The sequence below is a fragment of the Streptococcus sp. 68 genome (assembly GCF_013277415.1).
Lineage (GTDB): Bacteria > Bacillota > Bacilli > Lactobacillales > Streptococcaceae > Streptococcus.
In genome coordinates this window covers 1-47,254 of record NZ_VMMX01000016.1, presented here as the reverse complement: position 1 = coordinate 47,254, position 47,254 = coordinate 1, and the positions used below count along the sequence as shown (strand labels likewise).

The 47,254-nt window shown below is 39.0% G+C and carries 30 protein-coding genes and 3 pseudogenes; 32 read left to right on the top strand and 1 reads right to left on the bottom strand.

Features of this window, described 5'->3' with window-relative positions; translation table 11 throughout:
• The first annotated feature begins 173 nt into the window (after positions 1–173).
• The 20 genes and pseudogenes from HT720_RS09350 to pheT all read left to right on the top strand — a co-directional run bounded on the left by HT720_RS09350 (position 174) and on the right by pheT (position 23,825).
• Positions 174–677, top strand: coding sequence for a hypothetical protein (locus HT720_RS09350; protein WP_173275946.1), 504 nt, complete (start codon positions 174–176; stop codon positions 675–677).
• 20 nt (positions 678–697) lie between these two features.
• Entirely contained in the window at positions 698–1,255 is a 558-nt protein-coding gene (locus HT720_RS09345) for a hypothetical protein (RefSeq protein WP_000386255.1), read from the top strand.
• A gap of 12 nt (positions 1,256–1,267) precedes the next feature.
• The gene (locus tag HT720_RS09340; RefSeq protein WP_173275943.1) at positions 1,268–2,377 is read left to right on the top strand and encodes an SPFH domain-containing protein; all 1,110 of its coding nucleotides are present in this window, start codon (positions 1,268–1,270) and stop codon (positions 2,375–2,377) included.
• Between the two features lie 367 nt (positions 2,378–2,744).
• Positions 2,745–3,524 (top strand): hypothetical protein, encoded by a 780-nt coding sequence (locus HT720_RS09335; protein WP_173275940.1) that lies wholly within the window; start codon positions 2,745–2,747, stop codon positions 3,522–3,524.
• A gap of 1 nt (position 3,525) precedes the next feature.
• On the top strand, positions 3,526–3,708 hold the full coding sequence (locus HT720_RS09330; RefSeq protein ID WP_050252318.1) for a hypothetical protein: 183 nt from the start codon (positions 3,526–3,528) through the stop codon (positions 3,706–3,708).
• A gap of 265 nt (positions 3,709–3,973) precedes the next feature.
• Positions 3,974–4,207 (top strand): DUF1858 domain-containing protein, encoded by a 234-nt coding sequence (locus HT720_RS09325; RefSeq protein ID WP_000368739.1) that lies wholly within the window; start codon positions 3,974–3,976, stop codon positions 4,205–4,207.
• Positions 4,207–5,541 carry a DUF438 domain-containing protein gene (locus tag HT720_RS09320; RefSeq protein WP_173275937.1) on the top strand — a complete coding sequence of 445 codons (1,335 nt, stop codon included), beginning with the start codon at positions 4,207–4,209 and terminating at the stop codon, positions 5,539–5,541. The genes HT720_RS09325 and HT720_RS09320 overlap by 1 nt, the downstream gene beginning before the upstream one ends.
• Positions 5,542–5,550: 9 nt before the next feature.
• Positions 5,551–5,805 carry a DUF1912 family protein gene (locus HT720_RS09315; RefSeq protein ID WP_000119707.1) on the top strand — a complete coding sequence of 85 codons (255 nt, stop codon included), beginning with the start codon at positions 5,551–5,553 and terminating at the stop codon, positions 5,803–5,805.
• Between the two features lie 95 nt (positions 5,806–5,900).
• Positions 5,901–6,296: a helix-hairpin-helix domain-containing protein gene (locus tag HT720_RS09310; protein WP_000038635.1), complete on the top strand. Its 396-nt coding sequence runs from the start codon at positions 5,901–5,903 to the stop codon at positions 6,294–6,296.
• Positions 6,297–6,578: 282 nt separating this feature from the next.
• A complete protein-coding gene (locus HT720_RS09305; protein WP_050202754.1) occupies positions 6,579–8,402 on the top strand; it encodes a DUF262 domain-containing protein in 1,824 nt (607 codons plus the stop codon).
• A gap of 13 nt (positions 8,403–8,415) precedes the next feature.
• Entirely contained in the window at positions 8,416–11,067 is a 2,652-nt protein-coding gene (locus HT720_RS09300) for a valine--tRNA ligase (protein WP_173275933.1), read from the top strand.
• Positions 11,068–11,141: 74 nt separating this feature from the next.
• Positions 11,142–12,305 carry a DNA cytosine methyltransferase gene (locus HT720_RS09295; RefSeq protein WP_173212711.1) on the top strand — a complete coding sequence of 388 codons (1,164 nt, stop codon included), beginning with the start codon at positions 11,142–11,144 and terminating at the stop codon, positions 12,303–12,305.
• A gap of 12 nt (positions 12,306–12,317) precedes the next feature.
• The gene (locus tag HT720_RS09290; protein ID WP_173212709.1) at positions 12,318–14,435 is read left to right on the top strand and encodes an ATP-binding protein; all 2,118 of its coding nucleotides are present in this window, start codon (positions 12,318–12,320) and stop codon (positions 14,433–14,435) included.
• A gap of 3 nt (positions 14,436–14,438) precedes the next feature.
• Complete coding sequence (locus HT720_RS09285) at positions 14,439–15,305, top strand: hypothetical protein (protein ID WP_173212707.1); 867 nt, start codon at positions 14,439–14,441, stop codon at positions 15,303–15,305.
• A gap of 213 nt (positions 15,306–15,518) precedes the next feature.
• A pseudogene (locus tag HT720_RS09280) lies at positions 15,519–15,657 on the top strand (DNA cytosine methyltransferase); the annotation flags it as partial.
• Between the two features lie 48 nt (positions 15,658–15,705).
• Positions 15,706–16,500: a Fic/DOC family protein gene (locus HT720_RS09275; protein WP_173212705.1), complete on the top strand. Its 795-nt coding sequence runs from the start codon at positions 15,706–15,708 to the stop codon at positions 16,498–16,500.
• Positions 16,501–16,740: 240 nt separating this feature from the next.
• A complete protein-coding gene (locus HT720_RS09270) occupies positions 16,741–19,419 on the top strand; it encodes a DEAD/DEAH box helicase family protein (protein ID WP_173275930.1) in 2,679 nt (892 codons plus the stop codon).
• A 368-nt stretch (positions 19,420–19,787) separates the two neighbouring features.
• Positions 19,788–20,834, top strand: a complete 1,047-nt coding sequence (gene pheS / locus HT720_RS09265; protein ID WP_173275927.1) for a phenylalanine--tRNA ligase subunit alpha — start codon at positions 19,788–19,790, stop codon at positions 20,832–20,834.
• Positions 20,834–21,343 (top strand): N-acetyltransferase, encoded by a 510-nt coding sequence (locus tag HT720_RS09260; RefSeq protein WP_173275924.1) that lies wholly within the window; start codon positions 20,834–20,836, stop codon positions 21,341–21,343. The genes pheS and HT720_RS09260 overlap by 1 nt, the downstream gene beginning before the upstream one ends.
• 76 nt (positions 21,344–21,419) lie before the next feature.
• The gene (pheT, locus tag HT720_RS09255; protein WP_173275921.1) at positions 21,420–23,825 is read left to right on the top strand and encodes a phenylalanine--tRNA ligase subunit beta; all 2,406 of its coding nucleotides are present in this window, start codon (positions 21,420–21,422) and stop codon (positions 23,823–23,825) included.
• A 201-nt stretch (positions 23,826–24,026) separates the two neighbouring features.
• On the opposite strand, the gene HT720_RS09250 is transcribed toward pheT, so the two are convergent.
• The gene (locus HT720_RS09250) at positions 24,027–25,028 is read right to left on the bottom strand and encodes an endonuclease/exonuclease/phosphatase family protein (protein WP_173275919.1); all 1,002 of its coding nucleotides are present in this window, start codon (positions 25,026–25,028) and stop codon (positions 24,027–24,029) included.
• Positions 25,029–25,183: 155 nt separating this feature from the next.
• Here HT720_RS09250 and HT720_RS09245 point away from each other — a divergent pair.
• From HT720_RS09245 to HT720_RS09190, 12 genes and pseudogenes are all read left to right on the top strand, one after another.
• A pseudogene (locus tag HT720_RS09245) lies at positions 25,184–25,672 on the top strand (IS30 family transposase); the annotation flags it as partial.
• Positions 25,673–25,727: 55 nt separating this feature from the next.
• Positions 25,728–25,934, top strand: coding sequence for a hypothetical protein (locus HT720_RS09240; RefSeq protein WP_173275902.1), 207 nt, complete (start codon positions 25,728–25,730; stop codon positions 25,932–25,934).
• 298 nt (positions 25,935–26,232) lie between these two features.
• Positions 26,233–28,482 carry a 5-methyltetrahydropteroyltriglutamate--homocysteine S-methyltransferase gene (gene metE, locus HT720_RS09235; RefSeq protein WP_173275916.1) on the top strand — a complete coding sequence of 750 codons (2,250 nt, stop codon included), beginning with the start codon at positions 26,233–26,235 and terminating at the stop codon, positions 28,480–28,482.
• Positions 28,483–28,583: 101 nt separating this feature from the next.
• Entirely contained in the window at positions 28,584–29,450 is an 867-nt protein-coding gene (metF, locus tag HT720_RS09230) for a methylenetetrahydrofolate reductase [NAD(P)H] (RefSeq protein ID WP_173253106.1), read from the top strand.
• A 498-nt stretch (positions 29,451–29,948) separates the two neighbouring features.
• Entirely contained in the window at positions 29,949–32,162 is a 2,214-nt protein-coding gene (gene pnp, locus HT720_RS09225; RefSeq protein WP_173275914.1) for a polyribonucleotide nucleotidyltransferase, read from the top strand.
• A 15-nt stretch (positions 32,163–32,177) separates the two neighbouring features.
• Positions 32,178–32,795 (top strand): serine O-acetyltransferase, encoded by a 618-nt coding sequence (cysE, locus tag HT720_RS09220; protein WP_173275911.1) that lies wholly within the window; start codon positions 32,178–32,180, stop codon positions 32,793–32,795.
• 235 nt (positions 32,796–33,030) lie between these two features.
• Entirely contained in the window at positions 33,031–34,374 is a 1,344-nt protein-coding gene (cysS, locus tag HT720_RS09215) for a cysteine--tRNA ligase (RefSeq protein ID WP_173212691.1), read from the top strand.
• Complete coding sequence (locus tag HT720_RS09210) at positions 34,367–34,753, top strand: Mini-ribonuclease 3 (RefSeq protein ID WP_000567927.1); 387 nt, start codon at positions 34,367–34,369, stop codon at positions 34,751–34,753. Before cysS ends, HT720_RS09210 begins: the two co-directional genes overlap by 8 nt.
• 3 nt (positions 34,754–34,756) lie before the next feature.
• Positions 34,757–35,641, top strand: coding sequence for a PucR family transcriptional regulator (locus HT720_RS09205; protein WP_173212689.1), 885 nt, complete (start codon positions 34,757–34,759; stop codon positions 35,639–35,641).
• Positions 35,642–36,299: 658 nt separating this feature from the next.
• Positions 36,300–37,274: an Rpn family recombination-promoting nuclease/putative transposase gene (locus tag HT720_RS09200; RefSeq protein WP_055387790.1), complete on the top strand. Its 975-nt coding sequence runs from the start codon at positions 36,300–36,302 to the stop codon at positions 37,272–37,274.
• Positions 37,275–37,279: 5 nt separating this feature from the next.
• A pseudogene (locus HT720_RS09195) lies at positions 37,280–37,711 on the top strand (hypothetical protein); the annotation flags it as partial.
• A gap of 463 nt (positions 37,712–38,174) precedes the next feature.
• Positions 38,175–47,254: YSIRK-type signal peptide-containing protein (locus HT720_RS09190; RefSeq protein WP_173275905.1), on the top strand; the 9,080-nt coding region annotated here is incomplete at its 3' end.

Sequence of the window (47,254 nt, the reverse complement as noted above, 5' to 3'; positions counted from 1 at the left end):
CTACAAATATTATAGAGCCTTTTTTTGGTGGGGAAATAAGTGGAATTTGAAATGGAAAAATATTCTTTTAAAAAAGGGATTCTGTATTTTTTAATGTTTATCTAATTAGAAAATGCTTTTTTTTTTTAGGAAATATGATATGATGATTTCATAAATAAAAGGAGATTCTATCAATGAATAATGTAAAAAAAGTTTGTCGTTTAGCTTTGCTATGTCTTTCTGTCTCTACCCTAGTTGCTTGTAGTTCTCTTTCTGAAAAGACAAGTAGCTCTTCTAGTGAGAATCAAACAGAAACTTCATCTAGTAGTTCTGAAAAGAAAGGATTGTTTGCCAAAGCAAAAGAAAAACTCAGTTCAAGCGATTTTAACCCACAAGATGTTAGCGATACGACAATTGAGTCTATAAAAACCTATGAAGATTACTTGATTATGAATGAGAAAATAATCGATAATTACTATACAGAAGCAGATGAAGCCTTTAAAGGGACTGTTTTAGAAGATAGTGCTGCTATCCAAGAACTGAAAGATAGCACTAAAAAAGAAATGGAAGATTTGAAAAAACAATATGGTCCACTAAAGAAAGCACCGATTCAAGGGAAAGAAGAAGTGATTAAGACTCTAAAAGATTATCGTGATAATCTACATGAACAAGTGGAGCAGTGGAAAGCTAGTCTTTAATAGGAAGAGTGGAGTTCAATATGGATTATCAATTATTGCCACATGAATATATGGTTATGAATAGTGACCATGTGAGTTTTGGGAAAAATGGTTTGGCTACAGATGAATTAATTTTAACGAATCTACACTTAGTACATATTAAAAAAGGTTTTTGGGGAGGGAAAAAAGACCAGGTTACCATTCCTATTAACCAGATTAAAATTTTTGAAGGGAAACCTCAAGTTTCAGTAACCAAAACCAATGGTGTGAAACGGTTGGAAATTTATTATAATGGCGGACAAGCTATCTTTTCATTTAATAATACTAAGGATACTGACAAGTGGGCTAGAAACATTATTAAATTGATTTCAGGTGATACAAGCAATTTTGAAACCTTGGGGGATAGCAGCTTATTCGGAGCAGATGTTTTAGCAGAAACATTTAAGGATACATTTGACACTTTTAAAGCAGGGCTTGGGATTAAGGATGCAGAGCCAGAAAAGATTTCAACCAAGTGTAGCTTTTGTGGAGCACCTTTGTCAGGTCAAGTGAAGCAAACAGTGAGATGTGCCTATTGTGATATGGAGCAAAGTTTATAAGGGGGCAATTAAATGGGGTTGATAAAAGCCATCACAGATTCTATTGGTGGGACATTTGCAGATCAGTGGAAAGAAATTATCACAGTTCAAGCTTTTGATGAACATACAGCTGTAAGTCCCGGTATTGTTCAAGAAAGTAATAATGGTAGGGGTGTCAATACGAAGGGATCTGTAGGTGTTATTTCGAACGGATCCAAGATTTTTATTCCAGAAAATACTGCTGCCTTTATCTTTAGTCAATCTGGTATCGAGGAAATTATTACAGAACCAGGTGGATATGAATACCAAAATGGTGAGAGCAGTGTTTTTAATGGTGATGGATTGAAAAAATCACTGTTTGACAATGTTGTTCATCGTGTTGGATTCGGTGGTCAAAGTGATCAGCAAAAACAGATTTGTTTTGTTAATTTGAGAGAAATTCGTGATATTAAATTTGGGACTCGTGGCCCAGTCATGTATAACGATTTGTTTTATGGGACAGATTTAGAAGTACGTGCTTTTGGAACATTTTCTATCCAAATTACAGATGCTAAGCAATTTATCAGAAACTTTCTTCCTGCCAATGTGACTTATTATACCTTTGATAGCGCTCAAGCTAGATCACAAATAGTAACAGAATTTCTTCAATCTTTTATTGTTGCACTTAATTCTTTGTCAACAACTTATCGTATTTCACAATTACCCTCACAAGCTGCAGTTCTTGCGGAACAAGTATCAAATGATGGACAGTATGCAGGGACTTGGAAAGAACGTTTTGGATTTGAGATTGTAAAAGTTGCCATCGCTAATATTGAGTTCTCACCAGAATCTAAGGAACTGGTCAAACAATTTTCATCAAATAAGATGAATTTAAAAGCTTATGATGATGTATCGCAGAAATCTTCTAATATTGCAGCACAACAAAAAATTGCATCAGGAGTAGAGCAACATGGTCTAGGTGATAGTGCTGGCATGATATTTGGAATGAATATGGCTCAAAGTTTAGATGAAAAAGCCATGAAACCAAGTCTATCATTAGATGAGCAAATAGAAGCACTTACAAAACTAAAATCTCTTTTAGATGCAGGTATATTATCTCAGGAAGAATTTGATCGAAAGAAAAAAGAAATTATGGATTTATAAGATGAAGCTCGAAAGTTCATAGTTATACTCAATGAAAATCAAAAAGCAAACTAGGAAGCTAGCCGCAAGCTGTACTTGGGTACGGTAAGGCGACGCTGACGTGGTTTGAATTTGATTTTCGAAGAGTATTAGTGTGTATTCAAGGAACATTTTAGTTGAAACAATAATAGACTATCGTTCACAGATAGAATATCATGTTGTAAAGGTAGGAGTTGAATATTTTAGCTGTCTCTACAAAGACTATTAAAAATCTTTAACAAATAAGTTGCTAAGGATTTTTTGAAAATTTTTGAGGGGAATTTGAAACATACTTTAAAAGAGTATGCTATCATAGAATATAACTTACAGAAGTAAAAGGAGTTTGTATATGGCTGAACAAGACTTAGCTATGCAAGTATTACAACAAGTGGTAAAACTACCAGTTGTTAAGGTTGAACGTTCGAAATTTTTAGTGGATAAGTTTTCCAAAGAATTGGATCCACAGGACATTCCTACTTTATTAGAACAAGGCCCAACGTCTCTCTTATCTCAAGAAATCTTAGATCGAGTGGCTAATGCCTGTATTAGGGATAATGTTTTATTGGCGAGTGGAACTTCTGTTGTTGCAGGATTACCAGGTGGACTTGCCATGGCAATTACCATTCCAGCTGATGTGGCTCAATTTTATGGTTTCTCTCTGAAATTGGCTCAAGAATTAGGTTATATTTATGGTTATGAGGATCTTTGGGCTTCACGCGAGGAGTTGAGTGAAGATGCTCAAAATACTCTCTTGCTTTATCTAGGTGTAATGTTGGGGGTAAATGGAACCGCTGCCTTGCTACGTGCAGGTGGTATAACAATTGCCAAACAGGTAATGAAAATAGTGCCTAATAAAGCTTTAACAAAGACGCTTTGGTACCCTATTTTGAAAAAAGTCTTAAGAATATTTGGTGTGAATCTGACCAAGGGAGGGCTGGCCAAAGGAATGGGAAAATTCATTCCTATCTTGGGTGGTATCATTTCAGGTGGTTTAACCTTTGCAACTATGAAACCAATGGGGGAAAGCTTGCAGAAAGAATTATCCAAGCTAGTCAACTATAGTGAAGTTCAATATCAAGAAGATGTTGAAACAATCCGAAAAGAGGCTGAAATCCTCGAAGGAGAGTAATATGGGACTCATAAAAATTCTAGCTAAAACTTATGGGAATTACTTTTTGACCATGCAAGGTGTAAAAGTAATGAAAACGATAAAGAAAGATGACCACGCCGTTGTTGGTCTGGGAAAACTTTTTATTGCTGACAAGTTAATGGATACGGCTCGGTGGCTCATTAAGCCAGAGGATAAAAAATGAAATTTTTCTGGGGACTTCTTGCCATTATTTTTATCAAACCGATTATTGGGATTGTGAAATTCTTTTGGATGATCATCTCTTTTGCAGTCCAATTATTGTTTTACAAGATAGTGTTTAAGATATTGGATTGGCTCTTTAAACTTATCTAGATGGTAATCCAAGTCGCAGAGAACTAGCAGGAACTCCACTGCTAGTTTTTTATTCTCTTTCCATATGGTATAATATAAGCAGTAAAATCATTTTAGAACATACAATGGAGGTCGTCATGGACAATATCATCGATGTGTCAATTCCTGTTGCAGAAGTGGTGGACAAGCATCCAGAAGTCTTGGAAATCCTAGTGGAGCTTGGTTTTAAACCCCTTGCTAATCCCTTGATGCGCAACACAGTCGGTCGTAAGGTATCGCTCAAACAGGGTTCTAAGCTGGAAGGAACTCCTATGGACAAGATTGTCCGCACACTGGAAGCTAATGGCTACGAAGTGATCGGATTAGACTAATGGCAGATGAACGGATTCATGTCCTACGGGATATTTTGTTAGAATTGCATAATGGCGCCTCTCCTGAGTCGGTTCAGGAGCGTTTTGATGCGACCTTTGCGGGTGTCTCAGCCATAGAGATTTCCCTCATGGAGCACGAGCTGATGAACTCAGACTCAGGTGTCACCTTTGAAGATGTCATGGAACTCTGTGATGTCCATGCTAATCTTTTTAAAAATGCTGTTAAGGATGTCGAAGTTTCAGATACCGAGCACCCAGGTCACCCAGTTCGTGTCTTCAAGGATGAAAATCTGGCCCTCCGTGCTGCCTTGATTCGTATTCGGAGATTGTTAGATACCTATGAGACCATGGAAGACGAGGAAATGTTGGCGGAGATGCGTAAGGGCTTGGTTCGACAGATGGGCCTTGTCGGTCAATTTGACATCCACTACCAGCGTAAGGAAGAGCTATTTTTCCCCATCATGGAGCGCTATGGTCACGATTCACCTCCTAAGGTCATGTGGGGAGTGGATGACCAGATCAGGGAACTTTTTCAAACAGCTTTAGCGACAGCCAAGTCACTACCAGAAGTGTCAATTAGCAGCGTAAAAGAAGCTTTTGAAGCCTTTGCGACAGAGTTTGAAAGTATGATTTTCAAGGAAGAGTCCATCCTTCTCATGATTCTCCTCGAGTCCTTTACTCAAGATGACTGGCTTCAGATTGCGGAGGAGAGCGATGCCTATGGCTATGCCATCATCCGTCCGTCTGAGAAATGGGTACCAGAAAGACAGAGTTTTGTTGAGGAAAAGAGTGCAGGGGAGCCTGTGCAGCTAGATACGGTAGAGGGTCAAGTTCAGCAAGTTATCGATACGCCAGAAGGCCAGTTTACCATTACCTTTACCCCTAAGGAAAAGGAAACAGTGCTGGACCGTCATAGTCAACAGGCTTTTGGGAATGGTTATCTCTCAGTCGAGCAGGCCAATCTGATTCTCAATAACCTCCCTATGGAGATTACCTTTGTCAATAAAGAAGACATTTTCCAGTATTACAATGACAATGCGCCAGCTGATGAGATGATTTTCAAACGGACACCGTCTCAAGTCGGGCGCAATGTCGAACTCTGCCATCCGCCTAAGTATTTGGACAAGGTCAAAACAATCATGAAGGGGCTTCGTGAGGGAAGCAAAGATAAGTATGAAATGTGGTTCAAGTCAGAGTCGCGAGGCAAGTTTGTCCACATCACTTATGCTGCAGTGCACGATGAAAACGGAGAATTCCAAGGTGTGCTGGAATACGTTCAGGATATTCAGCCCTACCGAGAGATTGACACAGACTATTTTCGTGGATTAGAATAAGGAGAAAAAATGAGTTACGAACAAGAATTTATGAAGGAATTTGAAGCCTGGGTCAATACCCAGATTATGATCAATGACATGGCACACAAGGAAAGTCAAAAAGTTTATGAAGAAGACCAGGACGAGCGTGCCAAAGATGCCATGATTCGTTATGAGAGCCGCTTGGATGCTTATCAGTTCTTGCTTGGTAAGTTTGAAAACTTCAAAGCAGGCAAGGGATTTCATGACTTGCCAGAAGGCTTGTTTGGTGAGCGAAATTATTAAACGAGATAGATTCTTGATTTTTTACTAAAATCTTGATAGAATATTTATATTAAATCCTTGTCAGAGCAGGGGTTTTTTATTGAAAGGATTTTATCATGTCAAAGAAACTCAATCGTAAAAAACAATTACGAAATAGCCTCCGTCGTGCAGGTGCTTTTTCAAGTACTGTGACTAAGGTTGTAGAAGAGACAAAAAAAGTCGTAAAACGTGCTGAGCAGTCAGCGAGCCAAGCTGGTAAGGCTGTTTCTAAAAAGGTTGAACAAGCAGTAGAAGCTACCAAAGAGCAAGCTCAAAAAGTAGCCAATTCTGTAGAAGATTTTGCAGCAAACTTGGGTGGACTTCCACTTGATCGTGCCAAAACTTTCTATGATGAAGGCATCAAATCTGCTTCAGATTTCAAAAATTGGACTGAAAAAGAACTTCTTGCCTTGAAAGGAATCGGCCCAGCTACCATCAAGAAATTGAAAGAAAATGGTATCAAGTTCAAGTAATTTTTCTTGTTCCTTGCATTTCCGTTAAAATCTTGCTACAATAGAGCCATTAGAGGTGTTTTGAATCCCACATTTTACAGAAAGTGGCGGAGCTGAGAAGTCCACAAATGTGTCAAAACTGGTTGCTAATGGATGAAAAATTGAAATAAAAGTGTCTTTTTGTTTTAAAGACGAGAGTTGCGGGCAACTGCCCGAAATTGGGTGGTACCGCGGATAAATACATTCGTCCCTGTCATGTAGATGGCAGGGGCTATTTTAGGATTTACGTAACAGGAGGGAATTATGAATTTTAGAACAAAAGATCAAAGAATAGAACAAGTATTCGCTGAACGAAATATATATGAAGTGCCAAATTTTCAGAGGGACTTTTCTTGGAAAGAAGAGCAATATAGGGATTTTATTTCTGATATAAGAAAGAACCTCTCATTGTCAGTAAGTGGAAAAAAAGTAGTTTTTGAAACAGAAATAACAGATTATTTTTTTGGAACAATTTTATTGGTTGGAGATGTTACAAAAGCCAGTGTTGAAAAGCCATATAAGGTTATTGATGGTCAGCAACGTCTTACAACCATGACTTTATTTTTAGCATGTATCAAAGACATTATAGAATCATATAATGTTAATACAGGAGATGATGAATCTTATTCACATGGTTATAATACTAATTTAATTTTTCCTCATTTTTCTGATGGAAAGACAGTGACAAAAACTAGATTAGTTAATAAAAATCTGAATCCGATTCTCCCTTATGATATTCTGAAGCTAGGTACACATGATGCTTCTAAAGAAGAAACAACAAATACTTCTCAAGAGACTCTACGAAAAGCTTTTGATTTCATAAAAGATCAATTATTACAAGAAAGGCTTTTGGAAGGGTTAAATAGTAAAGAACCTGATATTATATGGGATCCTAAGGATTACATCAAATACATAGATTATTTAGGGAAACAATTGCTTAATTCAACAGTTATTTGTATTTATTCTGTTGATGAAAAAGATGTTAATAAAATTTATCAAAATTTCAATTCTAAGGGATTAAGATTAAGTGAAATTGATCTAATTAAGAGCCGGATTTTTGAAGTTTTAGATGATGAACATGATGAGACATCTAGAAAGTGGAATCACATAACAGATATACTTTATAAACTTGACGAAAATATTTCGGATTATTTCTATTATTTTTTTAACTCTCTTGGAATTAACACAACTCAAACTAAATTATTCGAAACTTTTACGAAGAAAATTTCTGAAGATGAATATAGTAATTTTTTAGATAATTGTATAAAGTATGTAGAATTCTATAGAGTTATATGCAATCCATCTGAAGATGATGATCTTTTTGGAACTAAAAAATATTTTAATCAGGATGATAACTTTATTATTAAGAAAAATTTGGAGATATTGAAAGCATCAGGATACTCACAGTTTAGAATGGCATTCTTGAGTTTATTTAATGCTATGAATGATAACCGTATAAAAAGTAAACAATTTAAATCAATTATTTCAATGGTGACAAAATACAATGTTCTTAATTCTATAAAAGCTACGGGAGGTCCTTCAACAACCAATAAAATTCAAGCTATTTATAAACAAATGGCAAATAAATTTAATGCAGAGAAGCTAGACACTTCCTCTTTAAATAATTTTATAAAAGATCAATTAGACACAGTTTCTCCTAGCATAGAATTAATAAAGAAAAGTAAAAAAGTTTTTGACAAAGGTAATAAAATAAAAGGAGCAAAAGATTTAAAAGCGAGAGATTTAGCGAAATATATTCTAGTTTCTCTTGAAACTGAGAGAATTAGGTTAGATGGTAAAAACACTGCAAATAAAGCTTTGAAATATGTGTATGATTTATCAATTGAGCACATTGTTGATAGAGAAAATCAAAATGAACTTGGTGACATTGTTTATGATTTAGGAAATCTTGTTCTACTAGAGAATACTGAACACACCAATTCTACTGATAAGAAAAGTATGTACGAGAATTCTAATGTAAATCTTATTAAAGATATACGAGATAACATAGAAAATTTTGAAGAAAAAAATATAACAGAACGCCGCGATAAATTATTAGAAGAATTTTACAATCTTGTTACTAACTAGAAAGGACAAACACATGTCTAAAGAACTTTCACCTAAATACAATCCAGCCGAGGTTGAGGCTGGTCGTTACCAAAAATGGCTTGATGCCGATGTTTTCAAGCCTTCAGGCGATCAAAAGGCTAAGCCTTATTCAATCGTGATTCCGCCACCAAATGTAACTGGGAAACTTCACCTTGGTCACGCTTGGGATACTACTTTGCAAGATATCATCATCCGTCAAAAACGCATGCAAGGTTTCGATACGCTTTGGCTTCCGGGGATGGACCACGCTGGGATTGCCACTCAGGCTAAGGTTGAGGAGCGCTTGCGTGGAGAGGGCATTACACGTTATGACCTAGGTCGTGAATCTTTCTTGACGAAGGTCTGGGAATGGAAAGACGAATATGCCACTACCATCAAGGAACAATGGGGCAAGATGGGGCTCTCTGTAGATTACTCTCGTGAGCGTTTCACTCTTGATGAAGGTTTGTCTAAAGCTGTTCGTAAGGTCTTTGTGGACCTTTACAAGAAAGGTTGGATCTATCGTGGTGAGTTTATCATCAACTGGGACCCAGCAGCTCGCACAGCCCTTTCTGATATCGAGGTTATCCATAAGGATGTCGAAGGTGCCTTCTACCATATGAACTACATGCTGGAAGATGGCTCACGCGCCCTTGAAGTTGCCACAACTCGTCCTGAGACTATGTTTGGGGACGTTGCGGTTGCGGTCAATCCAGAAGACCCACGCTACAAGGACTTGATTGGTAAAAACGTCATCCTTCCAATCGCTAATAAATTAATCCCAATCGTTGGGGATGAGCATGCTGATCCTGAGTTTGGGACTGGTGTTGTTAAAATCACCCCTGCCCATGATCCAAACGACTTCTTGGTGGGTCAACGTCACAACTTGCCACAAGTCAACGTCATGAACGATGACGGAACTATGAATGACTTGGCCTTTGAATTTGCAGGCATGGACCGTTTTGAAGCTCGTAAGGCAGTCGTTGCTAAGCTGGAAGAAATCGGTGCCCTTGTCAAAATCGAAAAACGTGTCCACAGCGTTGGTCACTCAGAGCGTACAGGTGTTGTGGTTGAACCACGCTTGTCTACACAATGGTTTGTTAAGATGGACCAATTGGCTAAAAATGCTATTGCCAACCAAGACACAGAGGACAAGGTCGAATTCTACCCACCTCGTTTCAACGATACCTTCCTCCAATGGATGGAAAATGTCCACGACTGGGTAATCTCTCGTCAGCTCTGGTGGGGTCACCAAATCCCTGCTTGGTACAATGCTGAGGGTGAAATGTATGTCGGTGAAGAAGCGCCAGAAGGTGACGGATGGACTCAGGACGAAGACGTCTTGGATACTTGGTTCAGTTCTGCTCTTTGGCCATTCTCAACCATGGGCTGGCCTGATGTCGATTCAGAAGACTTCAAACGTTACTTCCCAACTTCAACCTTGGTTACAGGTTACGACATCATCTTCTTCTGGGTATCTCGTATGATCTTCCAATCCTTGGAATTCACTGGCCGTCAGCCATTCCAAAACGTTCTGATCCACGGTCTCATCCGTGACGAGCAAGGACGCAAGATGTCGAAATCTCTTGGTAACGGGATTGACCCTATGGATGTCATTGAGAAATATGGTGCCGATGCCCTTCGTTGGTTCCTTTCAAACGGTTCAGCACCAGGTCAAGACGTGCGCTTCTCTTACGAGAAAATGGATGCTTCATGGAACTTCATTAACAAGATTTGGAATATCTCTCGCTACATCCTCATGAACAATGAAGGCTTGACCCTTGAGCAAGCAACTGCCAATGTGGAAAAAGTAGTCAACAAGGAAGCTGGAAATGTCACAGACCGCTGGATTCTCCACAACCTCAATGAAACCATTGGAAAAGCAACTGCCAACTTTGATAAGTTTGAGTTTGGTGTCGCTGGACACATCCTTTACAACTTCATCTGGGATGAGTTTGCGGACTGGTACGTTGAGTTGACCAAGGAAGTCCTATACAGCGACAACGAAGAAGAGAAAGTCATCACACGTTCTGTTCTCCTTTATACTTTGGACAAGATCCTTCGTCTCCTCCACCCAATCATGCCATTCGTGACAGAGGAAATCTTTGGACAAATCTCAGAAGGCTCTATCGTTACAGCAGCATACCCAACTGTCAATCCAGCCTTTGAAGACCTTGCAGCTCACACTGGCGTGGAAAGCCTCAAAGACTTGATCCGTGCTGTTCGTAATGCGCGTGCGGAAGTAAACGTAGCACCAAGCAAACCTATCACCATCCTTGTTAAGACAAGCGATAGCGACTTGGAAGCCTTCTTTAATAGCAATGTCAACTATATCAAACGCTTCACAAATCCAGAACACTTGGAAATCGCTTCAACCATCCCTGCACCTGAACTGGCAATGTCAAGTGTCATCACTGGAGCAGAAATCTACCTACCACTGGCAGACCTCCTCAATGTCGAAGAAGAATTGGCTCGTCTCGACAAGGAACTGGCTAAATGGCAAAAAGAATTGGATATGGTCGGCAAGAAGCTCTCTAACGAACGCTTCGTAGCCAATGCCAAACCAGAAGTCGTCCAAAAAGAACGCGACAAACAAGCTGACTACCAAGCGAAATACGACGCGACCGTAGCACGTATTGATGAGATGAAGAAACTCGTTAAATAAACACAGAAACACGGTGATGAGCCGTGTTTTTTGGTATAATGGAAACTGAGAATATTTTTTGAAAAGGGTAAGAAATGATAGAAGTTGTAGATTTATTTTCTGGTGCTGGAGGATTGACTTTTGGCTTTCAGAATACAATTAAAAATAATAAATTTGTTTCCCGAAATGACTTTAACATTAGATTTGCAAATGAATTCAATCATGACGCAGCAGAAGCTTTCAGACAAAATTATCCTAGAGTTACTATGATTGAGGAAGATATTGCTAATATAGACGAACATTTTTTAAAATCCAAAGGAATCAGTTCAAAAAGAGTTGATTTAGTTATTGGTGGCCCACCTTGTCAGTCCTTTAGTACGGTTGGCAAGAGACAGTATGATAAGAGAGCAAAAATGTATCGTGAATATAGAAGGATACTTTCATTTATCCAACCTAAAATGTTTGTATTTGAAAATGTTTATGGTTTGCTAACCATGAAAAACGAGCAAAATGGCCCAATTATTCGAAATGTAAAAGAAAGTTTTAAAGATTTATCTAGCTTTGGAAATGTTCATGGATATAACGTTTATACAGAATTACTTAATGCTAAGGATTATGGTGTTCCACAAAATAGAGAACGCGTCTTTTTAATTGGTGTAAGAAATGATTTAAATATTGAGTTTGAATGGAATTTTCCAGAAAAGTGTACTTCTGAAAATCCCTTCAATTTAAGAGATGCTATTGGAGATTTACCTAGTTTAGGAAATAATGACAGAGCGGACCAATATGTGGAAGATCCGCAAACAGATTATCAAATTTTAATGAGAGGTAATCAAGATCAATTATTTAATCATGTAAGTCGTAATCATGGACAAAGATTGCAGAAAATTATGGCTGCACTTAAGGAAGGACAAGGTAAGAATGATATAAATAGAATGGTAGAAGATGGATTGTTAGATAGAGCACTTTATTTAACCTCAGGATATAGTAATACTTACGGTAGATTGTGGTGGGATAGACCTTCAACGACCATAACAAATAATTTATCAACTCCATCCTCCTTACGGTGCATTCATCCTAGTCAAAATAGAGCTTTGACTGCAAGGGAAGGTGCAAGAATACAGTCTTTTCCAGATAATTATAAGTTTGTCGGAGGTCTACAAGCAATTAATACCCAGATTGGTAATGCTGTTCCTCCAATTTTAAGTATTCATTTAGCTAATAGAATAAAGAAATTTTTCGAGGAAAATAAATTATAAAGGCGTTTAATTATGATAGAAACTAACAGTATCCCATTTAACTTCTCTTATTTTGCTTTAAACTTGTTAGGAAAGCAAATGTATAGTAATAACTGGAGTGCAATATCTGAATTAATAGCTAATGGTTTAGATGCTGGTGCAACAAATGTTAAGCTCTATATAGAATCTATTGATAAATCGAAATCAACCTTAGAAATTTTAGATAATGGTAGTGGAATGAGCTATGTTGATTTATCTACTAAATACGCATTGATTGGGAGAAACAGACGCTTATCGAAAGAAGAGTCATCTGAGAAGACAAAGGGAAGAAAAGGTATAGGAAAATTAGCAACGTTATTTTTGTCAAAAAAATATTATATAGTTTCTAAAAAAGGAGGAATTGAAACAGCGTGGATGCTAGACTCCACAAACGCATCTGATAGTGATATTCCTGAATTAATTCGTGTTGATATTAATGATGTGTCTATTGAAAATAAAAGTGTTTGGGATTCATTCGAATCAGGAACTTTAATAAAATCAGTTGGAGTTGATTTGACTGGATTTGCAGAGGGAAAGTTGGATTCTTTGAAGATGACTTTAGCTAACTATTATTTGTTAAACAATATTGGTGCAGTTATCGAAGTGGCTTACAAGACTAAATCAAAACAGAAGATAGAATTTTCAAAAGTTTCTAAAATAATTGGATTTAAAAATTTGTATGCTTTTTTTCAAACTTCTGATGGTATCGTTGAAAACGAATTGTTAAATGACTCAGTGAAAATAAACGCAGATTTAAAGGAAGTATCCAATAAGTTACGTCAGGTAAAGAAATTAAGTCCATCAGACGTTACTAAAATAAATTTGAAAGGAAAGAGAAATTTTTTAACTATACATGGAATAACCAAAGAGTTTGATTATGAATTGACTGGTTGGATAGGAATTCATAGTACAATTAATATGACGGAAGCATCCGAAAATACAAAAGATGATCCCACTAATAGATTTATAAGGAATGATGTTTACAAGGCTAATCAGCTAAGACTTTATGTCAGAGATAAATTAGCAGTATCAAATTTTATGCCACAGTTAAATAACACACAAGCCTTCAGTAACTATATTGAAGGGGAAATCTCATTTGATATTTTAGACAATGATTGTTTGGAAGATATTTCAACTTCAAATCGTGAAGGATTATCAGGAAATGATGAAAGAATAACTTTATTGATTGAGTTGCTAAAACCAATTATCAATAAGTTGATAATTGAGCGTGTTAATATTGGTACTGTAGTGCGTAAGGAAGTTGAAAAGATTCGACAAGAAGAGAAGGAGAAAATAGAAAGAAAAGAACAACTTGCAGAGGAAAAAAGAAAGCAAGCAGAAGAAAATAAAAAAATTGCAGAACAGCAATGTCAGGAGGCTGAGTTAGCTAGAAAATTGGCAGAGACAAAACAGAAAGAAGCAGAAATAGCTAGAGACGTAGCAGAGGAGGAAAGTAAAAGAAAGGATGTTTTAATTGGAAGCAATAATTCTGCGCAACAAAATTTGTTGGCTCATGAATTAACTGGAGTGTATAAAAACATAGATTCAGTAAATAAAAAAATTGTTGCAGATTTTAAATCGACAGATGATTTTGAACGAGTGAGCGAGTATGTTGTTAGTCTAAAAAAATCTTCTGGAAAATTATTTACAATAAAAAATCAAGTGCTAAAATTAAATACTTCTGAAGTAAAAGGAAGGAAATACATTAATGTCAAAAGTTATATAAAGAGTTATTTAAACAGTCTGTCTTATAAAAATTTAGAGATTATAATTGATTTTTCAAATAATCCTCATACTTCCAGAGTACATATTTTTGATTTAGGTATGATACTAGATAATTTTATTATAAATGCTATGGATCAACTAGCAGATAAAATTATATTTAAATTTATTGATGAAGAAAATAAATTAGTTATATCTTCTAACAAGCCATTATCTTCTGAAATAGTCAATAAGGACGATATTTTTAGATTAGGATTTACTACTAAAGAGAATGGGACAGGAGTTGGGATGTATATAATTAAACAAACTTGTAAAAAATTTAAATGGGAAATTAAAGTGGTTTCAAATACAGAAGAAACAAGCTTTATAATTGAATTAGGTGATAATTAGAAAATGCGTAGAGATATTAGTATTATTTGGTTAGAAGATGAGATGGAAGATGCTTTTCACGATTATTTAAAAATAGTAAAAAAAGCTATAGAAGATAAAGGTTATCAATTATTAGGAGATAATTGTTATTTATGTGAAAGTATTGGAGATGCCAGAAAAATTTTGGATGATACTTCTAAAAGAATCGATTTCTTTATATCCGATTTTAATTTAGGAGAAGAATATGAGAATGGTATTGATAATGGTATTGAATTTTTAAACGATGTAAGAAGTCGAGAAAAATATAAGCAATTTTTTATTCTTTATTCAAAAAATTATGATGAGATAAAGGAGACAGTAATAACAAAAATTAACGAGGAAGATAATCTAGGATTATTAAATAATACTATGATTATCAATTTATCCTCTCCCAGCGATGAAGTAATTGAACATGAATTTCAGAAAGCCATTGAAATTAGTTTATCAAAGTGGGATGAACTAAATGCTCTTAGAGGAGAGTATATGAGTGAAAATGCTGAGATAGAATATGAGTTAAAAAAAATATTAAATGTTGACTTAACAGATTCTAGAAATTATAAATCTCTCTATAGAGATTTTAAAAATAATCATCTTAGTAAACGTGATATAACCCACAATACATCATTATTAAATGATTGGATGCAAATGATAGATAAACGCAATTCATTAGCTCATTCTAAAGAAGAATTTAATGATGTAAAAGGCTATGTAATATCAAACCTTGATGATAAAAGTATACAAATTGTAGAAGAGGAAATTAACGAAGAGAGAAAATCATTGATACATCTATCAGAACAAGTGAAAGCATTGATAAGAGCAAAACCAAAAAGAATAATCAATAACACACATTGATGATGAAAGTACCTAATTGTATAAAAGGAAATTGTTGATAAATCCATAGGAGTAAGTAAAAACATAGGGCCAAAAAGATATTTTAATATCCAATAAAAAGATAAAATACAATTATTTACAATTATCAAAATACTACTAATATAACTAACATTTTAGAAAGCAACTCACTACACAACAAAACCTCTAAGTTCGAACCGACCTGAGAAGTATAAGATTGCTGCATTCTTCTCAGGTGTTGGGAGAATTGAGTTGGGATTTGAACAGACCAATGAGTTCAGAGTGGTGTATGCCAATGACTTCGATAAGTCTGCGCGTCAGACTTACTGGCCCATTTATTCAGATATATCTTGATAATCATATTATTCAGTCGCTGAAGAAAAACAATTGAAAGGAACTTTCTATGCAACCAACTTACAACATTGACCACCCAAACTTGTCTTATGAAGCTAAGCGTGACTTATGGCAGATTGGTTTTGGTCTGCAGAAAGTTGATAATCTAGTGCCATCAGCGTATATGGAATCTTTGGCTGAGAAACAGTCTCGGGGAGAACTGACTTATGAGCAGGTTTATGAGGATGCAACGGTTTATCATCATACCATTGATGCAAGTACGGAGGAGGCAGACTTGGTTTCTCTTCGTATCGTGGAACTATTATCTCGAAGAGGCTTTAGCTTCAGTCCTGCGACCTTACTTGCTATTCATAAGGAGTTGTTTCAAGATATATTTGAGTCCTCTATTCCAGTGGGGCAATTTCGTCAGACCAATATCACAAAGAATGAACCTGTTTTGAGTGGTGAAAGTGTTGTGTACTCTGATTACTCTATGATTCAAATGACCTTGGATTATGATTTTAATCAGGAAAAACAAGTTGCATATGCGACACTAACTCAGGCGGATGTGATTAAAAAAATCCAACATTTTATTTCAGGAATCTGGCAGATTCATCCATTTCGTGAAGGAAACACCCGGACAGTAACGGTTTTTTTGATTCAGTATCTTCGTGAGTTTGGTTTTGATATTGATAATACACCATTTCAGCAACATGCCAAGTATTTTCGTGATGCCTTGGTATTAGATAATGCAAAGATTTTACAGCGACGTCCTGAGTTTTTAACAGCTTTTTTTGAAAATCTCTTGCTCGGTGGTCAAAATGATCTGTCATCAGAAAAGATGTATCTAGAACTCGATCTTTAAAAATCCTAATACTGAGTAAACATTGAATTTTAGGAAAAAAATGAAGTAAATATTCCTACAAGAAAACGCATATCATCAAAGATTTAGGTCGCTTGATAATATGTGTTTTTTTAATTTTATAGATTGCTCGTTTAAACTCTATTTATCTCGTACTTTCAGTGCTATTCGGATTTTATTTTCGTGTACAATTTCAGCTATTCTTGTTATAATCAGCCTATAGGAATCAAGGAGGTGACTCTTATGGCTGTTTTTGTGTCTTTGGATGGAATTGTGGTAGAAGTACTTGATGTCTTTTCTTCTTTTAATGGGGATAGTGAGTTTTTCTTGTGTAAACGTCTTAAAGACAAGAGTCAGTTTGTTATGGAACGCTCTCAGTTCGAGGAGATGTTCCAACTTCAACGTAGTCGCTTGACGACGCAAGAAAAATTACAATTGTTTACCTCCGTGTTTGCTGGCCGTTATGATGTTTATGCTAAGAGTTTTATCAATGATCAAGGGAAAATTCAGTATTTTCCATCCTATGATTATGGTTGGAAGCAGTTGCCGCCTGAAAAACGGAGTTTCCAGACATTAACGGACTCCGTTTTGAAATCTCATTTTCGTGGGGAGACAGCTATCGGTATCTTTCCTATGCACTTAGATGATAGCTGTTATTTTTTGGTACTGGATTTTGATGAAGGAGATTGGAAAGAAGCTGGTTTAACCATTCGAAGAATAGCCAGGGAACGCCAGATGGAAGCCCATTTAGAGATTTCTCGTTCGGGTCACGGACTCCATATTTGGTTCTTCTTTGAGGAAGCGATTCCGAGTCGAGAGGCTCGCTTGTTTGGAAAGAAACTGTTAGAACTGGCAATGCAGGAAAGTATGCAACTGTCCTTTGATTCTTTTGATCGCATGTTTCCAAATCAGGATGTTCTTCCTAAAGGTGGATTTGGTAATTTGATTGCCCTTCCTTTTCAAGGAGAAGCTTATCATCAAGGGCGAACGGTCTTTGTGGATGAACAGTTTCAGCCTTATGAAGACCAATGGAGGTATCTACAAGAAATTCAGAGGGTTTCAACTGCTAAAGTGGCACTGTTAATCCAAGAGGAGTTAGGTAAGGAAGAATTGGATAAGGAGTTGAAGGTCGTCTTATCCAATATGATCCAACTTGAAAAATCGTCTGTGACACCCAAGACACTGTTTTTCTTGAAAAATATGGCTTCATTTTCTAATCCCGAATTTTATTTAAAGCAGGCTATGCGACAACCAACCTATCAAATTCCTGAGCGAATGTATTTATTTGGAGAATCCGATCATTATTTATGGCTACCAAGAGGTTTACTGTATCCATTGCAAGATAAATTTAAGCAGGTATCTGTGGAAGATAGGAGAAAGGTACAGAGGTCTATTAGAGTGGAATTTAAGGGAGAACTCACTTTTGAGCAAGAGTTAGCCCTGTCAGATATGATTTCCAAAGAAAATGGTTTACTCCATGCGGAGACTGGTTTTGGGAAGACCGTTTTAGGTGCTGCTCTCATCTCTGAACGGAAGACAAAAACAATTATTCTAGTTCATAATAAGCAACTCTTAGACCAATGGCTGGATCGTTTAAACCGTTTTCTGACTTTCGAAGAGGCAGAAGCTACCCGTTATACACCATCAGGTCGTGAAAAGGTAATCGGCTATGTTGGGCAGTACGGTGGGACTAAGAAATGGCTGAGTAAACTGGTTGATGTTGTTATGATTCAATCTCTATTTAAGTTGGAAAATAGTCAAAGTCTTTTGGATGAGTATGAGATGATGATTGTGGATGAGTGTCATCATGTCTCTGCCTTGATGTTTGAAAAAGTTGTTGCTCAGTTTAGAGGGAAGTATCTTTACGGTTTAACGGCTACGCCTGAGCGTAAGAATGGTCATGAGCCTATTGTTTTTCAGAGAGTTGGTGAGATACTCCATACTGCTGATAAGAGGGAAACGGATTTTAAACGGCAATTGCAATTAAGATTCACTTCTTTTGGTCATTTGGAGATTGAAAAGACCAAAGCAAGTAATTTTATACAGCTTAGTGATTGGATTGCTACTGACTCAGTGAGGAATCAGTTGATTCTCAAGGATATTCTAGCCCAAGTGGCAGAAGGACGAAATATCTTGGTTTTAGTTAATCGAATTCAACAGATAGATGTCTTTGAAAAGTTATTGAAAGAGAAAGAGGTTGATGACTGTTACATTATTAGCGGAAAAACCAAAGTCCGAGAGAGAACAAGTTTACTGAAGAGATTAGAACAGCTAGATAAAGGGTTTGTTTTGTTGTCTACTGGAAAATACATTGGCGAAGGTTTTGACTTACCTCAGTTGGACACGCTTATCTTGGCAGCACCTTTTTCTTGGAAAAATAATTTAATTCAGTATGCAGGTCGGATTCATAGAAACTACAAGGATAAGTCTTTGGTACGGATTTTCGATTATGTGGATATTCATGTTCCTTATTTAGAAAAGATGTTTCAGAAACGACAAGTAGCTTATCGAAAGATGGATTATCGTGCCATCGAGGGTGAGGAGAAACAATTCGTTTATGTTGATAGTAGATATGAGAAGGTGTTGAGAGAGGACTTAGCAGGGGAAAGACAGGAATGTATGCTTATTTTACCTTATGTGCACCAGACAAAACTGATGAAATTTCTAAAAGAATTTAGGATTAGTCAAATTGAGATATGTATACCAGAGACGGTTGCAAATAAAGCATGGCTAGACCAGTTGAAGAGCCAGAAAATTAAAGTATCTTTTACTCAATCGAAAATAGTAACGCCTATTCTTTTGGTAAACAAGACCATTGTTTGGTATGGTGCAATGCCATTATTAGGGAAGGTAGATGAAATGACCATATTACGTTTGGAATCAGCTAGTATAGTTTCTGAACTAGTGGCAGGTTTACGATAGAGAAAATTTTTAAAAATTTCTATGTATGATTTTCATTTCTTTAGTGAGACTGTTGCCATTATCACATTCGAATCACATCTAACAAGCAGAAGTAAGATAGGTCTTGCAAGAATGGTAAAAATCTGATAAACTATGTAGTAATTGAATAGGAATCCGCAAGACTAGTAGCCCAAGGGAAGTATATCAGGGAGGAGAGCCGTGACTGCAAGCTCTCTATATGAAAGCTGGGTGAATTCACTTGCGTATGGATTTAGAAATGAAGGTCTGACTTGTCAGATGAAAACGGATGGTACCGCGTGTCAACGCTCCGAGTGGAGTTTTTGGCATGTGGTTTTCTTTTTATCTGATAAGCGACTGATGGAGGAATTATGTCAACTATTGAAGAACAATTAAAAGCGCTTCGTGAAGAAACGCTGGCTAGCTTGAAGCAGATGACTGCTGAAAATGAAAAAGAGATGCAAGATTTGCGTGTTTCTGTCCTTGGTAAAAAGGGTTCGCTTACTGAAATTCTCAAAGGGATGAAAGATGTCTCTGCTGAGATGCGTCCAATTATTGGGAAACACGTCAATGAAGCTCGTGATGTCTTGACAGCAGCCTTTGAAGAAACAGCTAAGCTCTTGGAAGAAAAGAAAGTCGCTGCACAGTTAGCTAGCGAGAGTATCGATGTGACGCTTCCAGGTCGTCCAGTTGCTACTGGTCACCGTCATGTTTTGACACAAACTAGTGAAGAAATCGAAGATATTTTCATTGGGATGGGTTACCAAGTCGTGGATGGTTTTGAAGTAGAGCAAGACTACTATAACTTTGAACGTATGAACCTTCCCAAAGACCACCCAGCTCGCGATATGCAGGACACTTTCTATATCACAGAAGAGATCTTACTCCGTACCCATACGTCTCCTGTTCAGGCGCGTGCCATGGATGGCCATGATTTCTCTAAAGGTCCTTTGAAAATGATCTCACCAGGGCGTGTGTTCCGTCGTGATACGGACGATGCGACCCACAGTCACCAATTCCACCAAATTGAAGGCTTGGTTGTTGGGAAGAACATTTCTATGGCAGACCTTCAAGGAACCCTTCAATTGATTGTGCAAAAAATGTTCGGTGAAGAGCGTCAAATTCGTTTGCGTCCATCTTATTTCCCATTCACAGAGCCATCTGTTGAGGTGGATGTTTCTTGCTTCAAGTGTGGTGGAGAAGGCTGTAACGTATGTAAGAAAACTGGTTGGATCGAAATTATGGGAGCTGGTATGGTTCACCCACGTGTCCTTGAAATGAGTGGTATCGATGCGACTGTTTACTCTGGATTTGCCTTTGGTCTTGGTCAAGAACGTGTAGCTATGCTCCGTTACGGAATCAATGATATCCGTGGATTCTACCAAGGAGATGTCCGCTTCTCAGAGCAGTTTAAATAATGATTAGAAAAGTAGAAATGGCAGATGTTGAGGTGTTGGCTAAAATTGCTAAACAAACCTTTCGTGAAACATTTGCTCATGATAATACGGAAGAGCAGTTACAGGAATACTTTGAAGAGGCTTATAGTCTGAGAGTTTTGTCAATTGAGTTGGAAAATCCAGAATCCGAAACCTATTTCATTATGCATGAAGAGGAGATAGCTGGTTTTCTTAAAGTCAACTGGGGAAGTGCTCAAACTGAGAGAGAATTAGAGGACGCTTTTGATATTCAACGCCTCTATGTGCTACAAAAATTCCAAGGCTTTGGACTAGGTAAGCAACTGTTTGAATTCGCTCTTGAACTTGCTACAAAAAATAGTTTTTCTTGGGCTTGGCTAGGTGTTTGGGAGCATAATACAAAAGCTCAAGCATTTTATAATCGATATGGTTTTGAAAAATTTGGTCAACATCATTTTATGGTTGGTCAAAAAGTAGATACGGATTGGTTACTGAAAAAGAAATTAAGGTAAGAAGATGATTCTTCTATTGAAATGATAGGAAAGGAAAAGAACCAGAGTGGCAACTGTCATTCTGGAGAACTAAATTATGCTTGTATCTTATAAATGGTTAAAAGAATTGGTGGACATTGATGTTCCATCACAAGAGTTGGCTGAAAAAATGTCAACTACAGGGATCGAGGTCGAAGGTGTCGAATCGCCGGCTGCTGGTCTCTCAAAAATTGTCGTCGGTGAGGTCTTGTCTTGCGAAGATGTGCCAGAAACTCACCTTCATGTTTGTCAGGTTAACGTTGGCGAAGAAGAAGCCCGTCAAATCGTTTGTGGTGCCCCAAATGTGCGTGCTGGTATCAAGGTTATGGTGGCTCTTCCAGGGGCTCGCATCGCTGACAATTACAAGATCAAAAAAGGGAAAATCCGCGGTCTTGAGTCACTTGGAATGATTTGTTCGCTTGGTGAATTGGGAATTTCTGACTCAGTTGTGCCTAAGGAATTTGCAGATGGCATCCAAATCTTGCCAGAAAATGCCGTTCCAGGTGAGGAAGTCTTCTCATATCTAGACTTGGATGATGAAATCATCGAACTGTCTATCACACCCAACCGTGCAGATGCCCTTTCTATGCGTGGGGTGGCTCACGAAGTAGCAGCCATCTATGACAAGGCGGTCAACTTTAAAGAATTTACTCTAACAGAAACAAATGAAGTTGCAGCAGACGCTCTTTCTGTAGGGATTGAAACAGACAAGGCACCTTACTATGCAGCCCGTATCTTGGATAATGTGACTATTGCACCAAGTCCACAATGGTTGCAAAATATCCTCATGAACGAAGGTATCCGTCCCATCAATAACGTAGTGGACGTGACCAACTACATCCTTCTCTACTTTGGTCAACCAATGCACGCCTTTGACTTGGATACCTTTGAAGGGACTGACATCCGTGTGCGTGAAGCGCGTGCTGGTGAAAAATTAGTGACCTTGGATGGTGAAGAACGTGGCTTGGAAACAAATGACTTAGTTATCACTGTCGCAGACAAGCCAGTTGCTCTTGCAGGTGTTATGGGTGGTCAAGCAACAGAAATCTCTGAGAAATCAAGTCGTGTCGTCCTTGAAGCTGCTGTTTTCAACGGAAAATCAATTCGTAAGACTAGTGGTCGCCTCAATCTTCGTTCTGAGTCATCTTCTCGCTTTGAAAAAGGCATCAATGTGGCAACAGTCAATGAAGCCCTTGATGCGGCAGCTAGCATGATTGCAGAACTTGCTGGTGCGACGGTTCGTAAGGGCATCGTTTCAGCAGGTGAGCTTGATACTTCTGATGTGGAAGTTTCTTCTACCCTTGCAGACGTCAACCGTGTCCTTGGTACGGAGCTTTCATACACTGATGTAGAAGACGTCTTCCGTCGTCTTGGCTTTGCTCTTTCTGGAAATGCAGACAGATTTACAGTCAGCGTCCCACGTCGTCGTTGGGATATCACTATCGAGGCAGACCTCTTTGAAGAAATCGCTCGTATCTATGGATATGACCGTTTGCCAACTAGCCTACCAAAAGACGATGGTACAGCAGGTGAATTGACAGCCACACAAAAATTGCGTCGCCAAGTTCGTACCATTGCTGAAGGAGCAGGTTTGACAGAAATCATCACCTATGCTCTAACAACTCCTGAAAAAGCAGTTGAGTTCACAGCTCAACCAAGTAACCTTACGGAACTTATGTGGCCAATGACTGTGGATCGTTCTGTCCTCCGTCAAAATATGATCTCAGGTATCCTTGATACTGTTGCCTACAACGTGGCTCGTAAGAACAAAAACTTGGCCCTTTACGAGATTGGAAAAGTCTTTGAACAAACAGGTAATCCAAAAGAAGAACTTCCAAATGAAATCAACAGCTTTGCCCTTGCCTTGACAGGATTGGTTGCTGAAAAAGATTTCCAAACAGTAGCAGTTCCAGTTGATTTCTTCTATGCTAAGGGAATCCTTGAAGCCCTCTTTGCTCGTTTGGGACTCCAAGTAACTTATACAGCAACATCTGAAATCGCTAGCCTTCACCCAGGACGTACAGCTATGATTTCACTCGGTGACCAAGTTCTTGGTTTCCTTGGCCAAGTGCATCCAGTCACTGCTAAGGCTTACGATATTCCAGAAACGTATGTAGCTGAGCTCAACCTTTCAGCCATCGAAACTGCGCTTCAACCAGCTACTCCATTTGTAGAAATTACTAAATTCCCAGCAGTCAGCCGTGACGTTGCCCTTCTCCTTAGGGCAGAAGTGACTCACCAAGAAGTTGTGAACGCTATCCAAGCTGCCGGCGTGAAACGTTTGACAGATATCAAACTCTTTGACGTCTTCTCAGGCGAAAAATTGGGACTTGGTATGAAGTCAATGGCTTATAGCTTGACCTTCCAAAATCCAGAAGATAGCTTAACGGACGAAGAAGTCGCACGCTATATGGAAAAAATCCAAGCTTCTCTCGAAGAAAAAGTCAATGCAGAAGTGCGTTAAACGATAGTAGGATACAAATTCCCCCTCTAGTTTATGAACACTAGAGGGGTGATTTTATATAATACTCAATGAAAATCAAAAAGCAAACTAGGAAGCTAGCCGTAGGTTGCTCAAAACACTGTNNACGAAGTCAGTAACCATATGTCTAAGGTAAGTCGACGCTGACGTGGTTTGAAGAGATTGTCGAAGAGTATAAAATAATTAAAATGTGATTTCTGTAAAAATACATCTATGATCAGAGTTTTGAAAACTTACAATGTCTAAATTTTTAACATAGTAGTGGTTTTTAGGCAATAAAATATGATCTATTGTTGCATTAAAAAGTTTTGGACTTTGGCTATTCCAAGTTCCTCTTTCAAAAGGTGGCAGTGCATTTAATGCGTCCCTATGAGAGCTTATTTTTGCAAGTGCTCCATGACGCATAGTTGCATTAAAATCACCTGCAATAATAGCCTTTGGATATTTTGAAGCCAGTTGATTATGAATGATGTTTAAGTCTTGCTTCCAGATTTCCATTAAACCTGGCAGAGGAGGAGCAGTATGCAAAGCAATGATATCTGGTATATTTTGTTTTCTCGAATGTAATAGAATTGTCCCGAACCGTGTTGTATGGAAAGTTTCAGCTTCTGTATAGAAACCATAACTTTTCTTGACAATCACAGTCACAGGAGCTATTCCACTGTCAGTAGGTGGAGAAGTAAAAATATCATAGTTGGCCATAGAAAGTCCAACTTGATGAAACAATAGTTTGATTCTCTGGTTTTCTTGCTCACCTCTGATATTGGTAGCTAGTTCAGGGAATATAGCCATATCGGCATCAAAATGGCTAAAAATTCGCTCAATATGTTGTGCTTCTATTTGATTAGCGACGTTCCAAGTTACTAATTTTAAGGTTTTAGTCTTATTTGATGCGGAAGAAAGGGTTTTATCTGTTCCGAATAATAGTAATATGAACGATAGTAAGAGCAAGATGCTAGAATAAAACCGTATTTGTTTATTTTTCTTGTAAAAAGATAGGGGAAAAAATACGAAACTGAAAATAGAAGCCATAGTTGCAGTAGCTAAGGGGAAGGCATAAATCTGTGCCAAGATAGGTCTGGTAGATAGCCAAATGTTAAAATTAGAAGATGGGAAAAAAGAATAAGCTATGATAGGGATAGCAAAGAGAATGAGGGAAAGGGCAGAGAGAAATGTTTTAATCATTGTATGAGTACCTCAATTTGCAATGGTTGCTCGGAGCTAATGTGACTTTGTGACTTTACTTGATTGATATTCTTTGTCTTGTCTTCCTCATAGATTAAGTACAACCCAAGTAAAAAAAGTCCAATTTAAGATTGAAATGATGAAAAGGCACAGAAATGCAAGACAATTATACTACAAAAGGCAAACATTTGACAATCGATAGCCGTCGCTTAATCGAACGATGGAAAAAAGAAGGGAAATCAAATAGAGAAATTGCCTCTCTACTTGGAAAAACTCCTCAAACTATCCATACTGAAATCAAGCGTGGGACAGTCCGAAAATGTCTTGGAAAAGGGGGCTTTAAAGAGCTTTACTCTGCCGACTACGCTCAACAATCTTATGAAAGCAATCGCAAGTACTCGGTCAAGAAATCAAGCTTAAGCAAGGAACTAAAGGAAAAGATTCTCCACTATTATAACAAAAAGTTTTCTCCCGAAATGATGGTCAAGGCTAAGGGCGTTAACGTGGGAATTTCTACCATCTACTACTGGATTCATCATGGAAAATTGGGGTTAAGCAAACAGGATCTGCTTTATCCTAGAAAAGGAAAAGCGCTTAAGAAACAAGCTAGCACCAATTTTAAACCCGCTGGTCAATCTATCGAATCATAATTCGCTCATTTTTTCAAAAAATATATAGCTCTAAAAGAAAGAGGGGTAAGTGATGAAGAATAGTGCTATCGGGAGTAACTGGAAGGATGTCCGATCTGAACTCTTTACCAAGGAGGAAATCCTTGAAAGTTCTAGCCAGTTTAGGAAAGACACTAGTAGTCGTCCCACTCGAACAGGAAAAGAGTTGATTAGAGTAGACTCATACTCAATGAAAATCAAAGAGCAAACTAGGAAACTAGCCGCAGGCTGTACTTGAGTACGGCAAGGCGACGTTGACGCGGTTTGAATTTGATTTTCGAAGAGTATTATAGTCTTTTCTAATAACAAGTCATAGTCACTTATAAGAATTACTAATAACACGTTTTACCAGTCTAACTAAAATACAGCTAAAAACAAGCTACACAAAGGATTTGAGGCATTTGTTTCAAGTCTTTTTCTTTTGTTTAAAACAGAGATATAGTTTCAAACTATATCAAAGCCTAATTTTTTACAATTATACAGATGATTTCTTTTCTGTTAAGATAGTTTCAACAACAAATTTTGGAGGACACATCATGTCAACTACAATCATCGGTTTCCCTCGTTTGGGCGAATTCCGCGAATTAAAATTTACAACTGAAAAATACTTTAGAAAAGAAATCTCAGAAGAAGAACTCTTGGCAGCCGCAAAAGAATTGCGTGCTAAACACTGGAACATCGTCAAAGAAAAAGGAATCACTGAAATTCCATCAAATGACTTTTCTCACTATGACAACTTCCTAGATGCAGCTTTCCTTTTCAACGTGGTACCTGCTTCAGTTCAAAACTTGGACTTGTCTGACCTTGAGCGCTACTTCGCTTTGGGTCGTGGTTATCAAGGAGAAAAAGGGGATGTTCGCGCCCTTCCAATGAAGAAGTGGTTCAACACTAACTACCATTACATCGTTCCTAAATTTGAAAAAGACACTCAAGTCAAACTTGCAGGTCACAAAATCTTTGATGAGTTCCAAGAAGCAAAAGAACTTGGATTGAACACTCGTCCAGTCCTTGTAGGTCCATTTACTTTCCTTCAATTGTCAGACTTTGAAGAAGGTGTGAAAGCAGAAGACTTCGTAGACAGTTTAGTGGCTGCTTACCAAGAAGTTTTTGCAAAATTGGCTGAACTTGGTGCAACTCGCATCCAACTCGACGAAGCTGCTCTTGTAAAAGATTTGACAGCTGAAGAAAAAGCTCTCTTCTTGAACCTTTACAATAAACTTTTGGCTGACAAAAAAGGTCTTGAAGTCTTGCTTCAAACTTACTTCGGTGACGTTCGTGACGTTTACGCTGACCTTGTGAAATTGCCAGTAGATGCTATCGGTCTTGATTTCGTTGAAGGTAAGAAAACTCTTGAACTTGTTAAAGGTGGTTTCCCAGCTGATAAGACTCTTTATGCAGGTATTGTCAATGGTAAAAACATCTGGCGCAACAATTACGAAAAGAGCTTGGCTGTTCTTGAGCAAATCCCAGCTGAAAACATTGTCTTGACAAGCTCATGCTCACTTCTTCATGTGCCATTTACAACTGCTAATGAAGAATTTGAACCAGCAATCTTGAACCACTTTGCCTTTGCAGTTGAAAAATTGGATGAGATTCGTGATTTGGATGCTATCCGCAATGGTCAAGGTGAAGAAGCACTTGCAGCTAACAAAGAACTCTTTGCGACTGAGCGTGTTGGTGAAAATGCGGAACTTCGTGCGCGTATCGCTGGTTTAACTGATGCAGACTACACTCGTTTGCCAGCCTTTGCAGAACGTGAAGCTATCCAAGAAGAAGCTTTCAAACTTCCAGCTCTTCCAACAACAACTATCGGTTCATTCCCTCAAACTAAGGAAGTTCGTGCGAAACGTTTGGCTTACCGTAAAGGTGAATTGTCTCAAGAAGAGTACGATGCTTTCCTTGCTGAAACGATCGATGAATGGATCAAATGGCAAGAAGATATTGACTTTGATGTCCTTGTTCACGGTGAATTTGAGCGTAATGACATGGTTGAGTACTTCGGTCAAAACTTGTCAGGTTACCTCTTCTCTAAAAATGGTTGGGTACAATCATACGGTATGCGTGGGGTGAAACCACCAATCATCTGGGGTGATGTCACTCGTCTTAACCCTATCACTGTTAAATGGTCTAGCTATGCACAAAGCCGTACAAACAAACCTGTTAAAGGTATGTTGACTGGACCTGTTACTATCCTCAACTGGTCATTCCCACGTGAAGACATCTCTATCAAGGATTCTACTCTTCAAATCGCTCTTGCTATCAAGGATGAAGTTCTTGACCTTGAAGCTGCTGGTGTGAAGATCATCCAAATCGATGAGGCTGCTCTTCGTGAAAAATTGCCACTCCGTCGTAGCGACTGGTACGAAGACTACCTTGACTGGGCAATTCCTGCCTTCCGCTTGGTACACTCAACAGTAGCGCCAGATACACAAATTCACACTCACATGTGTTACTCAGAATTTACAGATATCATCCCAGCTATCGACAACATGGATGCAGATGTTATTTCCTTTGAAGCTAGCCGTTCAAACCTTGAAATCTTGGACGAACTCAAAGCGAAAAACTTCCAAACAGAAGTGGGACCTGGGGTTTACGATATCCACTCACCTCGTGTGCCAAATGAAGGCGAAATCGACAATACAATCGAAGCTATCCTTGCTAAAGTGCCAAGCAAGAAAGTTTGGATCAACCCTGACTGTGGTTTGAAAACACGTGGTATTCCAGAAACAAAAGAAAGCTTGATCCGCCTTGTGGAAGCAGCTAAAGCTGCGCGTGAGAAATTGTAAGATAAGATTTCTCTAAAAGCGCTGTTTGGTCAATCTGCCTGTTTCACTTGGGTTCTAGGAGTCCAGCTAACGAAAAAATCAACTAGAAAAGGATAATGACTATGTCACGCCAAACACCGTCACTCTCATTTGAAGTGTTCCCTCCCAACCCAGCTGTGGGTAATGATAACATTATTTCTGCTCTTCAAGATATGCAGGAGTTGGCTCCCCACTTTATCAGTGTGACTGCCAGCAATAATAAATTTAATATCAAGGAAACGACGGTTCGTTTGGCTGACTTTATCCAAAATGACTTGGCGATTCCGACTATTGCTCACTTGCCAGCTATCTATTTGACTAAGGACAAGGTTGCTGAAACCATTGCCGACTTGGACAAGGTTGGGGTACAGAAAATATTGGCTCTTCGTGGGGATATTATCCCTGATGTAGAGCCGCAAAAGGATTTTCGCTACGCAACTGACTTAATTGAGTTCATCAAGGAACAAGCCCCTCACTTTGATATTGTCGGAGCTTGCTATCCAGAAGGGCATCCAGATTCGCCAAATCAGATTTCAGATATTCAAAATCTTAAGAAGAAAGTGGATGCAGGCTGTTCGAGCCTCGTAACTCAGCTTTTCTTTGATAATGAGCGCTTCTATGATTTCCAAGACAAGTGCATCTTGGCTGGGATTGATGTTCCCATTCATGCAGGGATTATGCCAATTTTGAATCGAAATCAGGCTCTCCGTCTCTTGAAGACTTGTGAGAATATCCATCTTCCACGCAAATTTAAAGCTATCTTAGACAAGTATGAGCATGACCCTGAGTCGCTCAGAGCAGCAGGACTTGCCTATGCAGTGGACCAAATCGTGGACTTGGTAACTCAGGATGTTGCCGGTGTGCATCTCTACACCATGAATAATGCGGATACAGCAAAATACATCCATCAAGCAACCCATGCCTTGTTTAATCACCAGTCTCTAAGATAATAAAAAGTAAACCATTCTTCTCAGGTGAGGGGAATGGTTCCTTTTTAATGGTAAAGACCGCACTTTTTAAGAAAAATATGATAAAATAGACTCTGTACGTACTTGATACAAAGATGAGGGTATTTAGGTTTCAAAGGCTTTGTCAATTCTCAATTTTATGACAGAAATTTTTTCATAATTTGTTCTTTTCAGTATTTAGTTTGAGCGACACGAACGAGTCAAATCGATATCATTTGACGAGAGAGTTAGTAAAGCATTTAGCTAATCGCCTGATAGCGATTAGCGTGAAAGGATTAGATGCTTTAGCATCAAACCTTTCTAATGATTTGTATCTTGAGTAATTGAACACGGGCTAAATCCCTAGTGAAAAAGATAGATTTCCTGGTGCGCATCGCACACTGCGTCAATCTCCTATTTTCATACGGGATTCTTCACGCCCTTAGTATCTTGATCTTTGTAGGCAAGGCGTATAATTTCATCAATCCAAAGGGGATTAAAATGACAAAACAAGTGTTTCAAACGACTTTTGCGGGTCGTGAGTTAATTGTAGAGACTGGTCAGGTTGCTAAGCAAGCGAATGGCGCAGTTGTCGTACGTTACGGTGAGTCAACTGTCTTGACTGCTGCCGTTATGTCTAAGAAGATGGCAACTGGAGATTTCTTCCCTCTCCAAGTCAACTACGAAGAAAAAATGTATGCAGCTGGGAAGTTTCCTGGTGGCTTTATGAAACGTGAAGGACGTCCTTCAACAGATGCGACTTTGACAGCGCGTTTGATTGACCGTCCAATCCGTCCTATGTTTGCGGAAGGTTTCCGTAATGAAGTCCAAGTCATCAACACAGTACTTTCTTATGATGAAAATGCATCTGCGCCAATGGTAGCTATGTTTGGTTCATCTTTAGCGCTTTCTATCTCAGACATTCCATTTGACGGACCAATCGCTGGGGTCCAAGTGGGTTATGTGGATGGTCAAATCATCATCAACCCTACGCAAGAACAAGCAGAGCAATCTCTCCTTGAATTGACAGTAGCTGGTACCAAGCACGCCATCAACATGGTAGAGTCTGGTGCTAAAGAATTGTCAGAAGAAATCATGTTGGAAGCTCTCCTTAAAGGGCACGAAGCAGTTAAAGAATTGATTGCCTTCCAAGAAGAAATTGTTACAGCTGTTGGTAAGGAAAAAGCAGAAGTAGAATTGCTTCATGTGGACGCTGAATTACAGGCTGAAATTATCGCAGCCTACAACAGTGACCTCCAAAAAGCGGTTCAAGTAGAAGAAAAATTGGCCCGTGAAGCTGCAACTCAAGCAGTTAAGGACCAAGTAACTGCTGTTTACGAAGAAAAATATGTGGACCACGAAGAATTTGACCGTATCATGCGTGATGTGGCTGAAATCTTGGAACAAATGGAACACGCGGAAGTACGCCGTTTGATCACAGAAGATAAGGTACGTCCTGATGGTCGTAAGGTCGATGAAATCCGTCCTTTGGATGCGGTTGTTGACTTCCTTCCTCGTGTACATGGTTCAGGTCTCTTTACTCGTGGGCAAACTCAAGCTCTTTCAGTCTTGACCTTGGCTCCGATGGGAGAAACTCAAATCATTGATGGTTTGGATCCAGAGTATAAGAAACGCTTTATGCACCACTATAACTTCCCTCAATACTCTGTAGGGGAAACTGGTCGTTACGGTGCGCCAGGTCGTCGTGAAATCGGTCACGGTGCTCTTGGTGAGCGTGCTCTTGCTCAAGTATTGCCAAGTTTGGAAGAATTCCCATACGCTATCCGTTTAGTAGCAGAAGTTTTGGAATCAAATGGTTCTTCATCTCAAGCTTCTATTTGTGCGGGAACTCTTGCCCTTATGACTGGTGGTGTGCCAATCAAGGCACCAGTAGCAGGGATTGCCATGGGACTTATCTCAGATGGAAATAACTACACAGTATTGACAGATATCCAAGGTTTGGAAGATCACTTTGGAGACATGGACTTCAAGGTTGCAGGTACTCGTGACGGGATTACAGCCCTTCAAATGGATATCAAGATTCAAGGGATTACTGCAGAAATCTTGACTGAGGCTCTTGCCCAAGCTAAGAAAGCTCGTTTTGAAATCCTTGATGTGATTGAAGCAACCATTCCAGAAGTTCGTCCAGAATTGGCTCCAACTGCTCCGAAAATTGATACCATCAAGATTGATGTGGACAAGATTAAGATTGTCATCGGTAAGGGTGGAGAAATGATCGACAAGATTATCGCTGAAACAGGCGTTAAGATTGATATCGACGAAGAAGGAAATGTATCTATCTACTCTAGCGACCAAGATGCTATTAACCGTGCTAAAGAAATCATTGCTGGTTTGGTCCGTGAAGCTAAAGTGGATGAAGTTTACCGTGCCAAAGTCGTTCGTATCGAGAAATTTGGTGCCTTTGTCAACCTCTTTGACAAGACAGATGCCCTCGTTCACATTTCTGAAATGGCTTGGACTCGTACCAATAATGTCGAAGACTTGGTAGCAATTGGGGATGAAGTTGATGTTAAGGTTATCAAGATTGATGACAAAGGACGTGTGGATGCTTCTATGAAAGCCCTTCTTCCTCGTCCTCCAAAACCTGAACGTGATGAAAAAGGCGAAAAGTCTGAGAGACCTCACCGCCCACGTCATCACAAGGATCACAAACCTAAGAAAGAATTTACAGAAACACCAAAAGATTCAGAATAAGAAAAGGAGAAATGTATGGGATGGTGGCGCGAAACCATTGATATCGTAAAAGAAAATGATCCAGCGGCCCGCACCACTTTGGAGGTTTTGCTGACTTATCCAGGTGTCAAAGCCTTGGCGGCCCATCGTCTTTCGCATTTTCTCTGGAAGCATGGCTTCAAACTCTTGGCTCGTATGCACAGTCAGTTTTGGCGCTTTTGGACTCAGATTGAGATTCATCCAGGTGCCCAGATTGATTCAGGTGTCTTTATCGACCATGGTTCAGGCTTGGTGATTGGGGAAACAGCGATCGTTGAAAAAGGCGTTCTTCTTTATCACGGGGTGACTCTTGGTGGAACTGGTAAGGATGTTGGCAAACGCCATCCGACCGTTCGAAAGGGAGCTCTGTTATCCGCTCATGCCCAAGTTATCGGACCAGTGGAAATTGGTGAAAATGCCAAGGTCGGTGCAGCAGCAGTTGTTGTGGCTGATGTACCTAGCGATGTGACGGTTGTCGGTATTCCGGCTAAGATTGTCCGCCTTCATGGTAAAAAGGATGAGCCGGTCATTCACGAAGTCGAAGAAAAACGAGAGTACTACGTCAATAAACTCGAGCAGGCTAAAGATGTAAGTCACAGATCGTCTGGACTATAATTTATGATGATTCTTTTATCTATTAACATTTTTTAAAAGACGATATTCGACTGAGTAGGTCGTAAAGCAAAAGGGCGACTGTCAGCCCTTTTCTTGCATTTATTTGATTCTTCTTTTACTTTTTAGAAAGGAGCAAGGGATTCCGAAGTGTAGAGAGATTCGGACTGAAATTTACTTGAACTCTTAGTGATGAAACTAACTGTTCTCGGATTTTGGCTTTCCTGACTATTATTTTATGATTAAAATCTACGACACCATGTCTCGTGATTTGCGAGAATTTGTCCCGATTGAGGACGGCAAAGTAAAGATATATGTTTGCGGGCCAACCGTGTACAACTATATCCACGTGGGGAATGCCCGTTCAACGGTGGCTTTTGATACTATTCGTCGTTATTTTGAGTACCGTGGGTACGAGGTTGCCTATATTTCCAATTTTACGGACGTGGATGATAAGATTATCAACCGTGCCAAGGAAGAGGGTATCACACCTCAGGAGGTTGCGGACAAGTATATCGCTGCCTTTCGTGAGGATGTGACGGCCTTAGGCGTGAAGCCTGCAACTCGCCATCCGCGTGTGGTGGAGTTTATGGCTGACATTATCCGCTTTGTGGAAGACTTGATTGAAAAAGGTTTTGCCTACGAGAGTCAAGGGGATGTTTATTTCCGTGTGGAAAAATCCCACAATTATGCCAAGTTGGCCAATAAAACCTTAGAAGATTTGGAGCTGGGGGCTTCAGGTCGTACCGATGAAGAAACGGCTCGTAAGGAAAATCCTGTAGACTTTGCCCTCTGGAAAGCTGCCAAATCAGGCGAGATTTCTTGGGACAGTCCTTGGGGACCTGGTCGCCCAGGCTGGCATATTGAGTGTTCGGTCATGTCAACAGAGATTTTGGGCGATACCATTGATATCCACGGTGGCGGAGCCGATCTGGAGTTTCCGCATCATACCAATGAAATTGCTCAGTCAGAAGCAAAAACAGGCAAGACCTTTGCCAACTACTGGATGCACAATGGCTTTGTCAATATTGACAATGTCAAGATGTCCAAGTCTTTGGGGAACTTTATCACCGTACACGATGCCCTTAAAACTCTTAATGGGCAAGTGCTTCGTTTCTTCTTTGCGACTCAGCATTACCGCAAGCCTATCAACTTTACGGAAAAAGCAGTGCGTGATGCTGAGACCAATCTCAAGTATCTTAAAAATACTTACGAGAAACCGTTTACTGGAACTGTAGATGCTCAAGAGTTACAGGCCTTTAAAGATAAGTTTGTAGCAGCAATGGATGAGGATTTCAACTCTGCCAATGGCATCACAGTCGTCTTTGAAATGGCCAAGTGGATCAATTCCGGCAACTATGATGCAAGTGTCAAGCAAGCTCTTGCGGATATGTTGGAAGTTTTTGGAATTGTCTTTGTTGAGGAAGTTTTGGATGCAGAGATTGAAGCCTTGATTCAAAAACGCCAAGAAGCGCGTGCCAATCGTGACTTTGCAATAGCGGACCAGATCCGTGATCAATTGGCTGCTCAAGGGATTAAGCTCCTTGACACCAAAGATGGAGTGAGGTGGACACGTGATTGATGTCAATCTCATTAACGGGATTGCGTTAGCTTTTGAGGGGGATGCGGTGTATTCTATGTATATACGTCGTCACCTCATTCTAAAAGGTATGACCAAACCCAATAAACTCCATCAAGAAGCGACCAAGTATGTCTCAGCCAAAGCTCAGGCTCGCCTGATTTCCCTTATGTTAGAGGAGCAAGTCCTGACGGAAAAAGAAGAAGAAATCTACAAACGTGGTCGTAATACCAATAGCCACACCAAGGCCAAAAATGCCGATGTGGTGACTTACCGTATGTCCACAGGTTTTGAAGCCGTGATGGGCTATCTCCATATGACTGAAAATCTGGAACGTCTTGAGAGCTTGATTTCGTGGTGCATCCAAAAAGTGGAGGGCTAGGACATGATGGCAAAAGAACTACAAGACTGGTTTCCTGAAGCTCAGATTTCAGACCAACCAGTAGAGAAAGAGGGTTATCTCACTCTTCCTTTAGCTTCTCAACAGTGGATTTTGCTGGAGGAAGCTGGGCTCAGTGAGCGTGAAAAGCAGTTGGTTGCTCTTTTGACCCAGCAGGAGCAGGCTCGTTCGCTCAATCCTTGGTATTCTTATCTGATTGAGGGGAAGGGACAGGCACCGAAAACTTTTAAAAAGATTCAGTTGGTTTATTGCCATCTTTCCTATTTTCAGCAGGAAAATCTAGCTTCTTGGCTAGATATGATGCGGACTCTTTTTCCCAATTGTCAGACGGTGATTCAGGTCGGAGCTCAGGACTATGTTTTCGTGCTGCAACAAGACAAATACACATCTGTACGAGCTATTTTAAGTGATACGATTGAAGCGGTTGAGTATGACTTTGGACTGCGTCTCTCTATCATGTTGGGTCAGGTTTGGTCTCAAACAAGCCATCAAGCCCTATCAGACTTAATCAAAGCGGAGCGGGATTTGTTTAAGACTTGGTGGCGTCAGGGTCACCAAGGCGTTCATACTTTTTCTCAGCTCTATCTTTGGAGTATGGGAGAAAGACTCGTGGACTTGAAGGCAATCAAGGAATGCCTGCACCAGATGATTTTGGACCAGGATCAGATTCAGGAAATCATTCTCTCCCTTTGGGAAAATAGTGCTGTCCTAACAAAAACAGCCCAGCAACTCTATCTGCACCGCAATTCTCTCCAATACAAGATTGATAAATGGGAAGAATTGACAGGGCTTCAATTGAAGGAATTGACCGACTTGACCCTGTGTTATCAGTTGATTTTAGGTTCTTTGTCAACTATAGTTGGTTTGTAAAGAAGTTAATATTTGGAGAAGAGGAGTGCCATCTTCTCCATTTTTATGTGCAGAGTTATAGTGGATTGAGGCTGGGAAAGTACACTGTGACTGCTAAAGCATTCTTAGAAGTTGCTTTGATTTTCCTAATCTATTTATGCAAATTTTATGTTATTTTACTATAGTTGTTTGATTTTTGTTTAGTATTAGAAGATTGAAAATCAATGAATAAATCTACCAGCAGATGACTCAAAACGTCCTTTTGAAGCTGTAGGTAAGGCAAAGTTGACGTAGTTTGAAGAGGTTTTCGAATAGTAGGAACATCCAATTTCGGTATGTTTACTTATGGAGTTTTTCTTAGTGATACTTATATCTAGACACAAAACTATAGCTTGAGAGCTAGTCATTTTCAGATAAGATTTAACTCTTCCTAATACTGGGTTTTATTTGCTTTTCAGAGTCCTTTTCTACTAGAAACTGGAATGTATCCTATTTATAGTAGTAATCGCTAGAAATATGGTAGAATCAAAAAAAGAATCAGCTGCTTTTTTATGTAAATTTCAACCTGTGAAGTCTAAAAATTTTTAACTTTCTCCTTTCTTTTCCGAATAAATAGATAGTAGCAGTGAATCTAGCAAACCTAGATTAAAAAATGTGCTATAATAGAAGGAGGAAAAGGATGATTCTAAGACATCCGGGCATTAGCCCAACCAATGACTTGGTTGCTAAGAAGATTTTTAGTAATCCAGAGATTACTTGTCAATTTATTCGCGATATGCTGGACTTGCCAGCAAAAAATGTAACTATTTTGGAGGGAAGCAATATTCACGTCTTGCCTTCCATGTCCTATTCAGCGCAGGATTTCTATACCAGTATAGACGTCTTGGCGGAGTTGGACAATGGGACACAGGTTATCATTGAGATTCAGGTTCATCATCAGAATTTTTTCATCAATCGCCTGTGGGCTTACCTGTGCAGTCAGGTTAATCAAAACCTTGAAAAAATCCGTCAACGAGAAGGTGATACACACCAGAGCTACAAATACATTGCACCAGTTTACGCAATCGCAATTGTAGATAGCAACTACTTCTCGGACGATTTGGCTTTTCACAGCTTTAGTATGCGAGAAGATACGACAGGTGAGGTTTTAACTATCACAAATAACGGACAAGAAAACCATCTGGTTAAGATGGCGTTCTTGGAATTAAAAAAATATAGAGAAACCAGCAAAGACGAGGTTCGCAAGCCGTGGTTGGAGTTTTTCGGGAATAAACCCTTTACCCAGCAACCTGAGCGAGCCATCAGCCAGGCAGACCAACTGCTGGACTACAAGAGCTGGTCCGAGGAGGACAGGAGAATGTTTAGTGAACAACGCAGACGCGAAGAACAAGCCTTGTTAGCGCATGACTATGCCTTGGAACAAGCTGAGGAAAAAGGGTTGGAACGTGGTCGTGCAGAGGGTTTAGAGCGTGGACGAGCTGAGGGAGTTGAACAGGGATTGGAGCGCGGGAAAGTTGAAGGAAGGGAAGAAGGAAAACTTTTTGCCTTTCTGGATATGGTTCGTCAAGGTCTTCTAACACCTGAGGTTGCGAGTGAGCAATCAGGCATGACCGTGGCTGAGTTTGAAGAACTATTGAAAGAGCATCATAAATAAAACCTAAAAAATACAGAGAAACCAGCAAGGACGAGGTTCGTAAACCGTGGTTGGAGTTTTTCGGGAACAAACCCTTTACCCAGCACCCCGAGCGAGCCATCAGCCAAGCAGACCAACTGCTGGACTACAAGAGCTGGTCCGAGGAGGACAGGGAAATGTTTAGTCAACTACGTATGCGCGAAGAACAAGCCTTATTAGCACAGGACTATGCCTTGGAAACAGCTAGGGCGGAAGGCATTGAACAGGGGTTGGAACGTGGTCGCGCAGAGGGTTTAGAGCGTGGACGAGCTGAGGGAGTTGAACAAGGACTTGAACGTGGGAAAGTTGAAGGAAGTTTGTTCATGCTACTAAATCTCGTTCGTCAAGGTCTTCTGGTACCTGAGGTTGCCAGTCAGCAACTGGGTATGACTATCGCTGAGTTTGAGGCGCTTTTGTAAGTTAGGGGATGTATCTAGCTTTTCCCTCAAAATATTATCAGAGTGCTAGGAAACTTACATCATATTTCACGATTTTCAGCAGAATGCTTCTGTTGATTTTATATAGAAAAAATGTCAGATTTTATCTTTCTATAGATAAGGTCTGTTTTTTATTTATATTAAATTTAAAATATTATCCATAATAAGGTTGATAGATAAGGGTGTGCATATATATATATAATCGCAAGAAAATACTGTTATATCGGCTTTTTTGTTACTTTTTTAACGTCTCCACGAGACTGCTAAAAACTTCGCGTTTTGCTGTTCAAATTTGCGAAAATAGGATATAATAATACTATCTCGGAATTTGTCTTTTGACAAGTGTGGGAATAAAAAGAAACATATCCTTTCTTTAAATACCTAAAATATTTAAGGGGGGGGTATTTTTTGGTACCTCCAGAAAGGGAAAACGAGAGGTAAGATAATGAGAAAATCATATCGTGATGATAATGGTGAAAAAATTTACCGTTACTCAATAAGGAAATATCATTTTGGGGCTGCTAGTGTTGCAGTGGCGGCTCTGATGTTCTTTGCGAATGGGGTGCAAGCGCAGGCCCCTGCAGTGTCTCCGGTAACAGCTAGTGATGTAGTTGCTGGACCTTCTGGAAATTCAGATGGGGATCCACAGGATTCAGATGAGGAGAATCCGGAGAAAACGGCAGTAGTTGAACAGCCAGTTGATCTCAAATCAGCAGGAGAATCTAGCACTCCAGAAGCTAAAGCTGAAGAAGGAAGTCAAGAAGAATCAGAAGCTGAAGTTAAAAGTCCTCAGCCCGAGACTAAGATAGACGATAAAGAAGAAGCTCCTCAGGTGGCGAAGGAAAAAGATCAGGAAGTATCAGCGCCAGTAGCTGACACAAGTGCAGCCAAATCGACACAAAGCACCCTAGAAGCTTTGTTGGCAAATCTGACCCTAGACTCCATGAAGGCTCTCCACATAGAAGTCGAAGAAGGTCTCGCAAAGGCTAAGGCGGTCTTAGAGAATCCAAAAGCGACGCAAGCACAGGTTGATGAGCAAGTGAGACTCATGGAAGACCTGACTCGTCGGGTCAAGGAAGCTTTGTCACCTCAAGTTTCCACTCCTCCAGTCTTAGAAAAAGCAGGTCTGACAAACACTAGGCTGGCTGCTCCAGAGGGGGCTGTACTAACTCCAAAGGAAGCTGTTACAAAAGTCCTAGAGAAGAATCCTGTAGCATCAACTAATGGAGAAGTTAGGACTCCATCAACTAAACTTTCAAAGTCAGAAGTTAGTGATAATCAGAACAAAGAAAAATTGAAAACGATTTCAAGAGATTTGTCTGCCTATCTGACACAGGCGAATGAAATCACACGTCCTGAGACTAAGAAACTTTTAGAAGGAGTAGAAGAAATTGTTAAATCAATTGAAGCTAGTGTATTACAACCTCAGTTAACACCAGCTGAAATTGAAGAACTCCTCAAAAAAGGAAAACAAGCAGAAAGAAAATTAGCGCTTGCTGTTACTCGTGAAAAATCAGGTAAACGTGCTGTTCTAAACGGAACTAGAATGGCGGAAGGTAGTGATTTTAGAGCTAATACGACTGGTCTTAATACAAAAAGAGCGTATATTGTTCAAAATGGTGATGGTTCAAACTTGCCTGCTGAGACGTATTTGTATGCAATGAACAGAAGGACTAGTGACAAACCTATGGAAGGTAATTTAGTGCCAGTAAGTGATGCAGTGGATGAAGCTAAGGTTACTGTTACAAACTTAGGTAATGGTAATTTTAAATGGGATTTTGTTTTTAATAGTAAACAAAAAGATCATCAAAATGCTTTTTATTGGTTTACTTTACCGAAAGGGCATACTATTACAGAGACTCTGGCAGCTACTAGAACAAATGGGGGACATACTAAGTCATTTGTTGCTGGAAAAGGTTCTTTTAATCAAGAATGGGGTGGAAAAACAAAAGATGCTATAGCATCAGGAGATGCAACTTATGGTCCTGCTAGTGGGAAAGACGGGGGATTTGATCGTAACTTTGGTAGTATTGATGATGTGACAAATACTAATTTTATTGCAAGAGTTGGTGCGAGTCAGAGGACAGACTCTCTTCCTACAGATACTAGGAGTTCTGATGGATATTATTACTTAGGACCAACTATAACTAGATTTAAACAATGGCAGAGCGGAACAGGAGTTTCCGACGAATTTTACAAAAAATCAGAGAGAATTATAGGTGGATTAAAACAGAAAACAGATTTATTGTATTATTTCACTTTAAACACAGGGAAAGTACAACTTTCTTATATAACCCATACAGACACACCGTATGCCCCAATCTATTATGGAACGGGTATGAGATCGCTTGAGCATAATGAAGCTTTTATGTACTTCATGGCGAGAGGTTTACAAGAAAAGCCGAATGCTCCGACAATTTCAGATAATAATGTAGGTACAGTTACCGTAACACCGAATACCGAAAAAGCAGATAAGGTGGAAATTTCTTACATCGGTTCTGATCAAAGCAAGAAGACAGCAACTTTAACGCGTAATCACAAAGATGGAACTTGGTCAAGTAATGATAATGGAATTGAAGTTTCCGGAAATTCGTTCACTGTCAAGAAAGATGCTGTCAAAGTTGGAACGCCAGTGAAGGCGAAATCTTACTTTGGAAATAGTGACTCAAGTGATGAAACAACACGTGATATTTTAAAACAAACTGAAAAACCAACAGTTAATGCTTTAGAAGATGGTTCTGTAACGGTAACTCCAAATGGTTCCGCTAATTATTTGAGGATTAGTTATACTGATGAAAGAAATACGAATAAAACAATAACTGTTAACAAGAATGAAGGAACTTCTATATGGAGTGTCTCTAAAGATTCTTCTTCCGATTCTTCTATTACTATCAATTCAAAGAGTGGGCTAGTAACTATTCCAGCAACTAGTGTTGCTGACAATACAAAAGTAAAAGCACAAGCGCAAGCGCGAGCAAACGGAGAAGCGTTGAGTGTTGAAGTTGAAGCTACAGCAAAAAATGAAGATAGAACTCCACCAACAATTAGTGTTAAAGATGGAACTACATGGAAACAAGGAAACACAAATGGAGAGTTGACTCTATTAGCAGATCAAGTAAATGGTGAAATCAAGTTAAATGTTAAAATTGAAGATAATCAAGGTGGAAAAGGTTTTGGAGAGTTTAGTGTAAGGGGAGATAACAAAACTGTTGATTATAGTATTAGCGGTGGAAGCTATAATGGAGGTTCAACAATATTCTCAGCTTTCGGTAAAGATTCAGACGCTACAGCATTACTTACATTAAGATTAAATAAAAAAACTAATGGAGAATATGATTATCCGTCAACAGGTTTTACAGTTACAATAAAAGCTAGAGACAATAGTCCACGACAAAACTGGACTACTGAAAGTTCAACACCGAAAGAATTAACTATTACAGTAAAACCGAAGGATTTATTACCACCGAAAGTGAAGTTTGTTCAACCGTCTAATAATGCAGAAACTGTTTTGACTGAAAATCAGACTAGCATTCCAGAGGTAACTATTTTTAGAGGGGCTACTTTTAATGTTCCACTTAAAGTTTCTGATAATGGAGAAAAAGGGAATGTTAATTTAACAGTAGGTTCAGGATTGCCAAGTGGTGTAAGTCTGCAAAATGGTCCTGTTGTTAAAAAAACAGGAGCGACAGAAGGGCATGAAGCAACTGTTAATATTAGTGGAAAGGTTGCTGCGGATGCTTCTCTTGGTGAGCATGTTGTGACATTAAAAGTTTCAGACGATGGGACAGGAAGTGTAGATAAAGGGAATAAAGCTACTCTTAAATTCAAGGTGAAAGTAGTCGATTTAGAATTTGAAAATAGAGGTACAGAAGTTAATGCTACTACTCGTGCGGATGTCTTAGGTTTGGGTGAAAATAGTGTAGATCCAAATAATTATTTAAGAACAACAGATGGAGAAAATGTTCATAATGATAGTTATTTCCCTAGTGGCATGAAATTCCGTTATTTAAACGGTAAAAATCTTAGTGAAACAGTTTCTTTTGATAAGATTGGTAAACACTCGGTTAAGGCTAGAGCGTATTTCCCTGATGATCCTAGGGCTAAAGAATTACCAACGAACCCAAATGATCTAACAGGTGATACTAGCCCAGTAGCAAGAAGAGGTTACTTGGAAAGGACGATTGAATTTAACGTTCGTCCAAATACTCCAACATTAACGAATACAGAATTTTATGGTACAGCAGGAAGAAAACCAGAAATAACGGTTAGTAATCTTCCAACAACTATTCAATTACAAAGCGGAGCAACTGTAACGGTTGAACTTTATCAAGGAAATACGAAAGTTGCTAGTAAGACTGTATCAGAGAGAAATGGTTCGACAACTTTTTCTGCTGGAGATTTTTCTTCAAACTTGACAGAAGGGCAACAAGTTCATGCAGTTGTAAAAGTAGTAGGAAATTCAAATTCAAATTCTTATACAGTAAATTCGAATAGTAGTAATAGCGCTAGGGTAACTGGAAGAGTTGCGCTTAATAATCTAGCTGAAGGTAAAAAAATCGTACAAGTACAAGATTTGAATAGAAACGGTGTACTATCAGAAGCTGAAAAAAATGCGATTAAACATGCAATCTTGGAAGCAAATAAAAATGGTGTATTACAAGGTAAGAGTGTTAATGATATTAATATTTCAGCAACAGGTTTAATCACAGCGGTTGTAAGAGATAATAAAGTCGCAGAACTGCAAATTGATCCTAAGACAGGTGTGGTTACAAGATTTGCACATATTCGTGACGATTATGATGTTTCAATTTCTGACAATTCAAAACTGCCTAACCGAGCTACAGATCCTGGATTTGAATGGAGTAGTGATCATAAGAGTTTAATTTATAAATTTGATGCAACAGCAGGTTCGAGAGAGGGGATTATTAATACAGGAGAAATATTGAAAAAACTCACTGCGATACCTAAGGCGAATAAAACTGCTGGGCAAGCTTCACTAAATCCAGTAAATGGCAGTGATAAGGTTAATGGTGAACGAAATCAGCAAAATTATAGACGTGATAGTAGAACAGGTTACTTTTATTACAACAATAAACCTGTCAATATTATGGATATAGTAAACCCATCAAATTATGCTGGAGGAGAGCAAGTAGATAATACTGCGAATAAGCTTGTTGAGAATAATCGTAGAGACATAAATAATAGTAACATTGTAGGGACTACTCTAGGAAGTGAAACTATACCTGCAGCAAATGGTGCAGCATCAATCACTTTAAGTAATGTTGTTAAAGGAAAAAACGGTAATTCGTTAATTGTAAGAAAACAATTATATCTAATGCCGAAATATACAAATAATGAATTACTAGCAGATCGTGGAACTACAAATGCTGAAAATACAAATGTGATTAATGTTTACTTTGTACCTGTTGATCCAACAGCTCCTCAAGTTGAACGTTCGACTTCAAATACTTTAGCGACTACAAGTGCTCAAGCAAGCCGCCTAGCAGATAATACTTCTTTTGCTGGCTTAGCCAAAGTGACAGATAACTACGATAAGGATGACGTAACAAATCCTTCAAGTAATACTGTTCGTAATAAATTAAATATGTGGGTTAAGAAAGATGACACTAAAGTACAGATTGTCGAAAATGGTGTTGAAAAAACGGATGTTATTAATAACTTGAAAAAAGAAGTTAATTCAGCAACCTATGAAGTATATGCAAAAACAACAGATGCTTCTGGTAATAAGAGTCACGAGGATAACAGTGATGGTGCAAGTCTTGGATTCTTTAGAGTTGGATATAACTTAGTTGCGCGTCAAACAATTAATGTTGTACGTGGGGAAAGTATTTCTACAGGTGACTTGAAGACATTTATTCAAGTTCGAGAGGGTAATACGCTTCAAGATTTACCACAAGGTGCAACTGTCACAGCAGCTCTCGAAACTAACAGTATAAGAAATGGAAAAGAAGAGACAAAAACGGTAGAAGCGACTGTTAATTTCGGAGAAAATAGAACTCAAAAAGTTACTTTAACTTATAAAGTTTTAAATACATTCCCAATTGCTCGTACGCTTTATGATTTTAAAAATCCAGATACAGCACGTAGTGGAGATTCATCTGTATATTATCATAATGGAGGAACTATTCCTGATGGAATGACTTGGATTTATAAAGGAAGTGATAAAGCAACAAAACCTGGAGATGGATTCACAGCAGCTCTTGCAAATGATTCAGTTGGAACGACGAATTATGAATTTGGTGGTAAGTATAACTATGGTCGTTTTACAAATAGTCCAACAACAGGTAATCTAGAATATACAGAGCAAGTTGTTCATAAAGTGTTTGATATTACTGATAGTAATGGAGTTACAGTGGATAAAGGAGCGGCTCTAACTGTTAATCAAGCTGAGGCTGCAGTCAAAAAAGTTGATGGTTCGGAAGATTTACCATCTGGAACAACTTACGAATGGGTAGGCACTCCAGATACAAATACACCGGGAGTAAGAACTTATAAAGTAAGAGTAACGTTACCAGTATCTCAATCAGGTAATGATGCACAACCAGCCGCAACTCAAGTAAGATCTTCTAAGACAATTGATGTGACGGTTAAGGTTAAGCCAACAGCTCCAACGGTAACTCCAGCAACTAACGGTGATGTTACAGTAACTCCAGCGAATGAAACCAATGTCAATAAAGTGGAAGTGATGTACACTCCAGCGGACACAAATCGATTAGAAGATAATGGAAATGTCGCAAAAACTACGCATACAGCTACAAGGATTGTTGCTAGTAAGGGAGCTAACAATAAATGGACGATTACAAAAGGTGATAAAGTTGGCGTTACTATAAATGGTGATACAGGTGCAATTACACTGAAAGATTATATCGTTAAAGATAGAACAAGTGTGAGTTCAACTGATTCAGCACAAGATGTTTTAAGTAATCGTAATCAAGCGGATGCTAATAATGGCGAACAAGATAAGCCAACTATCGGTTTAAACAATACGCTTGTAGGTGTTGGAAAAACATTTGATTTTTCTCTTGGGTTATCAGACGATGGTGTAGGTGTAGACGATTCAAATATCAAGGTTACTTTACCAACAGGAGCAACTGGTCTAACTTATGATTCAGCAACAAAATCAATAAAAGGAACACTAAGTTCAGCCGCTAAACATGATGTTACAGTAAGAGTCCTAGATAAGAATGGGAATAAAGCTGAGAAAATAATCTCTATAGCTGCTGTGAAAGCTAAGCCGATTTATGCGATTAAAGACGGAACAATCGACAATGTAGACACTCCAAGTAACTTTGTGGAAATGCCTAAAGGGGTTACTTTAACTGCAACATGGAAAGATGGCAACAAACCAACAACAGCGGCAGTGGGGAATACGACTAAAACTGTGATGGTTAGTGCGAATGGTTATACTTCGACAGAAGTAGATGTTCCGGTGACGGTATATCCAACTGTGACACTTCGTAAGGTAGACGGCAAAGAAGTGACAGAATACCATGAAATAGTTGGACAACCATTGACGTCTGCTGTAACGGGAACTGGTGGAAGAACAACAACTGTTAAACCGGACTTTTATGTAGAATTTGAAGGCGGAAATAAACCAGATGGTACAGCTATTACATTTAAAGATGGAAATCCAGCTAGCCCAAGCACAACAGCAGGTACAACGACTAAAACTATCGTTGTAGCTTATCCAAATGGAGCAGGAACTGTTGAGAAAACAGTTACGTTCAAGACTTATGGAAATGAACCGAAGTATGAGGATGGAAAGGATTCTGTAGAAACAATAGTTGGTAGTCCATTTGAGAAAACAAGTGCTAGTGATTATGTTAAATTAAGCGATCCTAAATTACCTAATCCACCTAGAACTGCGATAGCTTGGGGGAATGGATATAGTAGTTCTGCAAATCCAGTTTCTAAAGTTCAAACTACAATAGGAATGCGTGAAGAAAATGTTAATGTTTATTACACGTCGGAAGTTGCTAAATTACGCGGTGATGGTAGTTATCTATACACGCATCAAGACATTAAAGTCACTCTAACTGTCAAACCACAAGCACCAAGACTAACTGCAAATCAATTCCAAGGTAAGGCAGGAACTAAACCTGAGATTACAGTGAGCAATCTTCCAACAACTGCACAGTTGACAACAGGCTCAACTGTAAAAGTACAGTTGAAAGATGCAGATGGTAATGTAGTCGCAGAAAAAACTGTAGCAGATGGAACAGGAAGTACAACGTTTACTGTAAATGATTACAAGAGAACGGTAGATTTAGGTCAACGATTAACAGCTAATGTGGTTGTTTCAGGAACTTATCAAAAAACAGAAAAAACGGATACTGGAACAAGCCAAGTCCCAACTGCTTATTCTTTAGTTTCTAATAATAGCAACAGTGAACAAGTCACTCCTCAAAAACCAACCTTTGATACTGCAACAGTGACTTCAACAAGTCGTACACTAAGCGGTACATTAGGTGGATTTGACGCCCCTAATAAAGTAGTCGAAGTCCATTTGAATGATGAGAATAATACAGTCTTATCAAGTGCACGTACTGGAGAAGTGACAATCACCGGAGATAAATGGACAGCTAAACTTCCAGACACTGTAAAACTTCGCCAATCAGTTGCTAAAAATGGAGAAACTGCCAAACCATCAGGTATTACAGTAGAGAATAAGGTTGCAGGTATGACAATCTCTACTACAAGTGATGAAAAAGAAGTTGCAATGGGTGCTTATTCTGTATCACCTGCAATTGCTGGTAGCAAGCATATTGATATTACAGTGCCACATGATGCCAAACGAGTTGAATTACGATTCCATAACAGTGTGGAAACAGGAGATAAACCAAATAGTATCACTCTTGTACGTGGCGCAGATGGTACTTGGCACACAGATGCAACTCGTGCTGATAATACAACGGTGACAGATGCTTCTGGATATGTCGGAACAATTACAGCTACTCCAAGCGCTACTAATCCAGCAGAAAGTATTATTACTATTCCTCTTAATGAAGAAAGTAACGGTAAGAAACTTCACATTAGAGAAGAAGCTGCTAACGGGGATAATACAGCAACCTACGGCAAAGGACTAGGTTTGCGTGTAGAATATCAACCAGAAGCAGGACAAGACCCAACGGCTGCTGGAAACTGGAAAGTCGCTAATGTTACGAATACAGCGCCTGTTCTAGCACATAGAGGAACAGAAGGAACTACTGAAGCTAATCGAAAAGTTTATGAGTCAGGTACGACATTAACAGCGGATTTACTAAAAGATTTAGTGACAGTAACAGATGCAGAAGATAATGCGACAGATGCGAATAATAAACCATACGGCTCATCAACAATAGAAATCGTATCTGGTTTAACAGAAACACCAGGAAAAGCAACAGCTCCTGGCATTTACACAGTTACTTTAAAAACTACTGATAGCCAAGGAAGAGAAAGTAATGAGTTGACTCTTTATGTTGAAGTGAGAAAACAGAGAGATGATTATACTCCAACCGCTACGGA

Coding starts and splice junctions, on each gene's coding strand:
- HT720_RS09350 (WP_173275946.1), top strand. CDS start 174: ATGAATAATGTAAAAAAAGTTTGTCGTTTAGCTTTGCTATGTCTTTCT.
- HT720_RS09345 (WP_000386255.1), top strand. CDS start 698: ATGGATTATCAATTATTGCCACATGAATATATGGTTATGAATAGTGAC.
- HT720_RS09340 (WP_173275943.1), top strand. CDS start 1,268: ATGGGGTTGATAAAAGCCATCACAGATTCTATTGGTGGGACATTTGCA.
- HT720_RS09335 (WP_173275940.1), top strand. CDS start 2,745: ATGGCTGAACAAGACTTAGCTATGCAAGTATTACAACAAGTGGTAAAA.
- HT720_RS09330 (WP_050252318.1), top strand. CDS start 3,526: ATGGGACTCATAAAAATTCTAGCTAAAACTTATGGGAATTACTTTTTG.
- HT720_RS09325 (WP_000368739.1), top strand. CDS start 3,974: ATGGACAATATCATCGATGTGTCAATTCCTGTTGCAGAAGTGGTGGAC.
- HT720_RS09320 (WP_173275937.1), top strand. CDS start 4,207: ATGGCAGATGAACGGATTCATGTCCTACGGGATATTTTGTTAGAATTG.
- HT720_RS09315 (WP_000119707.1), top strand. CDS start 5,551: ATGAGTTACGAACAAGAATTTATGAAGGAATTTGAAGCCTGGGTCAAT.
- HT720_RS09310 (WP_000038635.1), top strand. CDS start 5,901: ATGTCAAAGAAACTCAATCGTAAAAAACAATTACGAAATAGCCTCCGT.
- HT720_RS09305 (WP_050202754.1), top strand. CDS start 6,579: ATGAATTTTAGAACAAAAGATCAAAGAATAGAACAAGTATTCGCTGAA.
- HT720_RS09300 (WP_173275933.1), top strand. CDS start 8,416: ATGTCTAAAGAACTTTCACCTAAATACAATCCAGCCGAGGTTGAGGCT.
- HT720_RS09295 (WP_173212711.1), top strand. CDS start 11,142: ATGATAGAAGTTGTAGATTTATTTTCTGGTGCTGGAGGATTGACTTTT.
- HT720_RS09290 (WP_173212709.1), top strand. CDS start 12,318: ATGATAGAAACTAACAGTATCCCATTTAACTTCTCTTATTTTGCTTTA.
- HT720_RS09285 (WP_173212707.1), top strand. CDS start 14,439: ATGCGTAGAGATATTAGTATTATTTGGTTAGAAGATGAGATGGAAGAT.
- HT720_RS09275 (WP_173212705.1), top strand. CDS start 15,706: ATGCAACCAACTTACAACATTGACCACCCAAACTTGTCTTATGAAGCT.
- HT720_RS09270 (WP_173275930.1), top strand. CDS start 16,741: ATGGCTGTTTTTGTGTCTTTGGATGGAATTGTGGTAGAAGTACTTGAT.
- pheS (WP_173275927.1), top strand. CDS start 19,788: ATGTCAACTATTGAAGAACAATTAAAAGCGCTTCGTGAAGAAACGCTG.
- HT720_RS09260 (WP_173275924.1), top strand. CDS start 20,834: ATGATTAGAAAAGTAGAAATGGCAGATGTTGAGGTGTTGGCTAAAATT.
- pheT (WP_173275921.1), top strand. CDS start 21,420: ATGCTTGTATCTTATAAATGGTTAAAAGAATTGGTGGACATTGATGTT.
- HT720_RS09250 (WP_173275919.1), bottom strand. CDS start 25,028: ATGATTAAAACATTTCTCTCTGCCCTTTCCCTCATTCTCTTTGCTATC.
- metE (WP_173275916.1), top strand. CDS start 26,233: ATGTCAACTACAATCATCGGTTTCCCTCGTTTGGGCGAATTCCGCGAA.
- metF (WP_173253106.1), top strand. CDS start 28,584: ATGTCACGCCAAACACCGTCACTCTCATTTGAAGTGTTCCCTCCCAAC.
- pnp (WP_173275914.1), top strand. CDS start 29,949: ATGACAAAACAAGTGTTTCAAACGACTTTTGCGGGTCGTGAGTTAATT.
- cysE (WP_173275911.1), top strand. CDS start 32,178: ATGGGATGGTGGCGCGAAACCATTGATATCGTAAAAGAAAATGATCCA.
- cysS (WP_173212691.1), top strand. CDS start 33,031: ATGATTAAAATCTACGACACCATGTCTCGTGATTTGCGAGAATTTGTC.
- HT720_RS09205 (WP_173212689.1), top strand. CDS start 34,757: ATGATGGCAAAAGAACTACAAGACTGGTTTCCTGAAGCTCAGATTTCA.
- HT720_RS09200 (WP_055387790.1), top strand. CDS start 36,300: ATGATTCTAAGACATCCGGGCATTAGCCCAACCAATGACTTGGTTGCT.